Genomic DNA, 55,566 nt, shown 5'->3' on the forward strand with positions numbered 1-55,566 from the left:
GCATCGTCGCGCTCTCGGCCACGATGCCGAACGTCGACGACGTGGCGGCGTGGCTCGACGCGCCCGCTGAGACGACCTACGAGTTCGGCGATGAGTACCGCCCCGTCGACCTCGAAACCGGCGTGAAGACGTACTCGCACGGGTCGAACGCCTTTGCCGACAAGTACCGCCGACTCTACCGCGCGCTGGATCTCGCCGAGCCCCACGTCCGCGAGGACGGACAGGCGCTCGTGTTCGTCTCCTCGCGACAGGACACGGTGCAGGCGGCGAAGAAGGCGCGCGACGAGATCACCGAACGGGACATCCCGATCGACTCTCGCGGCGACTACGACTTCCACAACGAGGCGAAAGAGCTCACCAACGACACGCTCCGACAGTCAGTCACCGACGGCGTCGGCTTCCACCACGCGGGGCTCGGAAAAGACGACCGCGACCGCGTCGAGGAGTGGTTCAAACAGGGAAAGATCAAGCTGCTGTTTTCGACCTCGACGCTCGCGTGGGGCGTGAACCTCCCCGCGCGCTGCGTCGTCATCCGCGACACGAAGTACCACGACCCGCTGGAGGGCGAGACGGACATCTCGCCGCTCGACGTGCTCCAGATGCTCGGGCGAGCCGGGCGGCCCGGCTACGACGACGTGGGATACGGCTGGGTCGTCTGTGACCACGGCGACGCCGACCGGTACCGCGAGCTGTTGGCGGAGGGCAAGCCGATCGAGTCGCGGCTCGCCGGCGAGTTGGAGTCGCACCTCAACGCGGAGGTCGCGATGGGGACGATACAGGGAGTCGAAGACGTGATGGAGTGGCTAGAGACGACGTTCTACTACGTCCGCGCGCAGTCGGAACCGGAGTCGTACGAGTTCGCGACGCTTCGCGACCGCGTCCGCGACACCCTCGACTCGCTCGTCGACGAGGGGTTCCTCACGGCCGACGACCTCGCGATAGAGCCGACGGCGCTCGGACGCCTCGCCTCGAAGTACTACCTCCGACTCGACACGGCACGGCGGTTCCACCGGCTCGCGGAGCGGGAAACGCTGACCGTCGACTCGCTGTTGGAGACGGTCGCGGCCGCCGGCGAGTTCGACTCGGTCTCCGCTCGCGCGGCCGAGTCCGACGCGATAGACCGGATCCTCGACGACCGCGACACCGACTTAGAAGACGGCCACCGCAAGGTGTTCGCCATCCTGATCGCGGGAATGGAAGACTCGATCCCCTCCGACCTCCGCTCCGACGCGTGGGTGATCCGGCAGAACGCGCTCCGGTTGCTCGCCGCGCTCGCGGAGTTCCTCGACCGCTTCGCCGGTCCCCGGGCCGCCAACCTCGCCGCTCGCGTCGAGGCGCGCGTCGAACACGGCGTCTCCCGGGAAGCGGTCGCGCTCACGGCGATCGACGGCGTCGGCTCCGGCCGTGCCGAGCGGCTCGCGAACGCCGGGCTCACCTCGCCGGCGGCCGTCGTCGACGCCGGCGCGAGCGCGCTCGAGAACGCCGGCGTGAGCGGCTCCGTCGCGGAGCGGATCGTCGACGCCGCTCGGGAGTCTCCCCGGGTCGACGTCGACTGGGGCTCGTTCCCGGACACCGTCGCAGTCGGCGAAAACGAGCTGTGTGAGATCGCGGTCTCGACCGTCTCCGGCCGCGCCCGCACGGGAATTCGGGTAACCGTCAACGACGTGGAGATGACCGCGCAGACGACGTATCTCGACGGGGAGACGACGGTTCCGGTCGGCGTGTTCGGACCGCCGGAGACCGACGAACTGGAGTTCGTCGTCGAGGTCGTCTACCCCGACCTCCCGCTGATGCCGGTCAGGTCGACGCGGACGGTTCGAGTCGAGTAGCCTCCCGCCTCGGCGGCCGCCCCTCCGATCCCCGCCGACCCCTTAACACCGATACCGCGGCCAGCCGGGGTATGCCGGAACGACTCCGCGTGCTCGCAGGCGACTGTCAGGTGACCGAACACGGCGACCGCTCGCGCAGCTATCGCGGGCGCGTCGTCGTCCTGATCAAACCGGACGACACCACGCTCGTCCACGACGCCGACGGCTACCAGCCGGTCGCGTGGCTCACCCGTCCGGAGTCGGTCGTCGTGGAGGGCGACGGCGCGGGCTTTTCGGTCACCGCCCGCGACGGCGGCCGCCGGCTTCGGGTCGTCTCGACGGAGGCGACGGCGAGCCGCGCGCTCCCGGTCACGGTGGCCGGCGTGCCCGTCGGCACCTGCCCGGCGGACGGCGGGGCGCTCGTGCGCTCGCACGGCGACGTGGTCTGTCTCGACTGCGAGCGACGGTGGGGGCTCCCGGCGGGCGCGAGCGTCACGGACGCGACGTGTGACGACTGCGGGCTCCCGAAGATACGCGTCGAGCGCGGCGAGCCGTTTCACCTCTGTCTCGACCCGGCGTGCGACCCGATGGAAGCGGCCGTCAGCGAGCGGTTCGACCGCGTCTGGGACTGCCCCGACTGCGAGGGATCGCTGGCCGTCGAGTTCGCGCCGGGACGGGTGTACCTCGCCTGCGAGAACCCCGACTGCGAGACGACGCTCTCGATCCCGTCGGGCGTCGTCGTCGACGAGTGCGACTGCGGGCTCCCGATATTCGAGACGGCCGCCGGCCGGAGCTGTCTGGACGGGTCCTGTCAGATCGCCGGTCACACCGCGGCGAAAACGCGCGAGTGAGGTCGTCTACTCCGCCAGTTGCTCGCGCCCCGGAGCGATGAGCCGATCGAGGTACTCCGCGAGTGCGCCCTTCGCGTCCGCGGGATGGAGTTCGCCCGACTCCAGGTCCGCTTCGAGCGCGTCGTACGCGTCGTAGGTCAGGTCCCCGCCGTACTCCTCGGGCCGTTCGACGCGAACGGTGTCGAACCGCGGGAACACGTGGTACTCGAACACCTGCAGGACGGGATTCTCCCGTTCTTCGCCCTCGTCGGTCGGTTCGGGGTCCGCAGTCGGCGGGCAGTACGCGTCGTTCACCTTCGACTCGATGTCCGACCGGTCGTCCTCCATGGAGATGGTGACGCCCGTACTGGAAGACATCTTCCCGCGTCCGGTCGCGAGGTCGGCGATGAGCGGCGTGTGGAGGCTCGTCGGCGGCTCGCGGTCTATGCTCGGGAGCACGTCGCGCGCGAGCATGTGGACCTTGCGCTGCTCCATCCCGCCGATCGCGAGGTCGACGCCGAGGTACGGGATGTCGAGCGCCTGCATCAGCGGGTACACCGCCTGCGACACCTTCACCGAGTCGCCCGAGGTGATCTCTGCCATCGCGCGCTCGGCGCGGGCGAGGGTGGTTTCAAGCTCTAACGCGTGCAGATCGAGCGTGTAGTCGTCGTCGAGCTGGAAGTCGGAGCCGAGGACGAACTGGGTGTTCGACTCGTCGAGCCCGTAGGCGATGAACTGGTCGCGCATGCGCTCTGCGGTGTGGCGGATCTCCTCGAACGAGCCCTTGTCGTTGAGGTAGGCGTGCACGTCCGCGAGCAGGACCGTCACCTCGAACCCCGCCTCTTGGAGGTCGATGAGCTTGTTCGCGGTGAGCATGTGTCCGATGTGGAGGACGCCCGAGGGCTCGTAGCCGACGTACGCCCGCTTCCCGTCGGGGTCGTCGGCCAGCGCCTCGATCTCCTCCTCGGTGACCACCTCGGCCGCGTTCCGGGTGATCCGCTCGTGTGCGTCCATACCCTCGACTGTGCGGTTGTCGGTCATATGACTTCTGAAAACGCGGTGAACCTCGGCTCGACTCCCGAGTCGGCCGTCTCGTCACTCCTCGGTCTCGGGCAGCGTCCGCCCCGCGCGGTGCTCGGAGATGATCCGGTCGAGGTGCTCCTGTTTCTCCGCCGTCCGCCGGCGCTCCGCGCGCTTCTCCCAGTCGTCGAGGGCCGCGTCGAGCGCGCTCTCCTCCGCGACCGCCAGCTCGTCGACCTCGCGGACCGGGACCGCGTCGGCCGGGACGACCGGCACGTCGTGGTCGAACAGGACCTGGTCTGCGACCTCGGAGAGGTTCCCGTCGCGGATCACGGCTCGCGGCTCCGTCTCCGCCAGCCGCTCTGCGGTCCGCCGGCCCGCCCCGGAGGCGTCGCGGAGATACACGACGTCGCCGGAAACGAGCCCGTACGCCTCGTCGGCCGCCTCCAACGCGTCGAGGGTGAACTGCTCTACGACCTTCACGCTCGCGAGCCCGCGACCCTCGGCGACGTCGCCGAAGTTGGAGTGGTCGAGCCGCCACAGCTCTTTTAGCGTCTCCACCTTCCGCTCCAGCTCGTCGACGCGATCGCGGGCCTCGTCGCGCTCGCGCTCCAGTCGGTCGGTCTCGCGTTCGAGCCGGGAGACGGCTCGCCGGGTGCGCGCCTCGATCCGCTCCTCGCGTTTGGCCTCCTCCAGTTCTCCCTCCAGTTCCTCGACGCGCTCGTCCCGCTCGGCGAGGTCGTCTTCGAGCGACTCAGCGTGTGACTCCAGCCGGTCGACGCGCTCGCGCAGCCGCCGGATCGTCTCCTCCTCCTCGCTCCGTTCCGGCTCGGTGGGGTCCGACTCGCCCGCGCCGGCGTCGTCCTCTCCGCCGTCGCTCCCGTCGTCCTCGCTCAGGTCGGCGACGACGGCCTCGACGGACGAGCCGCCGGCCACCACGCCCGCGATCACCGCCTCGCGGTCGAGCCGCGGCGGCGTCTTCGCCGCGATCCGCTCGAACTGGTCTGCGTGGTCGTCGTACGCGTACAGCGCGGCCGCCAGCGCGTCGCGCTCGTGGTCGTTCGCGTAGCTCGCTTCCCGCGTCCGGTGGAGCTTCTCGTCGACCGGGAGGTCGGTGGTGGGCCGCCACCCCGCGGCGTCGAACGACCGGCGGAACTTCTCGACGGTCTCCGGCATCGGCTCCACGTCTGCGGCGACGATGATCGGCCGCCCCTGCTCGATTATCCACTCGGTCACGTCGGCGGTGTCGGCGGTCCGCGAGGAGTAGAGCGCGTGTACGGTGCCGTCGAGGCCGACCACGGCGGCCGCGGTGGTGGTTCCGGGATCGATCCCGACGATCACGCGGTCGCGACGCTGCACCAGCGGCTCGTACTCGATCCCGTCGCGGCGCTCCCGTTCGACCTCGACGCGCACGTCGCCCGCCCGCGAGTTCGACACGGGGATATCCTCCGGTCGAGCCTCGACCGTGAAGACGGCGTTCGCGTAGCCGCCGTACTTCTCCGTCACCTCGCGGTCGAACTCGAGGTTCGTCTCCTTCAGCTTCGACTGGACCTGCCGCGTCCGCTTCCGCACGTTGCCGTGGATCCGGCGGGTGTACCGGTCTTGGCTCCAGCCGCCCTTCCCGGTCGAGCGACCGCGAGACACCTTCACCCGCGTCTCGTCCGTGAACGCGGTCACCTCGTGGCCGACGTTGGCCGCGGCGAGCCGTGCTGCCGCCTCCGCCTCCTCCATCGGATCTTTCCCGTACGGGATCCCGTGTCTGGAGGCGACCCGAGAGAGCGGCTCCGGGCGCTCGGCGCCCGTCACCTGCACGAGTCGGGTCCCGTCCGGCAGCGACCGCAGGAACCCCACCAGCTCACCCTTGTCGGCCGCCAGCTCGTAGGCGTTGTCGGTGGCGACGTACAGCGGCTCGCGGTCGTCGATCAGCCGGCAGAGCTTCCGGAAGGAGACGACGTCGCGGGTCACCCGCGCCACCGGACCGTCGAAGTCGACGTCCGCCGCGTCCCGGTCTTCGGCGTCGACCGGGTCCAAGATAACGAGGGCGTATGAGGGGTCGTCGCCGCGAACGTCGCCGCTTTGCACGTCGACGCCGAACACCGGCCGGTCGCGGGCGCGGATGGTCCGGGTTGTCACGCGCGAGAGTAGGCCGCTGACGCGTATATACCCCACGCCGACCGGGGCACGCCGTCAGTACAGGTCGTCGAGATCGTCTTCGACATGTGAGTGTTCGTCGGCCGGGAACTCGCCCGTCCTCACGGCCTCTTCGTACGCCTCGACGGCATTGAGCATCTCTCCTCGCACGTCGCCGAACTGTCGGGAGAAGGGGGGTGCCCACTCGCCCAGTCCGACCGCGTCGTTGATCACGAGCACCTGTCCGTCGCAGTCGGGACCCGCGCCGATCCCGATCGTCGGAATCGCGAGCGCCTCGGTGACGGCCCCCGCGAGGTTCGCCGGGACGTGCTCCAACACCAGAGCGAACGCCCCCGCGTCGGCGTGTGCGCCGGCGAGGTCGATTATCTCCTCGGCGGCGTCCCTGTCGGTCCCCTGTCGGGTGTAGCCGCCGAGGCGGTTGACGTGCTGGGGCGTCAAGCCGAGATGCGCCATCACGGGGATCCCCACGTCTGTCATGCGTCGGGTCATCTCGACGGTGTGCGGGCCGCTCTCGATCTTCACCGCGTCCGCGTTCGCCTCCTTCAGCAGCCGGCCGGCGTTGCGCACCGACTCCGCCTCGTCGACCCCGAAGGAGAGAAACGGCATGTCGGCGACGACCAGAGCGTCCTCGGTCGCGCGGGCGACCGCGCCGGTGCGACTCGCGACCTCCGCGAACGTAACGGGGAGCGTCGAGTCGTAGCCTAAGGCGGCGTTGCCCATGCTGTCGCCCACGAGCACGGCGTCGACGCCGGCCTCGTCGACGATCGCCGCGGTCGGCGCGTCGTAGGCGGTCAACATCGTGATCGGCTCCTCGCGGTCCCGGAGTCCCCGCGTCGTGGTCATGTCTCGAAGACGCCGGTGCGACCGGTTAAAATCGCCGAATTCGGCGTACCCCCGGGCTCACACCACACGCGCTATCGCGTCGCGGCGGCCTCCGAGACTCGTCTCACCGCGGTGTCCGCGGCGTCCGCGGCGGGGACCGCCACCGATTTGTCCGTTCGGCTCGGAAACCGTGTCGTGCAACCCGTCGAGCGGGCCGACTACGAGGGCGTCGACTACGGCTGGGTGATGCAGACCACGTTCGTCGTCACCATCCTCGTCGGCGCGCCAGTCGTCGCCGCCCTCTCCGGATTCGTCACCCTCGAAACGTGGGGGGCTCGCGCCGCGTTCGCGGTCCGCGTCGGCGCGCCGATCTGGTTCCTTACCGCCGTCGTCGTCGCGCTCTACGCGAAACGGACCGAGGCCGGAGACGGCGGCGCGGACCGCGACGCGGCGACCGACCGCGACGGCGGGAACGAGGAGGGCCGCGACGACGCCGACGACTGATCCACCCGCGACGCGTCAGTCGAGCAGTTCAGAGACCCACGCGTAGCCGGTGCCCGCGCGCTCCGCGGTCACGGCGTCGCGCTCGGAGTCGCCGACGAAGAGCGCCCGGTCCGGCGTGGCCCCGAGCCGCTCGACGGCCGCGAGCAGCGACTCCGGCTCCGGCTTGTACGTCTCGGCCGTGTCGCGCCCGACGACCGCGTCCGATTCGAGCGCCCCGGCGAGCCCGTGCGTCTCGATCGCGACCCGGCAGGCCGCCTCGGAGTTGAGCGAGCAGACCCCGACGGCGGGACGGTCTTCGGCGCCGTCGCCCCGTCTCGCGCATTCTCCCGCCTCGGCGAGCCGACGCCCGAGCGGGAGCAGCGTCGAGTCGCGCGCGCCGGCCCGCTCGTACTCCGTGATCGTCGCCTCGACGGAGTCGCGGATCCCGTACTCGTCGGCCGCGCCGAGCAGTCCCCACAGCTCCCCGGTCGGCGGTTTGATCGCGCGTTCCGCGTACACGTCGAGCACCGCCTCGGCGACCGCCCCCCAGTCCACGGCGAGGTCGACCAGCGTGCCGTCGAGGTCGTAGACGACCGCGTCGTACGCCGGAATGGCGGGCACGACGGAGTCGGCTGCACTCGCCGAGTCGTTCGCGTCGATGTCGCCCGCGACGTCGTCCGTCATCGCTCGCCTAACAGGCCCCGAGCGATAATCGTCTTCTGGATCTCCGTCGTTCCCTCGTATATCTCCGTGATCTTCGCGTCGCGGTAGAAGCGCTCCACGTCGAACTCGGTCGTGTACCCGTCGCCGCCGTGGATCTGGACCGCCTCGTTCGTCACCGACATCGCGGCCTCGCTCGCGCGATACTTCGCCTTCGAGGCGGCGATGCGGGGGTCCTCGCCGGCCTCCGCCTGCCGGCACGCCTCGCGAACGAGCAGCCGCGCCGCCGACACGTCCGTCGCCATCTCCGCGAGTTTGTGGCGTATCGCTTGGACGTCGCCGATCGGACGACCGGACTGATCGCGTTCGCCCGCGTACGCCGTCGACTCGTCGAGCGCGGCCTGTGCCACGCCGACCGCCTGCGCCGCGATCCCGATCCGCCCGCTCGTGAGCGTCCGGAACGCCGCGGAGAGTCCGTCACCGACCTCCGTGAGGCGGTTCTCGGCTGGGATACGACATCCGTCGAAGCGGATACCCGTGGTGTCCGACGCGCGGAGCCCGAGTTTCTCCTCTTTCTTCCCGACCTCGAACCCCGGCGCGTCCGCGGGAACGAGGAACTGGGTGATCGTGTCGGGGCCGTCGGCACCGCCGTCCGGGTCGACCTCGCCGCCCGCGTCGCCGGAGTGCGAGCCGTCGCCCCCGTCCGGAACTTTCGCGAAGACGATCGCGACGCCGCCGCGTTCCCCGTTCGTGATCCACTGTTTCTCGCCGTTCAGCACGTACTCGTCCGCCGTCGGGTCGTAGCCCGCGGTCGTCGACATCTCCGCCGGGTTCGAGCCCGCGTGCGGCTCCGACAGACAGAACATGCCGACCGGCCGCCCCTCGGCCATCTCCGGCAGCCACGCCTCGCGCTGGTCGTCGCTCCCGAACTCGGCGAGACAGGCGGTCGCGAGACAGTGGACGGAGAGCGCGGTCGCGACCGCGAGGCTGCCGTGTGCGAGCTCCTCGTTGACGATCGCGTACGTCGTCGCGTCGGCGTCGCGCCCGCCGTACTCCTCGGGGACCGTCAGGCCGGTGAGGCCGAGTTCCGCGAGTCCGTCCCAGACGTCCTCCGGGAACGTCTCCGTCGCGTCCGCCTCGCCGGCTCCCGGTCGGACCTCCTCGGCCGCGAACTCCCGGACGAGATCGCGGACCGCCGCCTGTTCGTCCGTGAGCGACGAGCCGACGCGTGCGCCAGTCATATCGGCCGGTTCGCCCCCACCGTCAAAAAGCTGATCGGGGGAGCTGACCACGGCTCGGCCGTCACAGCACCTACTCCCACAGCGGGTACAGCTCGTCTCGCGGCGGCTCCGCGATCCGGTCGCCGTCGAGTCGGACGGTTCCGGCCGTGTCGTCGCGGCCGACCGCCGCCGCGTCGTCGCGGTCGGCCGACTCGTCCGCCCGCACCTCGCCTATCACCCCCGCGTCGATCCCGGCCGCCGACAGCGACTCCCGGGCTTCGTCGACGCGGTCCGGCGGGACCGCGGCGAGCAGCGCGCCGGAGCCGAACGTCGCCAGGGGGTCGACGCCGAGCGCGTCACAGCAGGCCCGCGTTTCGGGTCGAACCGGGACCCGGTCGCGCTCGACCGCGAGGGTCGTCTCGCTCGCACGAGCGACTTCGACGAGCGCGGTCAACAGGCCGCCCTCGGTCGGGTCGTGCATCGCGGTCGCCGCCTCCCGGACCGCGGCCGCGTCGGGGACGACGCTCACCTCCGTCAGAAACCCGGCGGCGGAATCGAGCGTCTCGGCCGAGACCCCCGCGTCACGACACGCCTCGCGGAAGTCGGTCGCGAGGATCGCCGTCGCCTCGATCCCCGCGCCCTTCGTGAGCAGGAGCCGGTCGCCGGGCTCTGTGCCCCCGCTGGCGACGAACCGGTCCGTGGTCCCGAGCGCGGTCATCGAACAGAGCGGGCGGTCGAGTGCCGGCAACACCTCGGTGTGGCCGCCGACGATCGCGACGCCCACCTCGCTCGCCGTCTCGTCGACCTGCTCGGTGACGGTCCGTCGCCGCTCGGAGTCGTCGTCGGGCAAGAAGAGCGTGTGCGTGAGCCACCGCGGGTCCGCGCCGCTCGCGGCGACGTCGTTGCAGGCGACGTGGACCGCGAGTTCTCCGACCGCGTCCGCCGCGAGCGACAGGGGGTCCGCGGCGACGACGAGCGTCTCCGCCGCGCCCGCGAGGTCGATCGCCGCCGCGTCCTCGCCGTAGGCCGGACCGGTCGAGACCGACGGGTCGTCCGCGCCGGTCGCCGCGAGCACCTCCGCCAGCGCCTCGGGGCCGAGCTTGCCGGTCATCGCTCCCGCAGCCACGCGACCACGCTGTCCGGGTCGGCGTCGAGCCCGCCGGCCTGCGCGAACGTCGGGCCGCCGCCGCCACCGCCGCCGAACGCGTCCGTGACCGCGTCGACGACCCCACCCGCGTCCGGACTCTCCGCCCCGTCGCCGCTCGCGTCGTCCGCGACCGCGACGACCACGAACGGCGCGTCGCCCCCGCCGACCGCGGCGAGCGCGTCCGGAGACGCGTCGGCCGGCCCGTCCGCGACGCCGCCCCCGACGATCGCGTCCGCGGGGCCGCGGAGGTCGTTCGGGTCCGCGCCGCCGACCGTCCCGATGGCCCACGTCGCGCCGTCGACCTCGGTCGTCTCGAACTCGCGCAGCTTGGCGGCGAGCAGGTCGCCGCGGGCGTCGCGGAGGTCGGCTTCGAGCCGGTCCGCCTCCGTGCGCAGCCGATCGATCTCGTCGGGGAGGTCCGCGATCCGCGCGTCGAGCCCGGCGGCCGCGTCGAGAGCCGCGCGGTGGACCGCCGCGTCGTGGTCGATCGCCGTCGGCCCGACCGCGAACTCGACGCGGGTCACGCCCTCTCCGGGGTTCGAGCGGTCGAGCACCGATATCGGCCCGATCTCGGCCGTGGTCCGGACGTGGGTGCCGCCGCAGGCGGCCACGTCCCACGGGGCGGCGTCGTCGCCGGCGTCGTCGCCCGGAGAACCGTCCGTGCCGGCTTCGCCGCCACCGTCGGTCTCAGCGCCGGCCGCCGCGCCGCCGTTCCCGCCGATCGTCACGACGCGGACGGCCTCGCTCCCCCCCATCGCGCCCTCCTCCGTCTTCGCGTTGAACGCGATCTCGTCGATGGCGCGGGCCTCGCTCTCGGGGTACTGCGCCCACGACACGGGTAGCGAGTCCCAGACGGCCCGGTTCGCGAGCCGCTCCAGCTCGACGAGGTCGGCGTCGTCGAGGGGCTCCGCGGTCGTCAGGTCGACGCGCACCTTCTCCGGCGCGATGTCGAAGCCGGCGTAGCCCAGATCCTGGCAGGTCCGCCGAGCCGCGCCGTAGAGGACGTGCGAGGCGGTGTGTGCCCGCGTGCAGTACGTGCGGAACGCGTCGTCGACGATCCCCGTGACGGTCTCTCCCGGCGCGGGGATCTCGCCTTCGGCGTCGAGTTCGTGGACGACCCGCCCGTCGCGCTCGCGTACGTCGGCGACGCGGACGCCGTCGACGGTGCCGCGGTCGGCCGGCTGGCCGCCGGACTCGGGGTAGAAGTACGTCTCGTCGAGGACGATTTCGCGTCCGTCAGCGGCCTCGACCGTCGCCTCGAACTCCCGTACCTCGGGGTCGGCCGGCGCGCGTGATGCGGTCATGCACGGCCCGTGGACGCGGTCGGATAAATAGGTGGCCGACGGGCGTGGCGACGGTCCGAGCGTCTCGTCTCGGTCGACCGAATTGAACCCCCGGTCGGCGTACGGCCGCTCGGCGATGAGTCGGTTACGGCCGCTCGGCGATGATCGTCTCGCCCGCGCGGACGGACTCGCCCTCGGCGACGCGGAGGTCCGATTCGCGCACGTCCGCCGGCAACACCACGTCGGCGCGCGAGCCGAACGAGACGTGTCCGACGCGCTCGCCCCGGTCGACGGCGTCGCCGGGCTCGACGGACGGGTGGATCCGCCGAGCGAACCAGCCGGCGATGACGAGCAGCTCGTACTCCTCGCAGTCGATGACGACCTGCTCGTTCCGGTCGGACTCCTTGTCGAAGGCCGGGCGGTTCGCCCCGGGACGGTGTCTGACCTCCCTGACCGTTCCGGGGAGCGGCGCGCGGTTCACGTGCACGTCGGTGACGTTCATGAACACCCCGACGCGGAGCCTGTCTCCCTCCTCGCGGATCACTGAGACGGTGCCGTCCGCTGGCGAGACCGCGACCCCCTCGGCGTCCGGGGGCGCGCGGTCCGGGTCGCGGTGGAACCAGAGCACGCCGAGCGCGAGCGCGGTCATGGCGATCCCGACGGGGGGAACGAGCGGTAGCGTCACGGCGGCCGCGAGCGCGGGGACGAGCGCCAGCCGCCACGCGGCGTCGACGACCGGGAACGGGAGCACCCGCGCGAGCGGTGGGTTCCGGCTCACGTCAGGCCTCCGCGGGCTCGCGAAGCGGCGGTTCGAGTTCGGTGCGGCCGGCCGCCCACGCCGCCAGCAGGTGGGTGAGGTGGAGCCGGTCGTCGAGCCCGTCCGTCAGGTCGAGGTCGGCCTCCCCGGCGAGCACGTGCAGTCGGGCGAGGTCAGCGCCGTCGTACGCCGACCCGGCGCGCGCGACGCGGAGGGTCTCCCGCAGCAGGTCTCCCCCGTCGTACCCCCCCTCCTCAAGCAGGTCGTCGAGCGCCGAGCGCGCGTCGCCGAAGTTCCCCTCTCGCGCGGCGGCGAGCGCCTCTCGGATCGCGTCGTCGTCGCCGACCTCGCCGAGCGTCTCGTAGGCGGTCGACATCGTGACTTCGCCGCCCTCGACCGCGGTCGCCTGCGCCGAGAGGATCGCCTCGCGGAGGTCGCCGCCGGCCGCGCTGGCGACGAACTCCAGCCCGTCGGCGTCGTAGTCGACGCCCTCCCGCTCGCAGACAGTTTCGAGTACGTCGATCGTCTCGTCGGTGGTCGGCGACCGGACTTGCACCGGGAAACACCGCGAGCGGATCGGCGCGATGAGCTTCGACGGCTGCCGGGTCGCGATCACGAACTGCGTGGTCCGGTGGTGCTTCTCCATCACCCGCCGGAGCGCCTGCTGGAAGTCCTCGCGGATCGCCTCGGCGTTGTCCAGCAGGATCGTCTTGTACTCGCCGGACATCGGCGCGTACGACGCCGACTCCTTCAGCACGCGGTTTATCATGTCGCGTTTCGCCATCCGGCTGCGCCCCTGCAGGAACCCCTCGAACCGGGGGTCGGTCCGGATCTCCTTTTTCGTGCGCCCGAAGAAGTCAGCGACGTTGATTTCGATCAGGTCGCTCTCCGGGTGGTCGTGTGCGGCCTGCGTCAGCGCCCGCGTCGCCGCCGTCTTCCCGACTCCCGGCGGCCCCTGCACCACGAGGTTCATCGGCTCGTCGACCGCGCGCTCCAGCCGCTCGCGCGCCTCGGTCTGTCGTATCTCGTCGAGCGCGGGAGCGTGCGCGTCGATCCACAGCGGTCCCTCCATGCGCGAGTGTCGGTGACGCGCGCTCAAGAATCGGTCGGTCGGCGGGGCGGCGTCGGCTCGCCCTCGGGACCGATGGCTCGCCGGACGCGGCGTCTGCTGACTCACCGCACGCGGCGTCTGCTGACTCACCGCACGCGGCGTCTGCTGACTCACTGCAAACGGTCCGGTAACGCGCCGGATTCGACGGTCGATCCCGATCTGTCTCTCGCTCGCTAAGGCGTCCTCTACCGCCGTGTCACGCCCCAACACGCTGGATGGGACTTTTATTAACCTTCGGAGTAAATGAACATCAATCGTTAAGTACGCGGGGTTTGAAACGGGCTCGTACATGACACGAGACAGCGCAACCGACGACGCCGACCGACTCACTCGCCGACACTACGTTGCCGGTGCTGGCACCCTCGCGACCGTGGGGATCGCCGGGTGCTCGGGCGGCGGAGACGGCGGCGACGGGTCCGACGGCGGCGACGGGTCGGACGGGTCCGACGGCAGTGACGGCGGCGACGGGTCCGACGGCGGATCCAGCGAACTCGAGATCATCCACTGGTGGACCGCCGGCGGCGAGCAGGACGCGTATCAGGCGCTCCTCGACGGCTTCCGAGAGGAGCATCCGGACGTCGAGATCGTCGACAACCCGGCACCCGGCGGTGCCGGCTCCGCGATCGATACCGTCGTCCAGAACCGCGTCATCGACGGGAACCCGCCGAGCACGTTCCAGATATGGCCCGGTCAGGCGCTCACGCCGTACACCGACGAGGACCTCCTCGAAGACATCGGCGACTCCGTGTGGGACGAGGAGATGCGGGACGCGTACCTCGGTGACGTCGTCGACCTCGCGCGGCCCGCGGGGAACCTCGTCGCGGTCCCGATCAACATCCACCGGCTGAACAACCTGTTTTACAACGTTAGCGTCCTCGACGACGCCGGCGTCGACCCGACCGATATCGACGGGCCGGAAGGCCTCCTCGGCGTCTTCGAGACGCTCGACGCCGAGACCGATGTCACGCCGATGGCACACCAGACCCAGAGCCCGTGGTCCTCGCTCCAGCTGTGGGAGAGCATCTTCATCGGCGAACAGGGCGTCGACGCCTTCCAGACCCTGATCGGCGGCGACGTCTCCGGACTCGAAGACGAGGTCCGCTCGGCGTTGCAGCTGCTCGCAGACTACCTCCAGTACATCCCCGAGGACGCCGGCTCGATCAGCTGGGACCAGGGGAACAACGACGTGATCTCCGGCGACGCCGCCTTCCTCCACCAGGGCGACTGGGCGGCCGGTCAGTACCGCTCCGCCGAGGACTTCGAGTTCGAGAGCGACTGGGACATGGTGCCGTTCCCCGGCACCTCCGGCGTCTACCAGTCCGTCATCGACTCGTTCGTCTTCCCGACGGGCAACCCCTCGCCGGAGGCGACGGAGCAGTTCCTCAACTACGCGGGCTCGGTCGACGCCCAAGAGCGGTTCAATCCGGTCAAGGGGTCGATCCCGCCGCGCACCGACGTCCCGATGGACGAGTTCGGCGACTTCCTCTCCCGGCAGTTCGAGGACTTCCAGAACTCGAACACGCAGCCGCCGGCGATCGCACACGGGACGGCGGTCGCCCCGGCGATCCAGTCCTCGCTGCAGGAGGTCTTCGCCAACTTCAACGGCAGTCAGGACGTTGACGCCGCCTACGACGGCATCGTCAACTCGTTCTGAGCCGATGGCTTCACGGATTTTTGCGGCGCTGACGCGCGACGAAGGGTCGTCCGACACCGACGAGTCACCACGCCGCGAGGAGCCGTCCGTCCGGACCGACGGCGGCACCGTCACCGACGGCGCGAGCGACGCGACGACCGCGGCCGTCGGAGACGACGCGTCCGCGCTCGGTCGACTCCGTCGCAGCCGGTTCCTCGAATCGCTCCCGTTCTGGGGGCCGCCGGCGCTCCTGGTGTTCTTCTTCGTGTACGGGGCCATCGCGTGGAACTTCGTCATCTCGCTGACCGGGTGGGAGGGGCTCGGCAGCCCCGACTACTCGTCGCTGTCGACGGAGATGTACGCGCGGCTGCTCTCGGACCCGTCGTTTACCGCGGCGTTCCGGAACACGCTCGTGTTGCTCCTCGCGTTCACGGTCCTCTCGCTTATCCTCGGGCTGCTCGTGGCGATCCTCGTCGACCAGAAGATCCGGATCGAGAACACGTTCCGGACGATCTACCTGCTGCCGATGAGCCTCTCGTTCGTCGTCACGGCGATCTTCTGGTCGTGGATGTACAACCCCACGAACGGGCTCATCAACGAGGCGCTGCGGGGGGTCGGCCTCGACGCGTTCACGCAGGCGTGGCTCGCCGACCCGCAGTTCAAGCTGGCGGCGATCATCTTCGCGCTGATGTGGCAGTTCTCGGGGTACTGCATGGTCGTGTACCTCGCGGGGCTCCGCGCGATACCGGAGTCGCAGTACGAGGCCGCCCGCATCGACGGCGCGTCGACGATCAAGCTCTACTGGCGCGTGATCATCCCGCAGCTGCGGGCCTCCACGATGTCCGCGGCGGTCGTGCTCGTCGTGTTCGCGCTCAAGGCGTTCGACTTCCTGTTCGTGCTGTTCGGCGTCAACCCCGGACAGTCGGCGGACATCCTCTCCGTGATGATGTACCGCGTCGCCTTCGACCGGATCCAGTGGGCGTACGGCTCCGCCGTCGCGATGGTGCTCTTCGCGATGACGCTCGGCGTGATCGGGCCGTACCTCTACGTGCAGTACCGGCGGGGTGAGCTATGAGCGCAGCCGACAGACTCCAGACGACGATCGCGGGCCTCGACCGCTCGCGCGTCGCGCTGTACGCGGTGCTGCTCGCGCTCGTGGCGTTCTACCTCGCGCCGCTCGAATCCGGGTTCATGACCGCGTTCAAGACGCCTGACGGGTTCCGGACGACGACGCCGTTCGCGCTCCCGCCGCTCGGCGAGTTCACCCTCTCCGCGTGGGGGACCGCGTTCGATCGGCTCTCGAACGGCCTGCTGAACAGCGCGCTGATGGCGGTGCCGGCGACGGTGCTCTCGGCGCTTTTCGGGTCGCTCGCGGCCTACGGCCTGACGAACCTCAGCTGGCGCGGACAGATCGGCGTGCTCGTGCTGTTCGTCGCCGGCGTGTTCATCCCGTATCAGGCGGTGTTAGTGCCGCTGACGCAGTTCTGGTCGTTCGTCGACCTCGGCGGCCGGATCCCGCTCGCGCTCGTCGCCGACAACGAGGGGCTGATAAACTTGAGCATCACCCACGTCGCCTACGGGATCCCGATCTGTACGGTGTTGTTCCGCTCGTACTACGCGACGATCGACGACGAGATGCTGGAGGCGGCGCGGCTCGACGGGGCGTCGGCGGCGACGATCTACCGGCGGATCATCCTGCCGCTCTCGGTCCCGATCTTCGCCGTGACGCTCATCTACCAGTTCACGCAGATATGGAACGATCTCCTGTTCGCCATCGTGCTGGTCAGCAACCCGTCCAACCAGGTGGTGACGGTCGCGTTGAACCAGCTGCAGGGGTCGTTCGTCCAGCAGTTCAACCTCCAGATGGCGGGGGCGTTCGTCGCGGCGCTACCGACGCTCGTCGTGTACGTCCTCTTCGGTGAACAGTTCGCGAAAGGCGTCGCAGGTGACTCATAATGGCACGACTCGAACTCGACTCGGTGACGAAGCGATTCGGCGAGGGGGACGGTTCCGTCCTCGCTGTAGACGACGTGGACGTCGACATCGCGGACGGGGAGTTCCTCGTCCTCGTCGGCCCGTCCGGCTGCGGGAAGTCCACGACGCTCCGGATGGTCGCCGGGCTCGAATCGATCACGGACGGCGAGATCCGTCTCGACGGCGATCGCATGAACGAGCAGGGGCCGGCGGAGCGGGACATCGCGATGGTGTTCCAGAGCTACGCGCTGTACCCGCACATGACCGTCCGCCAGAACATGCGGTTCGGATTAGAGGAGTCGACCGACCTCAGCGACGAGGAGATGGACGGTCGCGTCGACGAGACGGCCGAACTCCTCGATATCACGGAGCTCCTCGACCGGAAGCCGGGCGCGCTCTCCGGCGGGCAACGCCAGCGCGTCGCGCTCGGCCGCGCCATCGTTCGCGAGCCGAAGGCGTTCCTGATGGACGAGCCGCTCAGCAACCTCGACGCGAAGCTCCGCTCGCAGATGCGAACGGAGTTACAGCAGCTGCAGGCCGATCTGGACACCACAACCGTCTACGTCACGCACGACCAGACGGAGGCGATGACGATGGGCGACCGGATCGCCATCCTCGACGCCGGCGAACTCCAGCAGGTGGCGACGCCGCTCGAGGCGTACCACCGCCCCGCGAACCAGTTCGTCGCCGGGTTCATTGGCGAGCCGTCGATGAACTTCATCGACTGTGCGACCGAGGACGCGACGCTCGTCGACGGGGGGTTCCGCTACCCGCTCGGCGACGAGGTCGGTGAGGCGGTCGCCGACGCCGCCGACGTGACGCTCGGAATCAGGCCCGAGGACCTGTCCGTCGACGCGAGCGCGGACGCCAGCGGCGGCGACGCAGCCGGCGACCACGCGTTCGACGCGACCGTCACCGTGGTCGAACCGATGGGCGACGAGAACGTCGTTCACCTCTCGCTCGCCGACGGACCGGAACTGGTCGCGACCGTGAACGGACTCCGCCGGATCGAGAGCGGGACGGACGTGATCGTCTCGATCCCCGAGAACGCGATCCACGTGTTCGACGGCGACTCCGGCGACGCGCTCCACAACCGCTCGCTCGACGACGCCGAACTGGACGACGCGCGCGTCTAACCGCGGTCGTCGCCCGCTGTCGCTCCCCTCAACTCACGCCTAGCTGTCACTCTCTTCACACTCACGCTCGCCGAGCCCGTCGAGCGCGCTCCTCGCGAACCGCTCAGACGCCGCGGCGTCGCCACGCGCGACCGGTCGCTTTCCCCACCGCGGCGGCGGCGACGACCTCGACGTAGAACAGACAGAAGAAGCCGAGCGCGACCCTGTTCAGCGGTCCGTACGCCGCGGCGGTGAGGCCGAGCCCGCCGGCGGCGAGCAGGGTCGCGACGAGGTAGCCGGCGTCCTGTGCGGCCGCGCCGACGAGCGTCGTATTCACCGCCGCGCGCAGCTTCCCCTCGCGGGCGACCGCGGCGAGCGCCGCCGGGAGCGGATAGCAGATCGCGGCCGCGAGCAGCGTCGAGACCGTCGATCCCACCGTGAACAGAAGGCCGTCAGTCGTGCCTGTCGGGTCGAACCCTTCGAGCGGACCGCCGAGCGTCACGACGAGGAGGACGACCGGAACCGCGAGGTAGCCGACCGTCGTCACGGCGACGCGGAGCCCGTCGCGGAGCAGCGCGCCGACCGGCCGCCATCCCGGCCGCTCGGGATCGACGTGCGACTCTGTCTCCGCGGTCGCCGCGAGCACCCGAGAGAGGTACCCGGCGACGGCGACGAACGGAAGCAGGGGAACCCACACCGCGAGCAGGTGGAGCCCGCCGCCGACGAGCAGCGCGTCGACTCGGGGCGACCCGCGAACCGGGAACGTCAGGACGCTCGACATCACTCGCGGGCCCGCTCTATCTCGCGTCTAACGCCCTCGCGGACGCGGTCGGTAAGGCCGTCGCCGGTCTGTCGGACGCCGTCTGCGGTCTCTGCGTCCTCGGTTTCGAGGAGCCGATCCAGTCGCCGCTCGAACTCGTCGCCGTCTATCTCGCCGCGGGCGTAGCGCTCGCGGAGCGCGTCGAGCGCGGGGTCGAGGGAGTCGGCGTGTCCGCTCCGCGGATCGCCGCCCGCGTCGGGGAGGGGTTTCGTGAGCGTATGGAAGACGGGAAGCGCGACGAACAGGCCGAAGAACCAGACGAGCGGGAGGGTCCACCAGACGCCGGTGAGGAGGGGTGCCGCGACGCCGCCGCCGAGCACGAGCAGGGCGAACACCCGCCGCCAGCGGTGTCGCAGGTTCCACGCGATCCGCCGGAGGAGACCGGTCATGCTCGGGCGGACGCCTGCGAGGGGGAAATCGGTTTCGTCGCCGACCGAGGCGCTCTGGACGCGGCCATCAGCCGGACTACGCGGCCTCGAAGACGAGCCGATCGCCGGTCTCGACGCCGTGGCGATCGCTCCAGCCGCGCGGCACTTCGAGGACGTACTGCCCCGTGCCGCGGTACCGAGTGAACGGCCGAGCTTCCGGCTCCGCCTCGTGGATCACGGTTATCGTCCCGTCGGCGGCGACGAACAGGATATCGAGCCCGAACGCCATGTCGCGCATCACGTAGGCGCGTTCGGCCGTGTCGCCGTGGACGAACAGCATGCCGCGGTCGCCGGGGAGGTCGTCTGTCGCGGAGAGCCCGACGTACCGTTTCACGAACCCGTCGGCGACACGGGCCTCGACGGTCGCGAGCGAGGCGTTCGTCTCCCCGTCGACCGCCTCGACGGTCGTCGTCTCGTACCCCGCGATCAGGAGGGTCGGATCGACCGCGACCGCGAGGGCAACGATGAGGGTGAGGGCGGAGGCGGCCGCGGCGATCTTGAGGGCACGGCGGCGCACGGACGGGGTTCGCGGTGGAGAAAGAAACCGTTTTCCGCTCTCGACCGGTTCAAACGGTGGGGGCTCGTGGTCTAGCTGGTCATGACGCGGCCTTTACAAGGCTGAGGTCGGCGGTTCGAACCCGCCCGAGCCCACTTCCTGCGGCGAGCAATCCGCGAACCGTAGGTACGGACGGCGGGCTCTGTTGAAATCCTTAGTATCTGATAGGATCGGCGTGCGAGATACAGAGCATGAACCAATCAGCGAATCATTGAGACAGTACTAGTCAGCGGTTATCGGATAGTGGTTACTCCCGTCGTGTAGTGGAATTCGAGGTGTTTTCGGACCCTGAAACACTTTGCCCCACACCCGCAGATCCGCCGAAAGCGGATCTATTCGAGTTACCGTATAGCATCGTAACTCTCTCACCGTCGTGTTTGATAATTAGTTGCCACGGGTCTTCACCCGCGGGAATTCTCATGGTTCCATTATAGCGGGCGACACCTGAACACGTCCGCGGTGCTTTCTCCGTCTCCTCTATCGGCACGTTGAGGACGTAGGTGGACTCATTCATCCGTTCGAATGTTGGGCCTCCTATCGCGTACGAGGGACCCGGCAGGGAGACATTTTGAGAATAGGTGATTTTCGTGTTTGTATCCGCAACGACTGAGGTAGAACTGTTCGCCACAAAATCGTCAGTGCATTGAGCACCAGCTGATTCGAAGTGTAGTAACGCCGGCGGTTTTTCAGCGTCGGCGAGAGGATTATCAAACCCCCCCAGACCACTTCCGCCGAAAGCGAGACCGCTACCAACCCCAATCCCACCAACGACTACGACCACAGCGACGACCACCAGAATGTCCTGTCGATTCATCGTAGTCCGAACAATGTAGAGCGCCGTGAAAATCATCTCGTAGAGTCAAACGAGCGCTTTAGTCACAGTTCGTCCACAAGGAATGTACTAACCAACGAGAATTTACATTGATCTCATGCTGCATTCCCGCTCTGCATTCAGCACGGCTGTAAGAATATATCACCGATTGAGGATTTCAACAGAGCCGGACGGCGCGGTTCGAAGCCTACCAGTCGCGCGCAGCGAGCACGGGTTCGTCGCGGAGAGCGGACCGAATCGGCTCAGTTTTGCGACGAACGTGGAAGAAGTGAACGCCGATCAGGCGCGCAGCCACGCGAGCAGGCGCGCGGCCGGACTGGTCGCTGCGTCGAGGTCTTCGGGTCGGGGAGTGTCTTTCAGTCGCGCGGTGCTCGTTTCGAGAGTCGTTTTGGCTTCGGCCATTACAATAACAAATTGTGGCTATATACGGATAAACAGCTCGAAATCGTAACGCAATCCGGGAGAAAATCTGTTATAATTTAATTTAATTATCATCGACTTTCACGGGGTATCAGACACAGACACCGAGTGGGTCGTGAAACTCGTCTCGACGGCGCACGCGCTCCCCGCCGAGCGATCCGTGAGCCGTTGTACCGGAATCGGGTCGGAGATCGCCCCTCGCCGGGGAGTTTCGCGGCCTAATCAGTCTTAAGTCGCCGCCGCGTCGAGGGGAGTCATGAGCTACGAGGCGGTCTGTTTCGATCTCGACAACACGCTGTACCCGTACGCGCCGTGCAACGAGGCGGGCAAGCGGGCGGCGCTCGCGGCCTTCCGCGAGCGCGGGTACGAGATGGACCGGCAGGCGTTCGACGACCTGTACGCGGCGGGTCGCCGAGAGGCGAAGCGCGAAACCGGCGGCACGGCGGCCTCTCACTCCCGGCACATCTACTTCAAGCGAGCCCTCAGAGCGCACGCGGACGAACACGACTCCGAGACCGCGCTCGCGGTCGGCGACGCCTACTGGGACGGATACGCGGACGCGATGCGTCTCTGTGACGGCGTCGAGCGCACCCTCGACGCGCTCGCGGACGCCGGGGTAGCGGTGGCCGTCGTCACGAACCTCACGACCCGCGTCCAGTTACGGAAGCTCGCGCGGCTGGGGATCGACGACCGGATCGACCGGCTCGTCACCTCGGAGGAGGTCGGACGCGAGAAGCCGAGCGCGCTCCCGTTCACGACGGCGCTCGCGTCGCTCGACTGCCGACCGAGCGACGCCCTCGTGGTCGGCGACAACCTCGGAGCCGACATCGGCGGTGGGAACGCCCTCGGCATCGACACGGCGCTTTTCGTCGCCGACGGCGACGCACCGCCGGACGCCGAGATCGACGAGCCGCGGCGGCCGGACGTTCGACTGGACGCGTTCGACGAGCTTCACGAGGTGGCGCTTTGACCCGCGATCGCCCCGCGGCGGACCCCGACCGCCTGCGCGCCGCCCGCGAGGCGGTCGTCGAGTACGCGCCGGCGCTCGCCGACTTAACGCCCGGCCGGACCGGCAACCTGAGCGTCCGCGACGGCGACGCGCTCGCGGTCACGCCCACCGGCGTCCCGTACGACTCGTTCGACGCGACCGACGTGCCGGTCGTCTCGCTCTCCGGCGAGCGCCTCGCGGGGCGGATGGCCCCGTCGAGCGAGGTCCCGATGCACACGGGTATTTACAATCACGACCGACCGGGCGCGATCGTCCACACCCACTCGCCGTGGGCGACGACGATGGCGACGCTCCATCGAAAGCTGCCGCCGATCCACTACATGATCGTCGCCGTCGGCCGTGAAGTCCCGCTTGCCGACTACGCCCCGTTCGGCACGGAGGAACTGGCGGCGAACGTCGTGGGCGCGATGGCCGAGGCGAACTCCGACGCCGCGATCCTCGCCAACCACGGGCTCGTCGTCACCGGCCCCGACGTGGAGACCGCGGTCGAGAACACCCGTCACGTCGAGGACCTCTGCCGGCTCTACCTCCGCGCGTCGTCGGTCGGCGATCCGCACGTCCTCACCGACGAGCAGCTGGCGGCCGTCGAGGAGCGGTTCGAGGGGTACGGACAGCAGCCGGGCGGCGGCGAGTAGCTGCCCGCCGCTCGGGGTCGCGCTCGTCGCCCGATTTTATAAATACCGGGCGAGCTACCGGATCGGTATGACCGACACGGAACCGGCGGCCGCGGTGCGGGAGACCGCCGACTCGATCGCGACGATGGAGGTCCGCGGGGCGGCGACGATCGCCTCGGCGGCCGCGGAGGCGCTCGCCGAGCAGGCGCGCGAGGCGGCCTCGGCGCACGCGGACGACCCACCGGCCTTCCGCGCGTCGATGCGGGCGGCGTCGCGAACCCTCCGCGAGACCCGCCCGACCGCGGTGTCGCTGCCCAACGCCCTCCGGTACGTCCTCCAGCGGATGGAGGGCGACTCGGTCGAGGCGCTTCGCCGGAGCGTCGTCGACGCGAGCGAGGCGTTCGTCCGACAGCTCGACCGGGCACAGGAAGACCTCGGCCGCGTCGGCGCGAACCGCCTCGCCGACGGCGACACGGTGATGACGCACTGCCACTCGACGGACGCGTTGGCGTGTATCGAGGCGGCCGTCGAACAGGGGAAGTCGATATCGGCGGTCGTCAAGGAGACGCGTCCGCGCCAGCAGGGCCACCTCACCGCAGAGCAGTTGCGGGACGCCGGGGTCCCCGTCACCCTCATCGTCGACTCGGCGGCGCGCCGGTACCTCGACGAGGTCGATCACGTCCTCGTCGGAGCCGACTCGATCGCGGCCGACGGCGGCGTGATCAACAAGATCGGAACGTCCGGACTCGCCGTCAACGCCCGCGAGCGCGGCGTCCCGATCATGACCGCGGCCCAGACCATCAAGCTCCACCCGGAGACGCTGACGGGCCACACCGTCGAGATCGAGATGCGGTCTGAGAGCGAGGTGATAGACGCCGACGCCCGCGAGGCGATCGGCGAGGTCGCGGTCGAGAACCCGGCGTTCGACGTGACGCCGCCGCGGTACATGGACGCGATCGTCACCGAACAGGGACAGTTTCCCCCCGAGAGCATCGTGACGCTGATGCGAGAGCTGTTCGGCGAGGGAGCCGAAAAGCCGTGGGCAGAGCCATGAACGGCGAGGACGAACGCGGCAACGAGAGCGACGGTGGCGGAAACGACTGGGACGCAGAAGTGGCGGAGTGGGACGAGGAGGTCGCAGAGTGGGAAACCGACAGCGACGGCTCGGTCGGAGACGCCGGCTCCACTGACGGTGACGAGACGGTCGGAGACGCCGGCTCAACCGAGGGGTCCGACCAGCACCCCACCGGCGACCCCGACCACCGCGCCGCTGACGAACCCGAACCCGCCGCCGACCCGGACTTAGAGCCCGAATCGGCCGACCGCGTCCCGAAGGTGGTCTCGGCGGGCCACATCAACTGGGACGTGACGATCCACGTGGACCAGCTGCCGGAGCCCGACGGCGAGACCCGCATCGAGCGGCTCGAACAGTCGGGCGGGGGCAGCGCCGCGAACGTCGCGGTCGGCCTCGTCGGCCTCGGCGGACAGTCGGTCGTCTACGGGAGCGTCGGCGGCGACGAGTCGGGCGCGCTGGCGCTCCGGGAACTGGCGAGCGCCGGCGTCGACCCCGGGCAGGTGCTCGTCGCCGCCGACGAGCCGACCTCGGTGAAGTACGTCATCGTCGACGGCGAGGGCGAACTGCTGATGTTGGCGAACGACGGCGCGAACGAGTCGTTCTCCGCGGCCGAGTTCGACCCGGACACGCTCCGAGCGGCCGATCACCTCCACCTCACCGGCCAACAGCCGGGGACCGCCGCAGCGCTGGCGACGGCGGCAGGCGAGGCGGACGCGACGCGGAGCTTCGACCCCGGTCGACGCGCCGGCGACCGCGAGTTCGACGCCGCGCTCCACGCGACCGACGTGCTCTTCGTGAACGACCGCGAGGCGGACGCGCTCGCGGCGTCGACCGACATCGACCCGTGGGAACCGGACGACCGCGTCGTCGCGATCAAGCTCGGCAGCGACGGGGCGACGATCCGAACGCCCCACGGCGACGTCTCTCACCCCGGGTTCGACGTCGATCCGGTCGACACGGCGGGCGCGGGCGACGCGTTCGCCGCCGGCTTCCTCGGCGCGGCCCTCCGAGACCCCGAGGTGACCGACGGCGGGTTCTCCCACGACCCCCGCGACTATCAGGTGCCGCTCCTCGTCGGCAACGCCTGCGGCGCGATCGCGGCCGAGGCCGTGACCGCTCGCGTCGACCTCTCGTGGGACCGAGTCCGCGAGACCATGGGCGACTCGCCCGAGTCGGATCTGCTCATCGAGATCCGGGTGTGAGGCAGTGGCGGCGGCGAGTCGCCGCGTCCGGGTTCGCGCTCACGGCCGCGTCCGCGACCGAGGGTTCAAATCCGATCCCGCCGAACCCGGAGCCATGTACGCGGTCGTCGGCTGCAACGAGTGTGCGGCCATGTGGCTGCTCTCCGACCCCGAGACGAGCGACAGCGCGACCTGTCCGCGCTGTCAGAAGACCCATCGAACGGCGAAGCTCAAGCGCTTCTTCGAGTCGGAGGACCGCGAGGCCGCCCGCGAGGCCCGCGCCGCGCTGCTCGCGAAGAAGCGCGGCGAGAGCGCGGCGTTCGCCGACGTGGCGCACGTCTCCGAACTGGAACGCGCGGCCGCGGACGCCGGCGTCGACGACGAGGAGTACCTCGAAGCGTCGGGGGTCGACGCGGACGCGGTCGCCGAGGCCGGAGCCCGCGCTGAAGGCGGGAGTTCGGGCTCGCAGAGCCGTACCGACGTCGTCCGCACTGCCGTCGACGAGGCCGACGATCCCACCGAGGCGGTCGTCGTGGAGCGCGCGGCCGATCACGGAGTGCCCGCGGAGACCGCCCGGGAGATCCTCGACAAGCTGACGCGGCGTGGAGACCTCTCGGAGTCCGGCGGCCGGTATCGGGTCCTCTGAGGCGTCGGGTCCGGAACCGAGTTGTCGGGCGCTTCGCACGTCAGCGCGAGACACCTGACAAAGCATATATGCCGCCGTTTTGACGTGTCGAGTATGGACACTCGAACTGCCCTCCTGGCGGCCGCGGTCGCCCTGCTCTTCGTCACCGCGATCGGGGCCGTCGCCGCGCCGGACGCGCTCGCCGACCCGCGGTCGGACGACGAGCGCCCCGGCCACGTTCGCATCGTCGACACCGTCGTCTCTCCCGGCGAGGTCCGCGGCGAGACGGCGGAGCTTCGGCTCGGCGTCGACCTCCGACACCGGGGTCCGCCCGTCGAGAACGTCACCGTTCGGCACCGCGCGATCGGCGCGGAGTCCGGTCTCCTCGTCGACGAGACGACGGTCGACGTCGGCGAGGTCGACGGCGGCGGCGAACGGACGATAAACGGCTCCGTCGACGTCGAGCGCGCCGGCGGCTACCGGATCGAGACGGTGGTGTTCGCCGACGGCGAGCGCCGCACGAGCCAGACGACGCGGGTCAGCGGCCTGAGCGCGCTCACGCCCGAGTACGCCGACTCGCCGGTCGGATTCACGGACGGGCGGGTCTGGCCGACCGTCGCCGTCAGCGTCAGCGAGGCCGACTCCGAGACCGCAACGCTGTCCGTGTCGCTCTCCGTGACCAACCGCGGCGACGAGGCGTCCGACCCGCTCGAACTCCGCGTGCTGATGCGGCAGGCCGAGTCGAACGTGGTCGCCGCCGACGCCGCGGAGACGGTGGGGTCGGTGCGCCCCGGCCGAACCGACACCGTCACCGTCACCGCGACGGTGCCGGCGAACTACAACTACTACGTCGACGGCGCGCTGTGGAGCGACGACGTCCTCATCGACGAGACGCAGGGGGTCGCCAACCTGAACCCCCGAGAGACGATCAGCGCGGACGAGACCGTCGAGGAGGTCGAGTTCGCCGTCGAAGACTTCGAGCGCGACGCCGGCGAAGACGGCGTCGCCGAGAGGCCGGAGAGCGGAAACGACGGCGGGGGCACGGACGACTCGACGCCCGGATTCGGCCCCGTCGTCGCGCTTATCGCCCTCGCGAGCGCGGCGCTGGTCGCACGGAGGCGGCGATGACGGCCGACGACCGACCAGCCGGCGACGACCCGTCGACCGGGGCCGATGCGGGCGATTCCCCGAACCGCGAATCGAGCGACCGGACGGACCCTACGAGAACCATGACAGACACGACAGCCGACGACGCAGCCGACGACAGAACAGCCCGCGGCGACGCGAGCCGCAGATCGGGCCGGACCGACGCCGGCGGACCGGACTCGTCCGACGAATCGGGGCTCGACCGCCTCGGCACGGACCGTCTCCGCGCGATCCTCGATCGGGTCGGACTCGCCGCGCTCGTCCTGCTCGCGTTGGTCGCCGGATGGAGCTTCTACGGACAGGCCGGGACCGCGATCCGGACGTGGCTGGATCCGGCGTACCAGCCCATCGCGCTCGCGGCGTTCAACCTCGCTGTGCTTCTGGTCGCGGTCGCCGGCATCGTCCACCAGCTCGCGCGGATCCGCGCGAGCGAGTAGGTCGGCGAGCGGTCCGACCGCGGGGGCGCTCGGCTCCGCGAACTCACTCCTCCGGGAGTTCGTCCGCGCTCGCCGGGATCCGTTCGACCTGTCCCGCGAGCGTCGCGGCGTCGCCGGCGACCGTGGAGGGATCGACTCCCGCCTCGTTCGCGACGAGACGGACGTGTGCCGCGAGCAGCGCGAGCGCGCGGAGCCCCTCCTCGTTCGCGTCCTCGCCGTCGCGCTGCGCGAACGTCGTGTCGACCTCCCCGTCGCGGACGACCCCGACGTGGAGGGCGTCGACCCCTTCCGGGTCGAGGAGCTCGCGGGCGCGGTCGAGTTCGGCGGAGAACGGATCGTCGCTCTCGTCGGCGTCGTCTGTCTCGTCGGCGTCGTCGGACCGATCGGGAGGGTCGTCGCTCATGGCGTCTCGTACGGGGAGTCGGGGGAAAAGCGCGGCGGGCGGTCGAATCGGCCGTTACTCCGGCCGGGGCCGGGCGACGAACAGCGCCTCTTCGAGGGTGAACGGGTCGTACGTCGACTGGTGACAGACGCAGTACGTCCCGTCGGCCGCGCCGTAGCGGGCGGACTCTTCGAGCACCTTGTACCCGGGGATACAACAGAAGTGGGTACAGACGTTGAGGTACGCGAGGAATCCCTGATCCGTCGAGGCCTGCAGCCACTCGTCGTTCTGTGCGGCCTCCTCGATCTGCGGCGACCGCACCACGATGACGTTCAGGCTGGCGTCGGTGTCCTGTGACCGCCACGTGACGTTCGCCGGCTTGCCCACGCCGCTGCTGCCGATCCCGTTGCCCCACTCGTCGTAGTCGTCGAAGTCGTCGACGTGGATCCGGTCGCCCGCCGAGTACGTGTCGGACTGCCACGTGTACGGCGGCGAACTCGCCGAGCGGAACAGGTTGTCGGACTCGAACCCGGGCTGGATGTTCTCTTGGGACTCGACGCCGCAGTACTGGAACCACGCGCCGGAGTACGTCTTTCCACCCAGCTCTTCCTGTGCGACCTCGACCTCCTGACCCTCTTGGGTGATCGTCGTCGTCTCGGGCCAGATACCCTCGATGTACCCGTCGTCTGTCACCTGCAGCGGGATCTGCGGGAGCCCGCGCGGTGCCGGACCGCCGGTCTGACGGATCGTCATCGCGGTGGTCGATCCCCCGCCGACGCCGCCGGCCGTCGTCAGCGTGTTCACTGTCGCCGACCCCATCGCACCGACCCCCGCTAGGGCCGCGCCGCCGACGACGCCCTTGACGAAGCGCCGCCGTCCGGACTCGGCCGGATACTTGTCGGACTGGCTCATAGACGGTGTTCGGGCTGGCCCGGTAAAAAGGGTGACGAACCCTCCACCGGAGCGGGAATCGCGTCGAAGCACGCACCGGTGAGCCGCGGTCCCTTCGATACGCGTCCTCTCGGGATCGCACGATCGATGTGGATATTCACTCGATTCCGAGGCAAACATTTGTCAATACCGCGGGTTTTACCAGACTCGACCGGTAGTGACTGTGGTATGAAGTTGCACAACAGAGACGTTCGCACGGACGTCCGGGAGCTCGGTGCACTCGTGGGAGACGTGCTCGCCGCGCAGGCCTCGACGGAGGCGTACGAGACGGTGGAAGCGCTACGCAACGCCGCGATCGACTACCGCCGCGGCGACGCGCCGGACCGCGACCGTCTCCACGAGCGGGTGGACGACCTCTCCGAAGTCCGCGAGGGCATCGTCGCTCGGGCGTTCACGACCTACTTCGAACTGATCAACCTCGCCGAAGAGCGCGAGCGGGTGCGCGCCATCCGGAACGCCGACGACGAGGGGGCCCTGCACGACTCCTTCGAAGCCACGATCGCCGAGTTCGCGGCGCAAGACGTCGAGCCGGCAGAGCTCGAAGACCTCCTCGCCGACGTGCTCATCGAGCCGACGTTCACGGCGCATCCGACCGAGGCGCGCCGGTCCACGGTCAAATCGAAGCTTCGTTCGATCGCGAACCACCTCGGGGAGCTCGACGAGCGGAACCTCACCGAGCGCGAGCGGAACGCGATCTGGCGCGACGTCACCGCCGAGGTGACGAGCCTCTGGGGCACCCGGCAGGTGCGGCAACGGCCACCGGAGCCGGAAGACGAGGCCCGGAACGTCCAGTGGTATCTGGAAAACACGCTCTTCGACGTCGTGGGCGACGCATACGAGGAGTTCGAGGAAACGATATCACAGGAGTACGACGACGTGGACTGTCCCAAGCTCTTCGAGTTCCGCTCGTGGGCGGGCTCCGACCGGGACGGAAACCCCTTCGTCACGCCCGAGGTGACGGACGAGACGCTCGCACGCCAACGCGAGGTCGCCGTCGAGAAGTACCGCGACCAGTGTAAGCGGCTCTCGGCCGTGTTGAGTCAGGACGGCGAGCGATACGCGGTCGATGACGCGCTCACGCGGTCGCTCGCCGACGACGCCGAACGGTTCCCGACGGTCGTCGAGGAGGCGCGAGAGCGATACCCCGACGAGCCGTACCGACAGAAGCTCCGCCTGATGCGCGAGCGGCTCGACCGTATCGACGACGTGCGTCCGGGCGGATACCCCGACAGCGACGCCTTCCTCGCCGACCTCGACGTCATCGTCGAGTCGCTCGCTGCCGACGGACAGGACGCGGTCCGCGAGTCGTTCGTCGAGCCGCTACGTCGACAGGTCGACACCTTCGGCCTCACGCTCGCGTCGCTCGACCTCCGTGACCACCGCGAGAACCACACGGAGGCCGTCGCTGAGGCGGTCGCCGCGGAGGGCGTCGACTACCGCGAGATGGACGAAGCCGACCGTCAGGCGTTCCTCACCGAGGCCATCCTACAGGAGGACGGAGTCATCGACGCCGACGATCCCGGCGACGTCTCGGAGACGACGGAGCGGGTGATCCGACGGTTCGAAGCGCTCGCCGAGTGGCAAGACGAGTACGGCGCACAGGCGATAGACACCTACTGCATCTCGATGACCGAAGAGCCGAGTCACGTCCTCGAAGTGCTCTTCCTGGCCGATCAGGTCGGCGTCGTCTCGCTACCGGATCACTGCGGGCTCGACGTCGTTCCCCTCTTGGAGACCGAATCGGCGCTCAACGGCGCCGAGCGCATCCTCGGGAGCCTGTTCGACAACGACGCGTACGCGGCGGCGCTCGACGCCCGCGGAGACGTACAAGAGGTCATGCTCGGCTACTCCGATTCCAACAAGGAGAACGGCTTTCTCGCCGCGAACTGGGACCTCTACGAGAACCAGCGTCGGATCGCGCGGTTCTGCAGGGACGAAGACGTCACCCTTCGGCTGTTCCACGGCCGCGGCGGCTCCATCTCGCGCGGCGGCGGTCCGATGAACGAGGCGCTGCTCGCGCTCCCCAACGAGACGGTCACCGGACAGGTGAAGTTCACGGAGCAGGGCGAGGCGATAGCCGAGAAGTACGCCAATCCGCGGATCGCAGAGCGCGAACTCGAACAGATGCTCGACGCGCAGATCCGTGCGCGCCACGAAGCCACCGCCGAGCCCACGGAGGACGTACCCGAGCGGTGGGTCGACGCGATGGAGATCATGGCTCCCGCCGCCCGGAAGACGTACCGGGACCTCTTGAACAGCGACGGATTCGTCTCGTATTTCGGACAGGCGACGCCGATATCGGTCGTCGAGGACCTGAACCTCGGCTCGCGGCCCGCCTCCCGCTCCGGCGAGCGCACCGTCGAGGACCTGCGCGCGATCCCGTGGGTGTTCTCGTGGACGCAAACGCGGCTCATCCTGCCCGGCTGGTACTCGCTCGCCTCCGGCATCGACGCGTACCTCGATGCGGTCGGTGAGGAGAGCGGACTCGCCACGCTCCGCGAGATGTACGAAGAGTGGCCGTTCTTCCAGACGACTCTCGACAACGCCGGGCTCGCGCTCGCCCGTACGGAGCCCGAGATCGCCGCGGAGTACGCCGACCTCGCGGACGACGACCTCCGCGAGCGGTTCTTCCCGGAACTCGTCGGCGAGTACGAGCGCGGCCGCGAACTGGTCCTCGCCATCAGCGGGCGCGACCAGCTGCTCCGCCGCGAGTGGCTCGAAGAGAGCCTCGGCCGTCGAAACCCGTACGTCGATCCGTTGAACCTGCTGCAGGTGAGCCTCCTCGGCCGCAGCGACCGCACCGATGAGGAGGAACGGACCCTTCGGCTCACCGTCAACGGTATCGCTGCCGGCATGAAAAACACCGGATAGCGGGTCACCCGCACCGATCCGCTGCCCGCCGCTAGGCGATCGCCGCGCCCTAGACAGACGTTGAGACTGGCCGTCTCAATGCATACGGTCTTGAGATCATTTTCTCCCCAAATTCACCCAGACACATCCCGAACCGCCCGCACACTTTGAGGATTCGGGTCAACGACATATGTATCCGTTAGATATGTGAAATATCTCGTCCATGTTCTCGCGAGCCGATGTCCCGACTGGACATGGTGGAACTACTCATGAGCAACTCAGAACAGCGGATGTCGACCGAGACAGCACTAGAGCTGCTGACCAACCAGCAGCGACGACAGATCCTCCGCCGGGTGGCTGACACAACCGACGGGACGACTGTCGATCAACTCACACAGCACCTGCGAGGGGCGGATTCATTCCACCCGGACGGTACGGTTCTGTAGAACATCGACGTATCGAGCTCCACCACGTTCACCTGCCGAAGTTACAGGAAGCAAGCGTGATCGAGTACGACACCGGCCAGGGAACCGTTCGTCGAGCCCGAGAGTTCCAAGAGGTTCTCGATCTGCTCAAGCTATCGACGATCATCGGGAAGATATACCACCGTCTGTCTCCTAACCACCCTCGTTCGGCAGGTCGTAGAACTATTCGTTGTCCTCTCTTCCGGGGTCTCCATTGGTGTGGACTTCTATGCTTCCGTTCTCGCTCACCGAGACGGTGGTGTCGGCGTACCGGAAGGAGACCGTTACTGATGATGGCTGTCCGTTGAGAAGTGTGTTGAGTGCATCCACATCCAGAGTCTTCTGCAGCGGTGGAAGCTCCGTCGTGGGCCGGTTAGTGGCCGCAGCCACCGCTTCGACGATCATCATAGAGGGTTGGTCCCGATCCGTCCAGTTGTCACGAACCGCCGTGGATTTCGCACCTGTGCCCTCGGCCTGGTCGGAGGGCTCCGAGTCGTCAACGCTGTTCGTGTCGTCATCCATTAGCTATCACCGGTTGTTACGGAAGAAGCGACAGCGGGAGCAACTACCATGAGTTATGGTGACTCATATTGAACCCGGATATTTATAATCTTGTTGTGATTATCTGAGTTACTATTTATTTTAGGAGTCTCGATTGTTGTCGAGCTGCCAGGTGAACAGCGCTTTCAGCACTACGACAAGGCTATTCGTCTGACCCGCGCCCCAAATAGCGGTTTCATCGCGCGATTCGGGGGGATGTTCACCATTCCCGTCGACGAGCACACTCACGAGCGTCTTATCCCGATCGACCATGAGGAGGCGACCAGCAGGCGTATCCGACCAGTCCCACACCGATTCGAACAGTTGCGCGTCAGGAACGTTCTGTTCGAGCCGGGTTTCGACGGGTTGTTCCATCTCTGCGAGCCGAATCGAGGCCCCACGGTCGTTGGCGGTCGAGAGGCATTCAGCGACCTCGTCGGTCAGCAGTTCTCCGACAGTCATGTACACGACCTCCTCATTAGCGGACGAGATGAAATCCACTACGCGTTCGGTCACGGTGTCCCGGCCGGTTACCGTCCAGACACCCTGCTGTTCAGTGCTGCGATTCGCTGATGCAAGCTGGTCGAGCGCGTCTGTGAGGACCGTCACCCGGTGGTCGTACTCCTGTTCGAAGTGACGGCCGGCCGTCTCCGTCGAAATGGCCCAATACCGATTGGGACTCGATTGTTTTACGTCAACGAGACCGCGGTTCTGAAGCTCGTCAGCTGCGTCGTAGACGCGTGTTCGGGGGACATCGACAACTTCGCTCACGTCCTGAGCAGTCCCTTCGCCGAGACTGACCAGTGCGACGAATGTCCGGGCGGCGTAAGTACTGAGGCCAAGCGCTTTGAGCTGTTTGACGGCCGTGGGTCGTGCTTGGTCGGATTGGTCGCCGGACATTCACTCGTCACCAGTTTCGTGAAAACCACCACGTGTGGTGGTTTTTGACGCGTAGCGACAGAGAGGTTGGGACCAGTTCTGCGACTACGCGCCACTCTACCCTCCGTGCTACCCGCACAAAGAAGTATTGTGATTAAATGAGTGAATAGCTGAGTAGTCCCTATTTTAGGACGTTCAGAAGTCCCTGAATCAACGTAATTCTGTGATAAACTGGGTGACAACCGCGAATCTCGGTGCGACGTACTAAACACCCGGGACACGAACCAGAAGGTAGCAGTCGAGGTTGGGACCAATGGATGATGTTTCAAATCAAGACCAAGCGATAGAACTGCTCCAACAGCTCGGGCTCAAAGAGTACGAAGCCAAGTCGTTCGTGGCGCTCGCACGCCGCCAGCGCGGGACGGCCAAGGACATCAGCGAGACTTCCGAAGTGCCCCGCACGCGCGTCTACGACGCGATTCGCGTGCTAGAATCGAAAGGACTGGTAGAGACTCAGCATTCAAATCCGCAGGTGTTTCGAGCGGTCTCGATCGACGAGGCCGTCAACACCCTTCAGTCGGAGTACGTCGAGCGGGCCGAGTCACTACGGAACGCCCTGGGCGGGCTTGAGCCAACTGACGAGGGAGAATCGACAGAGACCACACACGAGGTCTGGTCTATCTCGGGCGATCAGGGCATTACGAGCCGGACACGGCAGTTGATTGAGGGTGCGACAGAGGAGTTGATCCTCGTGATCGGGCACGAAAGTATTTTCACCGAGCAACTGGCCGAACAGCTGCGGTCAGCCCAGGAACGAGATGTGAACGTCTTTATCGGGACGGTCGATGAAAAGCTCCGGACCACGATTCAGGATGCCCTTCCGGATACCGAGGTGTTTGTCTCGGGTTTAGACTGGTTGAGCCGGTCACCGCTTCCAGACGACGATACCGAAATCAGTCGGCTGTTACTGGCCGATCGTGAGGCAATCTTGATAAGTTCGTTCACCGAAACCAGGGCAGACGGCCGTGAGCACGAACAAGGTGTCTTCGGCCGCGGATTCGACAACGGGCTGGTCGCGATCACGCGACGGCTGATGGCAACGGGATTGCTGTCTATGAACGACCCCGAAACTGAGGAAACCTGAGTTCGTACGTCAGCGTCGGAGAGAACGTCATATCATCGGCCCGGAACGGCAGACGTGTCCCCGAGCACCGACTGCGGTCTCTCGGCGCGATGTCTTCCGTTCGACAGCGACAACACGGTATCTCGGCTTGGGTCACGAAACGGCACTCGCCGAGTTTCTCCGGCAGCACTCAGAAATCCGTCGCTCGCTCGGGTTCGATTCCGTTCCCGACCAGCCGACACTCTGGCGCAGTTGAACAGGGCGATCTAGCGCCGATATCCGTGAGACAGTCGAACGGCTCGGCCGCTCCTCAGTGTACAGAAGGCCGGTGTTGCGATTCCTCGCGACCCGGAACGGAAGCTCCAGTACCACGACGAGTCTGGGGCGACCGATCCGGACGACCAGACCGTTTCGGAAGAAGCAGCGAAGATCAGCGACGTCAACCTCGCCGTCTTCCGGCGTTTTCGCTGGACCGTGGCGAGGGCCGTGAGATTCACGAGAACGGGGGACAAACGTATCTCGGACTTCGCGAGAGGCTTGATGCGAACTACGGTCTTGATATTTGGTATAGCGAAATATTGTGTATTATCGGCATCGGCTCTGCAACTAAGAGGCACGAATATCGACAGCTCCGAGAGCCGCCGCTAGGCGGTCAACGCGGCAGAGAAACCGATCGGCGATCTACGCGTAGCGTTCGAGTTCCGGACGGTCGAGGTCCTCGAAGACCTCGGTCGCGACCTCGGTGAGGAACGCCTCACCGTCGTCGGAGAGGCGTCGCCCCTCGCCGGCGGCAGTCGTCACGAGACCCTCGTCTTCGAGCGCCTGCAGCGACGCGCGGATGAGCTTGCGCGAGCCGCCTTCGTGCTCGCCCGGGCGGACGATATAACGGTTCGAGCCGCGCTTTTTGCTCCCGTACTCGGTCGCGAGTCGCTCGATGCCGATCGGTTCGTTCTGGGCGACCTTACGGAGCAGGCTCGCGGAGCGAACGTACCAGAAGTCTTCCTGTTCCGGCGGCAGTTCCTTCCCTGCGCCGCTTTTCGCGAACTCGACCCACTCCGGCTCGTCGATCCGGTCTTCGAGCCGTGCGGCGACCGCCTCGATCAGGGCGTCGGCCGGCACGTCGTAGATGGTTACCATTGCAGTGAGATTCACCCTAACGTCGTTTAAACCCATCGTATTCGAGAAGCGTCGTGTGACCCGTTTTCACGGGGATACGGCTATTCGACGTACTCGTACTTCCGCTCGTTCATCCGCCCCCAGCCGGTGAACACGAACTCCGATTCCGGCTGTGTGAACTCCTCTATCTCGCGGCCGACGTCCATGTCGTACTCGTGAACGTCGTGAACGTCCTCGTATTCACTCCACGTGAGGTCGTACCGGGCGGCGAGCTGCTCGTCGATGTCGAGCCCCTCGATCTCCGCCCGCCACCCCTCGCGGATGGTCTCGGCGTGGATCTCGGCTTGCGCCCCGGATCCGTACGAGGCGACGAGAAGGGTGTCGTCGACGAACTCAGCGTCCCGGTCGAGCGCGTCACGCAGCGCGCTGACGCGAGCGAGGTGGACGGAACTCGTGTACCAGTTGCCGACCTCGCGTGAGAGACCGAGCGTCGGTTCGACGACGGTGTCGTACCACGACTGGTACTGCTCGGTGCGCTTCAGTTCGTCCATGTAGTCGCGTATCGCCTCCTCGTAGGACTCGCGGTCGGCGAAGTCGTCCTCACGCGGCTGTCGGCCGATCTCGTCCGCGAGCTCGTCTTCGTACTCGGAGTCGCGAATGACGTGGCGGTACGCCAAAAGCGCCGCCTTCCGGACCATCCCCGGGAACGGCGTGTGGAACGGAGCGTACACGAAATCGTCGAGTTCGATGTCGTCCGTGACCGATTCGTAGTCTTCGAGCGCCTCGCGCATCCGAGAGAGGTACACCTGCACAGAGCGCTTGCCGTCGACGCTCGGGAACTGCTGGTTCGGCTTCAGGAAGTCCGTCTCGTCTTTCGATCCGTACCCCTGATCCGTGGAGAGCGCGACGATCGAGGGGTCCTCGTCGATCAGCATCGCGACGGCACCGGCCCCCTGGGTCGCCTCGCCGGGATCACCGCGCTCGTACAGCGCCGTGTCCGTCGAGATGACGAGCGCCGCGCGCCCGCGGTTCCGACCCGCACGGATCCAGTTGTACGCGTCGTCTATCGCCTGCGTGCCGGCGAGACAGGCGAACTTCCGCTCGCCCTTGTTGGCGTGGGTGAAGTCGCCGTCGTACACCTGTTCGAGACACCCCGCGATGTACGTCGAGACGGGCTTAGAGTGGTCGAACGCCGACTCCGTGGCGACGTCGATCCGCCCGATGTCCGCGGGATCTAACCCCTTGCGGTCCATCAGATTCTTCGCGGCGTTCGCGCCCATCGTGACGATGTCCTCGTACACGTCCGGGAACGAGGAGTTGTTGAGGCCGAGCCCCTTCGTGTATTTTTCCGGGTCGTCGCCCTTCTCGGGCGCGAACGTGCCCGGAAGGTCGAGTTTGAGGTTTCCGCTCCAGATTCCGACACCGTCGATGCCGACTGCGGTCATACACGGTCGTTCATGCGGCCGGCATATGGGTGTGTCGATGGGGATTACGTCGATTGTGGAAATTCTATTTTATACAACGCAGCAGAAACTAGCACGGATTCCAATCTCCGGGATATATCGCAGTCGAATCAGTCTCTTCGAGTGTAGCAGTCTGGCAACCACCACCATTGATATTTGCAGTTACTGTAACCGGTCTGTTATTACCAGAGGATTTGTCGATACTGACTTCTTGAGTCTGTTCTCCGGTATTACCGCTTCCCGTCTCGGTGTTTGTTACTCCACGAGCGTCGGTTACTGTAAAGCTAACACCGGATGTGGCCTCTGAAAGCTGGTAATCAAAGGTAACTTCGCCGATGCCAGAACTACTGCTCTGTGTCACTTCTGCAGACAAAGACTCAAATGAGGCCCCGTCTGAACCATCGCTGCCATCTCCGGTTCCACCCCCTCCGCTGCCACCGTCTCCGCCACCACCAACACCGTCACCTTCCTGCGTCGCCTCCTCGGGTGCTTCCTGCACCCCGACCGTGTCCACGGTCAGGTCGTTAGCGGTCGTCTCAAGCGTCAGGTTGTACACGTCGTCGTCGTTTGCGTCGCTCGTGACGCCACCGTAGATGTCGCTCGGGATCGCTGCGTCGTCCCAGTACGCACTCCCGCTCAACCGCGTCGGAACGGTCACGGTGAGATTGCCGTCGGGAATGGTCTCTGTGACGTTCTCAGCGGGGTAGAGTTCGAGCGTCACCTGTCCGGTGCCGCTTCGCCGGAACTCGTTTTGCACGGCGACGATCTGCACCTTACCGTCGCTGACGAGATTCTGGTCTTCGAGCACCGCGACCTCGCCTCCCTCGCCGCGAGCGTCGAGATACAACACGGAGGCGTCGTACCACGTCGAAGAGTCCTCGATCTCGTGGTAGCCCGGCCGGTACTGGATGAATCGCGTCGGAACTGTTTCCGTTGTGGTTCCGTTCGAGATCGTGATCGGATAGGGGTCGCTCGTCCGTATCGTCCCGCTCGGCGCTGGAGGATTGATCGCGAACAGCCGCGGCGGATACGTCGTGCCGAGCTGTACCGTCTGGTACTGTCGCCGGTCGGTGCTTCCGGCCTGCAGGATTCCCGCCCGCAGATCGACCATGTCGTTGCGGACCTCTTGGAAGTGCTCGAACTCGACCTGCGCGTTCTCCTGTGGAACGATCTGGACCTGATACAGCGAGATCGCCAGGATCAAGAATCCGAACAGGATCACGGTTCCGACCACGACCGACTGGCCCCGACGGTCGCGATTGAAGCGCATTATGAGAGGTCGACGGCGAGCGGGTATAAAATCCTCCGTCGACCTCTCAGTCGCGATAACTGCTCTCGGTTGGCGAATCACCCGAGGATTCGAGTCACGTATGGCGGAGACATCGACCGATATGTATTTTATGCCGCTATACGAAACTCGTCTCAGTCGGGGCTGCCGGTGAGGTCGACCGTCGGACCGTCGCCCGACCGGTCCCCTTTTGCGCGGAGCGGGCGTCTCCGCGCGTATGGCGAAACAACCGCACCTGCTGGTCGAGGAGGACGACGTACACGAGATCGCGATCATCCCGGGCGACCCCGGCCGCGTCGACCGGATCGCCGACCTGTGTGACGACAGCGAACTCGTCGCCGAAAACCGCGAGTACCGGGTCGTCAACGCGAGCTACGAGGGCGTCGACCTCACGATCTGCTCGACGGGGATCGGCTGTCCGTCGGCCGCGATCGCCGTCGAGGAACTCTCCCGAGTCGGCGTCGAGACGTTCCTCCGGTGTGGCACCTGCGGCGCGCTACAGCCGGACATGGAGGTCGGCGACATGGTCGTCGCGACCGGTGCGGCCAAAGAAGAGGGAACGAGCAAGCGGTACGAAGATGAAGTGTACCCGGCCGTACCGGACTACGACGTGCTCACCGGTCTGGTCGAGGCGGCCGAGAACAACGACGAGGAGATTCACGTCGGTCCGATCGTCTCCGACGACGCCTTTTACAACGAGGACGAGGAGTTCGTCGACGACTGGAACGACGCGAACCTGCTCGCGATCGAGATGGAGGCCGCGACCGTCTTCGCGCTCGCGCGGCGCAAGGGGCTGCGCGCGGGAGCCATCTGCACCGTCGACGGCAACCTCGTCGCGGGCACGCAGAAGGGCGCGGACTCCGACGACGAACTACCGGAAAAAGCGAAGGACAACGTCGAACGCGCGATCCGGATCACGCTGAACGCGGTCACGGCGCTGTAGTCGGTCGAACCCCGGGTCGGTTCACCTGCTCACTCTTCGGCGCGGAACTCCACCAGCGTCAGGTCGCGGTCGAGCGCGCACTCGTCGTGGGGGGGCTCGCCGAGCACCTGGTCGATCACGCGCTCCTCGTCGAAGTCGACCCCGTCGGGAACGCAGTACCCGTGGCTCGGACACTCGGTGTGCGGGCACGGGCCCGCGAGGGAGGCCTTGCTCCCGGCGTACGCTCGCTTCGACGGGACGGTGGCGGGGACGGGCGCGGGCTCGACCTCGACGGCGCGGACCCCCGCGTCGTGGACGGCGCAGTCGAGCGTCTGCGCGTTCTCGCGGATCCCCGTCACGCGGTACCGGGTCCCCTCGGTGAGATTGAGACACTGTCCCCGGTAGGGACACCCCTCGCAGTCGGGCGATTCGCCCTCGTAGACGAACTCGCGGCCGACGTCCGCGAGCCGCGTACCGACGAGCGTGACCGTGGTCATATCCGAACTGACGCTCCGCGCCGCCGTAAGCCTCCCGCCTCGGCCGGACCGAGCCTTCCCTTTCGCCGCGCGCTGCGGTCCGCCTCGACGGACCACCTCGACCGCGGCCGCCGCGGAGGACAAGACACATCCGCAGTCCCGGACAACGAGTGCCAACAGACGGATGATCGCGACGCTGGCGCGACGGGCGAAACGGGCGGCCGAGGCGGCGAACGAGCGACGCGTCCTCGTGCTCGCCGGCGACCGCGACCGCGGCGTCGACGCGGCCTACACGGCGGTCGAGGCGGCCCTCGGAGCGACCGCGGACGACGTCTCGATCGTCTCGACGCGCGAGGGGTTCCGGTTCGAGGAACACCGGCCGCGGCGCGCGGACGGGCTTCTCGGCCGCACCCGCGAGGCCGTGGTGCTCGACTGCCACGAGCAGTTCGTGCCGAACGCGCTCGGCCGGTGCGTCGGGGCCGTCGACGGCGGCGGGCTCTTGGTCCTCCTCACCCCGGCGCTCGACGCGTGGCCCGAGACGCGCGACCGCTTCGACGAGTCGCTCGCGGTTCCGCCGTACGCCCTCGACGACGTGACTGGGCGCTTCCGCGAGCGGCTGGTCGACACGCTCCGAACCCACTCGGGGATCGCGATCGTCTCGCTCGACGGCGGCTCGGACGGGAGCGACGCGCTCGATCGCGACGCGCTCTCCGCGGAGTCCGTGGACGGTGACAGGTCGACCTCGGCGACGCGGCCGCCGACTGCACCGCCGGACGCGACGTTCCCGACGGCGGCGTACGAGGCCTGTCTCACGGCCGATCAGGCGCGCGCCGTGCGAGCGTTCGAGGCGCTCTCGACCCCCGGGAACGCGGTCGTCGTCGAGGCGGACCGCGGTCGCGGCAAGTCGAGCGCGGCGGGGCTCGCGGCCGGCGCGCTGGCGCTTTCGGGCGCGGACGTGCTCGTCACCGCGCCGGCGGCTCGAAACGCCGCGGAGGCGTTCGCGCGCGCCCGAGAGCTGGCCGGACGCGACAGCGCCGCCGACCATACAGAGCGGTCCGCGACCGCGGGGACGGAGGCGACGCGCCGCCTCGACGTTGCGGGCGGCGGACGCGTCCGCTACCTGTCTCCGGCGGAGGCGGCGGAGCTGCCCGGGAGCCCGGACGCCGTGATAGTCGACGAGGCGGCCGCGCTGCCGGTGCGACTGCTCGAACGTCTCCTCGACGCGCCGTCGATCGCGTTCTGTACGACGGTCCACGGCTACGAGGGGTCCGGGCGCGGGTTCGCGGTCCGGTTCCGCGAGCGTCTGCTCGCGAGCCGGCTCGCGGTGCGAGACGTGCGGCTCGACGAGCCGATCCGGTACGCGCGCGGCGACCCGGTCGAGGCGTGGGCGTCGCACGCGCTCTTACTCGACGCGCGGCCGGCGGTCGAGGAGGCGGTCGCGGGAGCGACGGCCGCAGACGCGACGTATCGACCCCTCGATCCGGCCGACCTGACCGCGGACGAGGCGCTTCTCGGCGAGGCGTTCGGCCTGCTCGTGGCCGCGCACTACCGCACGGAGCCGAACGACCTCGCGCGGCTGCTCGACGCGCCGAACCTCCTCTCGCGCGCGCTCGTCGCCGACGGCCGGATCGTCGCGGTCGCCCTGCTCGCGCGCGAAGGCGGACTGGACGCGGCGACCCGCGGAGAGATGTACGAGGGCGAGCGCGTCCGCGGGAACATGGTTCCGGACCTGCTCACGAGCCAGCTCCGCGACGAGGCGGCCGCCGAACCGCGGGGCCTCCGGACGGTCCGGATCGCGACTCACCCCGCGCTCCGCGGCGAGGGGTTCGGCTCGCGGCTGCTCTCCGAGATCCACGCCGAGTTTGGGAGCGGGGACGACGCCGGCAGCGGGGTCGACTACTTCTCCGTCGGGTACGGCGCGACGCCTCGGCTGCTCCGGTTCTGGCGGCGCGCGGGCTACCGGACGGTCCACCTCTCGACCTCACGAAACGACGCCTCCGGCGAGCACTCGGCGGTCATGTTACGCCCGGCCGGCGAGACGGGGGAGGCTCTCCTCGACCGCCACGCCGCCGCGTTCCGAGACCGGGAGCGAGACGGCCTCTCGGACGCTCACCGCGAGGTCGACGCCGACGTGGTCCGCGGCGCGCTCCGCGCCTGCTCCGCTCCGGCTTCGGTCGACCTGACGGAAACGGAGTGGCGCTCCGTGGTGGGCGCGTCGTTCGGACCGGGAACCTACGACACCGCGCCGGGGGCGTTCCGCGACCTCGCGCTCGCGGCGCTGATCGAGGGTGACGGCGCGGACGACGCCGCACTCGACGACCGCGAGGAGCGCCTGCTGGTCCAGAAGGTGTTACAGGGCCGGAAAGCGGCGCCGGTGGCAGACGACCTCGGGTTCGTCTCGACGGCCGCCTGCATGCGCGCGCTCGGCGACGCGTACGCTCCGCTCGTCGAACGCTACGGCACGGAGCTCGCGCTCGCGGAACGGGAGCGGTTCACGACCGAGTGAGTCGGAACGAACGGGACAAAAACGACGTTAGCAACTCGCGGCGGCCGCGACGTCGGCGGTCACTGCAGGTGCCCTTCCTCGCGGAGCTGTTCGGCCTCGCTCTTCTCGTAGCGCCACGAGATGTCGGCCTTCTCGTCCTGCCAGTCCCACGGCTCGACGAGCACGATGTCGTCCTCGCGGATCCAGACGCGCTTTTGCATTCTCCCCGGAATGCGCGCGGTCCGTTCCGTGCCGTCCGCACAGCGGACCTTGACGCGGTTCGCGCCGAGCATCTCGACGACCTCCGCGAACACCTCGTCGTCGTCCGGCATCCGGAGGTCGTTCCGACCGTCGCCGTCTCCGTTGCTCATGCGTACGCGGTGATACGCGCTCACGAAAATAAAAGGGCCGCTCTCCGTCGCCGATACCGGGGCGTTCCCCTCCCAGCGGCGGCGGTCGCGTCTCACCAACCATCCCGTCGGTCCAAAAGAGTCATATCGCGCCGCGGTCGTCGGTCGGGTATGGTCGAAGTACCCGCTGTCGCGGTCGAGATCGCTGAACTCGTCGCCGTCACCCTCGGTGCCGGGGCGGCGGCCGCGGGCGGCGTCGTCCTCGAACAGTTCGGACTGTCGGCGGTCACCGGCGGCGACCTCGTGCTCGGCGCGTGGGGGATCGCGATGGGGCTTCTCGCGCTGTATGTCGGCGTCGTCGGTCTCGGCTACGAGCAGGCGCTCCCCCGGCTGCGTCGGCTCGCGGCCGGCGAGTGAGCCGGCCGCCGACTGCCGCCCCGGAACCAATAAGAGAGACACCCGCGCCATCATCTGGTATGGAACGCTTTCGGAACACCGGACAGCCGGACTGGGACTGGTGGGCCCGCCTCTGGCCGACGCCGGCGGACACGCTCCGTCGGCTCGGGCTCGAACGGGGCGACCGCACGGTCGAGATCGGCTGCGGTAACGGCTACTTCGCGCTGCCGGCCGCGCGGCTCGTCGACCCCGCGCCGGTGTACGCCGTCGACCTCGACGAGACACTCCTCGACGAACTCGCGGCGCTCGCGGCCGAACAGGAGATAGACGCCGTCGTCCCGATCCGGGGTGACGCCCGCGAACTCGGAGCGCATCTCCCGGAGCCGGTCGACGTCGCGCTGCTCGCTAACGCGTTCCACGGGATCGACGACCGAGACGCCTTCCTCGCCGCCGTGGCCGACGCGCTCGCGCCCGACGGTCGGTTCGTGGTGGTCAACTGGCGGACGCTCCCCCGAGCGGAGACGACGGTCGGCGGAGAGCCGCGCGGTCCGCCGACGGACCTCCGGATCGGTCCCGCGGAGACGCGACGCGCCGTCGAGTCGGCGACCGACCTCCGGCTCGCCCGGGAGGTCGACCTCCCGCCGTACCACTACGGGCTCGTCTTCGAGCGGTAGACGAACGCGACTGACCTGCTATGACGACACGCGAACCGACTGCGAGACGACGCGCGGTCTCGACGCGCGAATGCACCCTCCCGGACGAGCGAACGCTCGCGTACGCGGTCGCCGGTGACCCGAACGGAGACCCGCTCGTCGTCCATCACGGGACTCCCGGATCGCGGCTGTTCGCGGCCGTGTGTGGTCCGATCGCGACCGAGGCCGGCGTGCGGCTCGTGGTGCCGGACCGGCCCGGATACGGGAAGTCGTCGCCGCCGCCCCGCGGCTGGTCGCTCGGCGACTGGCAAACCGACGTCCGGGAACTCCTCGCGACCGAGGGGACCACGACCGAGCCTACGGGCGGAGACGCCGCCGACGAGAACGGAGACGCGCGGTCCGCGGGCGTGCCCCACGTCGGGTTCTCCGGCGGGGGGCCGTTCGCGCTCGCGGCCGCGGGACCGGACGACCGCGTCGGACTGGTGTCCACCGTCGTCCCGCCGGCGGAGACCGGTCTCGCCCGGCTCGCCGCGGTCCCGTTCGCGGTGCGGCTTCTGTTCCGGCTCTCGAAGCCGCTGGCGCGCGTTCGCGGCTCCGAGGCGGTGATCGCCCAGTACACGGACCGGGAGGTGCCCGCGGCCGTCGCCGACGCGGTCGCCGCCGACTTCCACGAGGCGCTCCGGCAGGGCGCGACGGCCGTCGCCCGCGAGGCCCGGTGGTTCGGCGAGGTGTCGATCGGCCGGCCGCCCCGCCGGGCGACCGTGCGGGCGTGGCACGGAACCGACGACGACAACGCCCCGATCGAACCGGTCAGAGAGCATCTCGACGGGGGTGACGGTCGCCTGACCTCGGTCGAGAGCGACCATCTCGGGACCCTCCTCGACCGTCAGCGGGAGGTGTTCGAGTGGGCGATCGGCTGATCGGAACTCGGCTGACATCGGGGCGACCGATCGGCTGGCCGGAGTGGCTGACTGGCGGTCCGGCGCGATCGGCCGGCTGGCCGGAGTGGCCGATCGGCGGGCGCGTCCGGCGACGACCGCCCCCGTACCCATGCGGTCGCTTTTTGCCCGCCGGGGACCGAGACGGACCATGACCATCGATCCGGCAGCGGTCGAAGACCTCATCGAGTCGAACGTCGCGGACGCCGTCGCTCGCGTGACGAACCCGCGGATTCACGACGACGAGGACGAAGACGCGCACTTCGCTGCCCTCGTCGTCTCGCCCGCCTTCGAGGGCGAGTCGCTCGTCGACCAGCACCAGCGCGTGTACGACGCCGTCGGCGACCACATGACGCGCTCGGTCCACGCCTTAGAGATCAAGACGTACACCCCCGACGCCTACGCCGAGCACGGCGACGGGAGCCTCGACGCCGACCTCCGCGACGCGGGGCTGCTCCCGGTCGACGAGGCCTGAATCGGTCCGTGGTGGCTGCTCTCCCGTGCCGTGAGAACGGTGACCGGTTTCAGTAGCTTTTACCCGGTCTCGCGGGAAGCCGCAGGCATGGGCGAAGACTACCGCACGGAGGAGGACAGCCTCGGCGAGATGCAGGTCCCGGCCGACGCCTACTGGGGCGCACAGACCCAGCGGGCCGTCGAGAACTTCCCGATCTCCGGGATTCCGATGAGCCGACGGTTCATCCGCGGGCTCGGCGTCGTCAAGAAGGCGGCCGCGCAGGCGAACCGCGACCTCGGCCTGCTGGACGAGGACACCGCGGAGGCGATCGTCGCCGCCGCCGACGAGGTGATCGCGGGCGAGCACGACGACCAGTTCCCCGTCGACGTGTTCCAGACCGGCTCCGGCACCTCCTCGAACATGAACGCCAACGAGGTCATCGCCAACCGCGCGGCCGAGATCGCGGGCGCGGAGATCGGCGACCGGGTGGTCCACCCGAACGACCACGTCAACTACGGCCAGTCGTCGAACGACGTGATCCCGACGGCGATGCACGTCGCCTCGCTCGAAGCCGTCGAGAAGGACCTGGTGCCCGCCCTCGAAACGCTCCACGCCGAGCTCGAGGCCAAGGAAGCCGCGTTCGACGGCGTGGTCAAGACCGGCCGCACGCACCTCCAGGACGCCACGCCGATCCGGCTCGGCCAGGAGTTCGGCGGCTACCGCACGCAGGTCGCGAAGGGGATAGAGCGCGCCGAAGCCGTGCAGTCGAACCTGCGAGAGCTCGCGCTGGGCGGCACCGCCGTCGGCACCGGGCTCAACACCCACCCCGAGTTCCCCGGGCTCGCCGCGGAGTACATCTCCGAGGAGACGGGGACGACGTTCCGCGAGGCCGAGAACCACTTCGAGGCGCAGGCGGCCCACGACGCGATGGCGGAGGCACACGGCGCGCTCCGCACGATCGCCGGGAGCATGAACAAGATGGCGAACGACCTCCGGCTGCTCGCGTCCGGCCCGCGAAACGGCCTCGGCGAGGTCGAACAGCCGGAGAACCAGCCCGGCTCGTCGATCATGCCCGGCAAGATCAATCCGGTCGTCGCCGAGTCGGTCAACCAGGTCCACAAGCAGGTGGTCGGTAACGACGCCGCGATCTCGGCCGGCGCGGCCCGCGGCGAGATCGATCTCAACCTCTACAAGCCGGTGATCGCACACAACTTCCTCGAATCCGCCCAGCTGCTCTCGAACGCCGCGGCGACGTTCGGCGAGCGGTTCGTCGCGAAGCTGGAGGCGAACGAGGAGCACTGCGAGACCCGCGTCGAGCAGTCGATGGCGCTCGCGACCGCGCTCAACCCCGCCATCGGCTACGACAAGGCCTCGAAGGTGGCGAAGACCGCGCTGAAAGAGGGAAAGAGCGTCCGCGAGGCCGCCGTCGACGCCGGCTACCTCACCGAGGAGGAGGCGGACGACGTGCTCGACCCCGAGGCGATGACCCACCGCGTCATCCTCGGCGACGACGACTGAACTGAGCGAACGGACGAGACGGCCCTCCGCGAGCCCCACCGATTCGGGCGTGGATCAGAGGCGGGAGGGCGACGCTCGCTACCGCCGGCCGACTCGCAGTTTCACCGGCCCGTCCGGACGAAGCGTGATCGACGGCGACAGCGACAGTTCGTCCGTCACGGCCTCGAACTCCCAGTCCCGCGCGATCGTGGCGAGCGCCAGTCGCATCTCCTGTTTAGCGAAGTTCTCGCCGATGCAGCGCCGAGGCCCGCCGCCGAAGGGGAAGTACGCGAACCGCGGGAGCGACTCGCGGAACGCCTCATCCCACCGCTCCGGACGGAACGCCTCGGGCTCCTCGTAGAACCGGGGATCGCGGTGGAGCACCCACTGCGGCGCCGTCACGACGGCCCCCTCGTCGAGTTCGTAGCCGCCGATCTCGACCGGCTCGGTGGCCTCTCGTATCACGCTCTGCACCGGCGGATACACGCGCATCCCCTCCCTGAGCGTCCGCTTCGTGTACGACAGCTCCTCTGTGACGTCCGTCGACAGCCGACCGCGACCCGCCTCCTCGTCGAGTTCGGCACCGAGTCGGTCCGCCCGCTCCGGGTTCGTGGCCAGCAGGTGGAGAGTGTACGTCAGCGCGAGCGCGGTGGTCTCGTGGCCCGCTAAAAGCAGCGTCACGACCTCGTCTCGTATCTGCTCGTCGTCGAGGTCCTCCGCGTGTTCTTTCGCCCGCAGGAGCCGCGAGACCACGTCGTCTCCGCTCCCGTCGTGCGACTCGACGATCTCCGTCGCGATCTCGTACAGCGTCGCGAGCGCGCGCTTGTACCGTCGGTTGCCGGGCGTCGGGACGCTATCGGGTATCTCGATCGGTCGTTCGAGCCGCTTTTCCGACCGGTCCATCACCGCTTCGAGGGCGTCGGAGATGTTGGCCTCGTACTGTCGAATGTCGGCGTCGAAAAGCGTCTTCGCCGCGATCTCGACGGTGAGTTGCATCATGTCCGCGTGGACGTCTCGGACGGTGTCGTCGCGCCAGCCGTCCAGCAGCCGTTCCGTGTGTTCGACGATCACCGGTGCGTACTCCGCGAGCGCCTCTGGGTGGAAGGCCGGCTCCATCCGGTGACGCTGCTTCCGCCAGAACTCGCCTTCGCTTATCAACAGGCCGTTGCCGATGACGGGGTCCAGAATCCGCCGGTACTCCTCGCCCTTGTCGAACCTGTCGTTTTCGTGGACGAGCACCCGCTCGACGAGTTCGGGGTCGCTCAACTGGTAGAACTCCCTGCCGCCGAGCGCGTAGCGTGCGATCGGTCCGTACTCGCGCGCGACCTCCTCGTAGAACGACAGTGGATCCGATGCGAACTGGTAGGCGTTTCCCACCACCGGTAGGCCCGACGGTCCCGGCGGCTCTCCACTTCGTCCCGTTCCCATACGTTCGTGCACGGGGCGTACAGTATACGTCTTTCCCCGTCCGAGGGGTCTCCGTTCGGGGGTGGATTCGTCCCGAGTTGGTCGCCGAGCCCCGCCGGTCGACCGACGCCCCCACCGTCAACCGACTGTCGAGCCCCGACGTCAGCCGACTCCAAACCCCGACGTCAGCCGGCCGTTCGAGTCGGATCGGAACCATTTAAGCCGCCGTCGGTACCGATCCCAAACGGATGAAACTTCACGAACATCAAGCGAAGACTATCTTCGCGGACGCCGGGATCCCGGTGCCGGACTCCCGGCTCGCGACGACCGTCGAGGAGGCGCTCGACGCCGTCGACGAGATCGGCTATCCGGCCGCGATCAAGGCGCAGGTCCACGTCGGCGGCCGCGGGAAGGCCGGCGGGATCAAGATCGCGACCGATCGAGACGAGGCCGAGCAGTACGCCGACGAGATCCTCGGCATGGACCTGAAGGGATACACCGTCGACTCGGTCCTCGTCGAGGCCGGCGTCGACTTCGTCGACGAACTCTACGTCGGCGTCACCATGGACCGCGGCGAGGGCGAGCCCGTCCTGATGGTCTCGACCGAGGGCGGCGTGGACATCGAGGAAGTCGCGGCGGAGAACCCCGACGCGATCGCCCGCGAGCACGTCGATCCCGCGTTCGGGCTCCACCCGTACCAGGCCCGAAAGGTCGTCTACGAGGCGGGCGTCGACGGCGACGTGGCGCTCGACGTGGCGTCTATCCTCTCGACGCTGTACGACCTCTACGAGGAGAACGACGCCTCGGAGATCGAGGTCAACCCCGTCATGATCACGGGCGACCGCGACGTGGTCGCCGCCGACGCGGTCATGAACATCGACGAGGACGCGCTGTTCCGCCAGCCCGATCTGGCCGAACTCGCCGAGGAGTCTTACGAGGACGACTTAGAGCGCAAGGCCGGCGAGTACGGCTTCGACTACGTCCGCCTGTCGGGCAACGTCGGTATCATCGGCAACGGGGCCGGCCTCGTGATGACGACGCTCGATCTGGTCGACTACTACGGCGGCTCGCCCGCGAACTTCCTCGACATCGGCGGCGGCGCGAAGGCAGAGCGCGTCACGCAGGCGCTCGACATGGTCTTCTCCGACGACAACGTCGACGCCGTCGTGTTCAACATCTTCGGCGGGATCACCCGCGGCGACGAGGTCGCCAAAGGGATCAACGAGGCCTTAGAGCAGTTCGACGAGATCCCGAAGAAGGTGGTCGTCCGGCTCGCCGGCACGAACGCCGCGGAGGGGATGGAGATCCTGAACACGGACCTCGTCGAGGTCGAGGAGACGCTGGAGGACGCCGTCCAGCGTGCGGTGCAGAACGCGGAGGAGGTGACCCAATGAGCATTTTCGTCGACGACGACACCAGAGTGGTCGTGCAGGGAATCACCGGTGGGGAAGGGAAGTTCCACGCCGGCCAGATGATCGAGTACGGCACCAACGTCGTCGCAGGCGCGGTGCCCGGCAAGGGCGGCCAAGAGGTCGACGGCGTCCCCGTCTACGACACGGTCGACGAGGCCGTCGAGGCCGAAGACGCGGACGCGTCCGTCATCTTCGTGCCGCCGGCGTTCGCGGGCGACGCCATCTTCGAGTCACTCGACACGGACCTCGATCTCGCGGTCGCGATCACCGAGGGGATCCCGACGCAGGACATGGCGAAGGTGAACAAGCGCCTGAGCGAGGTCGACACCCGCCTCATCGGACCGAACTGTCCCGGCATCATCACGCCGGGCGAGGCGAAGCTCGGCATCCTCCCCGGCAATATCTTCAGCGAGGGGCGCGTCGGGCTCGTCTCCCGGTCCGGCACGCTGACCTATCAGGTAGTCGATAACCTCACCGAGCGCGGGCTCGGCCAGTCGACCGCGATCGGCATCGGCGGCGACCCGATCATCGGTACCTCCTTCATCGACGCGCTCGACGCGTTCGAGGCCGATCCGGAGACCGACGCGGTCGTGATGTGCGGCGAGATCGGCGGCGAGGACGAAGAGCAGGCCGCGAAGTTCATCGGCGAGCACATGGACACGCCGGTCGCCGGCTTCATCGCCGGCCGCACCGCGCCGCCGGGCAAGCGGATGGGCCACGCGGGCGCTATCGTCTCCGGCTCCGGGACGGGCACGGCCCAGTCGAAGATCGACGCGCTCAACGACGCGGGCGTCCCCGTCGGCGACACCCCGGAGGAAGTCGCGGACCACGTCGAGGACTTCCTGTAGCGCGCGCCGTCGGCCGGTCGACACGTCCGCTTTCCGACCGATTCTCAATACTGGTCTTCGGGGCGAAAAATAAAACAGCACGTGGCGTCTGCAGATCCCATGGACCCCGGATCCGGCGACACTCCTGACGGACCGAGCGGTGGTTCCGGGACCGTCCCGAACCGGGACGACGCGGACCGAGGCCGCGACACGCAGACGCGGGAGGGCCCCCGGATGCGGATCCTCATCGTCGACGACGAGCCCGGTGCCGCCGACCTCGCCGCCGTCCACGTTGACCGGCTCGTCGACGGCGCGGAGACCGTCACTCGCACGGACCCGGAAGCGGCGCTGGCCGTCGTGCGTGACGAGTGCGTCGACTGCGTCGTCAGCGACTACAACATGCCGGGACTGGACGGACTCGAACTGCTGGAGGCCGTCCGGTCGATCGATTCCGACCTCCCGTTCGTGCTCTTCACCGGCAGGGGATCAGAGGAGATCGCGAGCGAGGCGATCTCCGCCGGCGTCACGGATTACCTCCAGAAGGGAATCGGACGCGACCGGTACGAGGTGCTCGCGAACAGCGTCGAGAACGCGCTCGACCGCCGCCGCGCCGAACGAGACCTCCGAGAGGTGAACGCGAAGGTCACGGCGATACACGGGTTCGCGAGCGACCTCGCGTCGGCCCGCGACACGGACGAGGTGTTCGAGCGGGTCGTCGACGCGGTCGAGGAGATCCTCAACTTCGACCGCTGCGTCACGGCTCGTCTGGAGGGGGATCGGCTCTGCCACGTCGCGCGCTCAGAACGCGCCGATCCGGCGTCGGCCGCGGCGTTCGACCCCGCAGCGGGCGTTCCGCCGGGGGTCACAGACGGGAGCGTGGAGACACCGGGGGACGTCGACGGCGTCGAGACGTGGACCGACGCCGAGGGGCGATCGGTGATTCGGGTTCCGATCGGGTCAGACGGCGTGTTTTACGCGGTCGCGGCGGACGGCGAGGCCTTCGACGCTCGCGACGTCGAGTTCGCCGAACTGGTGGCTGCACACGCGGCCGACGCCATCGAGCAGATCGAGACGGAAGACGCGCTCCGAGGCGAACGCGACAGGCTGAGCGCGCTCTTCGACGACCTCCCGCTGCCGGCCGCGCGGACGGCGAGCCGAGACGGTGACGGTCGGCGGCTGGAGGCCACGAACGACGCGTTCGAGGCGACGTTCGGTTACGCCGCGAGCGACCGCGGCTATCGGGAGATCCGCGATGCGATCGTCACGGACGACGCAGACGGGGTCGATCTGGCCGGCGTCGCGGACGGCGGGACCGACTCGCGAGTCGAGGTCCGCCGCCGCACGAGCGAGGGGGTTCGGGACTTCATCTTGCACGCAATCCCCGTCGAGTGTCCGGAGGAGACCGTCGTCTACACCGTCTACGCGGACATCGGCGAGCAAAAGCGGGTCGAACGGATCCTCCGGAAGCTCCACGAGACGACCCGAACGATGCTCCGCGGTGACGACTGCGAGGCGATAGCGGAGATCGCCACGCGCGCGGCGATCGACATCCTCGAGTTTCCGAGCAGCGGTGTCCGGCTGTACGACGCCGACCGAGACGCCCTGTTGCCGACGGCGCTCAGCGAGGAGGCGCGGGCGGCGCTCGGAGACCGCCCCGCGTTCGGACCGGGCGACGGGATCGTCTGGGAGGCGTTCGAGCGGGGCGAACCGATCGCCGTCGACGACCTCGACGCGACGGAGACCGTCATCGAGTACGGCGACCTCCGAAGCACTCTCGTCGTCCCCCTCGGCGACCACGGCGTGATGCCGCTCGGCTCCGACGAGCCGGGGTTTTTCGACGACACGGCGGTCCAGTTGGCGCGCGTCTTGGGAGCGAACGTCACGGTCGCGCTGGATCGAGCCGAGCGGACGAGACAGCTCAGAGAGCGCGACGACGACCTGAAACGGGAGGTCGAACGCCTCGAGAAGTTCGCCGGCCTCGTCTCCCACGACCTCCGGAACCCCCTCAACGTCGCTACCGGGCGAGTCGAGCTCGCTCGGGATCACGCCGCCGACGCCGACGCGCTCGCGAACCTCGATAAGGCCGCGGACGCGCACGACCGAATAGAGGAGCTCATCGACGACCTCCTGGCGCTGGCGCGACAGGGACGGACCGTCGACGACCCCGAGCCGGTCTCGTTGGCCGCGGCCGCCGAGCGCGCGTGGCGCACCGTCGACACCGAGCGGGCGACGCTCGACGTGCGCGACGACGGCGCCGCGGTCGAGGCCGACCCGGAGCGCCTGCGGACGCTGTTCGAGAACCTGTTTACGAACAGCGTCGAACACGGACTCGGACGCGGCGACGACGCCTCGGACGCGGCGGGACGGAACGGCTCGGGCGGAATCGACCGCCTCTCCGTCGCCGTGGGATCGCTCCCGGACGGGTTCTACGTCGCGGACGACGGTGCCGGCTTCGACATCGACCCGGAGGCGGCGGTCGAGTACGGCACGTCCGACGACCCGGAGGGGACTGGCTTCGGGCTCGCGATCGTCCGCGAGATAGCGGCGGCTCACGGATGGGAGTTCGCGATCGCCGAGGCCGGCTCCGGCGCGCGCTTCGAGTTTCTGACCGGCGGATAGCCGTTCGGCGTCGGGCCGGCGGACGGCCGTTCGCCGTTCAGACCGGCAGACGACCGTTCGCCGTCCGGATCGGTGCGGCCGTTCCCGCCGCTCGCGGGCCGCGAACGCGTATAAACGGTTCGTGGACGTGTGGAAGCCGCGCACACCCGGACCACGATTATGCCTGACTCTCCCGTGTGCGTGTACATGGACGAAGGTACCCGCGAACTGCTCTCGCCGCTCCCGCCGAGCGCCAAGCTCGTCTACTACGTCCTCGAAGCAGAGGGCCGCTTCGACCAGACGGGGCTCGCGGAGGAGACTCGTCTCTCGACGCGCACGGTCCGGTTCGCGGTCGAGAAGCTGATCGACGTCGGCCTCGTCGAGGAGGGGTTCTGTCCCACGGACGCCCGCCGGTCGGTGTACGAGGCGGTCGACGCGACCGAGGCGAGCGACCCGGGATCCGCGGGCGACCCCGACGTGGAGGCCCCGACGCCGACCGCGGTCGCCGAGGACTGACGGCCGCCAATCCGTCGCGTTTTTGCCTTCGGGGCGGGTAGCGTGCGTACTCGATGGCGACGTATCACATCGAAACCTACGGCTGTAGCTCGAACCGAGGCGAGAGCCGAGAGATCGAGCGGGCGCTCCGCGACGGCGGCCACCGCCCGGCCGAGAGTCCGAAAGACGCCGACGTCGCCATCCTCAACACCTGTACGGTCGTCGAGAAGACGGAGCGGAACATGCTGGCACGCGCCGAGGAGCTGGCCGAGGAGACCGCGGACCTCGTCGTCACCGGCTGTATGGCGCTCGCGCAGGGCGACCTGTTCGAGGCGGCCGGTATCGACGCGGAGATCCTCCACTGGGACGAGGTCCCGTCGTACGCGCTCAACGGCGAGTGCCCGACGACCACGCCCGACGCAGATCCCGTCTTAGACGGCGTCGTCGGCATCCTCCCCATCGCGCGCGGCTGCATGAGCAACTGCTCGTACTGCATCACGAAGTTCGCGACCGGCCGCGTCGACTCGCCGCCTATCGAGGAAAACGTCGAGAAGGCCCGGGCGCTGGTCCACGCCGGCGCGCGCGAGATCCGCGTCACGGGACAGGACACGGGCGTCTACGGCTGGGACACGGGCGACCGGAAGCTCCCCGAGCTGCTCGACCGGATCTGCGACATCGACGGCGAGTTCCGGGTGCGGCTCGGGATGGCCAACCCCGGCGGGATACACGGGATCCACGAGGAGCTCGCGGACGTGTTCGCTGACAACCCGAAGCTGTACGACTTCATCCACGCGCCCGTCCAGTCCGGCTCCGACGACGTGCTCGAAGACATGCGCCGGCAACACCGCGTCGACAAGTTCCGCGAGGTCGTCGCGGCGTTCGACGACCGGCTCGACCACTGGACGCTCTCGACCGACTTCATCGTCGGCTTCCCGACGGAGAGCGAGGCCGACCACGAGCGCTCGATGGACCTGCTCGCGGAGGTCCGCCCCGAGAAAATCAACGTCACCCGCTTCTCGAAGCGCCCCGGCACCGACGCCGCGGAGATGAAGGGGCTCGGCGGCACGGTGAAAAAGGAGCGCTCGAAGGCGATGTCGGAGCTGAAGATGACGGTCGTCGGCGAGGCGTACGAGTCGATGGTCGGCGACGAGTTCGAGGTGCTCGTCGTCGAGGAGGGGACCGGCGACTCGGTGAAATGCCGCGACGGCGCCTACCGGCAGATAATCGTCCAGAACGCGACGGAGCGCGGCGTCGCGGTCGGCGACGTCCTCGACGTGACCGTGACCGGGCACAACACGGTGTACGCGTTCGGTGAGCCCGTCGACGACGGCCGCCCCGCGGACGACGCGACGGAGTCGACCCGGACGACGGCGTAGCTCGCTTCCGTTCCCGTCGATCAGAACTTCTCTAAGAGGTCGTCGTAGAACTCCCCACCGCGGTCGCCGGCGAGCTTCTCGACGATGAGCTCCGGCGTCGAGCGCGCGAGGTGCCCCTTCTTCGGCGAGCGATTCACCCGGAGTTCGCCGTCGACGAGCCCGGCCGCCTCGATCCCGTCGACGGCGACTGCGAAGTCGGCGGCGTCGCGGATCTCGCGGGCCAAGTGCGAGACGAACACCGCGGTCGCGTTTTGGTCGTCGAGCGCCTCCAGAATGCCGGCGATGATCTTCGCGGACGCCCCCGGCTCCGTGATCGACTCCAGCTCGTCGACTAGGACGAGCCGTCCGTCCGCGCCCTCGACGAGGTCGCCGAAGTCCCGGAGCGTGGCCTCGAACGCGCCGGCGTCGAGGGTGCCCTGCGATTTGGCGTAGTAGTGGACCTCTTCGAACCGCTCGACGGTCGCGGACTCGGCGGGGACGGGCAGCCCCATCTGCGCGAGCACGACGACGAGCGCGACCAGATCGAGGGTGGAGGTCTTCCCGCCGGAGTTGACCCCGGACAGGAGCGTCGCGCCCGAGACCCCGTAGTCGATCGGCTCGACGTCGTCGAACGCGACGTCGAGAAGCGGTGAGCGCCCGCCCTCGATCCGGAAGCCGCCGTCCACCGGTCCGTCCGAACCGCCTTCCGCGCTCGGGTCGACGACCTCGGGCATCACGCAGTCGAAGTCGCGGGCGAACCGCGAGATCGCGAGTTCCACGTCCAGTTCGAGGGCGTCGCGCACCAGCGCCTCGACCGGCTCGCGGAGGTCGCCGAGGTCGTCCGCGAGGTCGGCTTTCAGACGAGCGGCCCGCCGGTCGCGAGCGGCTGCGAGTTCGGTTCGGAGCCGCGAGACCGCTTCCTCGTCGTGTTCGACCGGGAACGACGGGTCGCCGTCGAAGATCGGATCGGCGAGCTCCGCCTCCTCGGGCGCTAACCGGAGGGTGTCCGCGAGGTGCTCGCGGGCGGCGGCTATCGCCTCGTCGTACTCGTCGGCCAGCTCGCGGTCCAGAAGGGAATCGACGCGCGC

Annotated in this window: 54 protein-coding genes and 1 tRNA gene (2 of these 55 running past the window's edge); 30 read left to right on the plus strand and 25 right to left on the minus strand. The window is 68.5% G+C overall.

The window, feature by feature from the left end; genetic code table 11:
• Both NO930_RS01420 and NO930_RS01425 read left to right on the plus strand, forming a co-directional pair.
• On the plus strand, positions 1-1,829 hold the 3' portion of the coding sequence (locus NO930_RS01420; protein WP_137783517.1) for a DEAD/DEAH box helicase. It extends 511 nt beyond the left edge of the window; 1,829 of the gene's 2,340 nt are visible here — the last part of the coding sequence; its start codon lies beyond the left edge, outside the window; its stop codon occupies positions 1,827-1,829.
• A 71-nt stretch (positions 1,830-1,900) separates the two neighbouring features.
• Complete coding sequence (locus NO930_RS01425) at positions 1,901-2,659, plus strand: PDDEXK family nuclease (RefSeq protein ID WP_256402246.1); 759 nt, start codon at positions 1,901-1,903, stop codon at positions 2,657-2,659.
• Positions 2,660-2,665: 6 nt separating this feature from the next.
• Here NO930_RS01425 and NO930_RS01430 read toward each other — a convergent pair whose 3' ends face one another.
• The 3 genes from NO930_RS01430 to panB form a co-directional block, all read right to left on the minus strand.
• The gene (locus tag NO930_RS01430) at positions 2,666-3,652 is read right to left on the minus strand and encodes a tyrosine--tRNA ligase (protein ID WP_137783196.1); all 987 of its coding nucleotides are present in this window, start codon (positions 3,650-3,652) and stop codon (positions 2,666-2,668) included.
• An 81-nt stretch (positions 3,653-3,733) separates the two neighbouring features.
• Complete coding sequence (locus NO930_RS01435) at positions 3,734-5,791, minus strand: DUF460 domain-containing protein (protein ID WP_137783197.1); 2,058 nt, start codon at positions 5,789-5,791, stop codon at positions 3,734-3,736.
• 54 nt (positions 5,792-5,845) lie between these two features.
• A complete protein-coding gene (gene panB, locus NO930_RS01440; protein ID WP_137783198.1) occupies positions 5,846-6,652 on the minus strand; it encodes a 3-methyl-2-oxobutanoate hydroxymethyltransferase in 807 nt (268 codons plus the stop codon).
• Between the two features lie 174 nt (positions 6,653-6,826).
• Between panB and NO930_RS01445 the strand changes: the two genes are divergently transcribed.
• Positions 6,827-7,135, plus strand: a complete 309-nt coding sequence (locus tag NO930_RS01445) for a DUF5822 domain-containing protein (RefSeq protein WP_137783199.1) — start codon at positions 6,827-6,829, stop codon at positions 7,133-7,135.
• Between the two features lie 15 nt (positions 7,136-7,150).
• Here NO930_RS01445 and NO930_RS01450 read toward each other — a convergent pair whose 3' ends face one another.
• The 6 genes from NO930_RS01450 to NO930_RS01475 all read right to left on the minus strand — a co-directional run bounded on the left by NO930_RS01450 (position 7,151) and on the right by NO930_RS01475 (position 13,253).
• The gene (locus NO930_RS01450; RefSeq protein ID WP_256402247.1) at positions 7,151-7,798 is read right to left on the minus strand and encodes an HAD family hydrolase; all 648 of its coding nucleotides are present in this window, start codon (positions 7,796-7,798) and stop codon (positions 7,151-7,153) included.
• Positions 7,795-9,015 (minus strand): acyl-CoA dehydrogenase family protein, encoded by a 1,221-nt coding sequence (locus NO930_RS01455; RefSeq protein WP_256402248.1) that lies wholly within the window; start codon positions 9,013-9,015, stop codon positions 7,795-7,797. The genes NO930_RS01450 and NO930_RS01455 overlap by 4 nt, the downstream gene beginning before the upstream one ends.
• Before the next feature lie 70 nt (positions 9,016-9,085).
• Positions 9,086-10,105: an AIR synthase family protein gene (locus tag NO930_RS01460; protein WP_256402802.1), complete on the minus strand. Its 1,020-nt coding sequence runs from the start codon at positions 10,103-10,105 to the stop codon at positions 9,086-9,088.
• Entirely contained in the window at positions 10,102-11,445 is a 1,344-nt protein-coding gene (locus NO930_RS01465; protein WP_256402249.1) for an alanyl-tRNA editing protein, read from the minus strand. Before NO930_RS01465 ends, NO930_RS01460 begins: the two co-directional genes overlap by 4 nt.
• Before the next feature lie 124 nt (positions 11,446-11,569).
• The gene (locus tag NO930_RS01470) at positions 11,570-12,202 is read right to left on the minus strand and encodes a protein sorting system archaetidylserine decarboxylase (protein ID WP_256402250.1); all 633 of its coding nucleotides are present in this window, start codon (positions 12,200-12,202) and stop codon (positions 11,570-11,572) included.
• 1 nt (position 12,203) lies between these two features.
• Positions 12,204-13,253 carry an AAA family ATPase gene (locus NO930_RS01475; protein WP_256402251.1) on the minus strand — a complete coding sequence of 350 codons (1,050 nt, stop codon included), beginning with the start codon at positions 13,251-13,253 and terminating at the stop codon, positions 12,204-12,206.
• Between the two features lie 328 nt (positions 13,254-13,581).
• Here NO930_RS01475 and NO930_RS01480 point away from each other — a divergent pair, with 328 nt between their 5' ends.
• Genes NO930_RS01480 through NO930_RS01495 form a run of 4 tightly spaced genes read left to right on the plus strand, consistent with a single transcriptional unit; the run spans position 13,582 to position 18,035 of the window.
• Positions 13,582-14,946 carry an ABC transporter substrate-binding protein gene (locus NO930_RS01480; protein WP_256402252.1) on the plus strand — a complete coding sequence of 455 codons (1,365 nt, stop codon included), beginning with the start codon at positions 13,582-13,584 and terminating at the stop codon, positions 14,944-14,946.
• Positions 14,947-14,950: 4 nt separating this feature from the next.
• Positions 14,951-16,000 (plus strand): carbohydrate ABC transporter permease, encoded by a 1,050-nt coding sequence (locus tag NO930_RS01485; protein WP_137784006.1) that lies wholly within the window; start codon positions 14,951-14,953, stop codon positions 15,998-16,000.
• On the plus strand, positions 15,997-16,881 hold the full coding sequence (locus NO930_RS01490; protein ID WP_137784007.1) for a carbohydrate ABC transporter permease: 885 nt from the start codon (positions 15,997-15,999) through the stop codon (positions 16,879-16,881). Before NO930_RS01485 ends, NO930_RS01490 begins: the two co-directional genes overlap by 4 nt.
• Positions 16,881-18,035 carry an ABC transporter ATP-binding protein gene (locus NO930_RS01495; protein ID WP_256402253.1) on the plus strand — a complete coding sequence of 385 codons (1,155 nt, stop codon included), beginning with the start codon at positions 16,881-16,883 and terminating at the stop codon, positions 18,033-18,035. The genes NO930_RS01490 and NO930_RS01495 overlap by 1 nt, the downstream gene beginning before the upstream one ends.
• 103 nt (positions 18,036-18,138) lie before the next feature.
• Here the strand turns inward: NO930_RS01495 and NO930_RS01500 are convergent, their stop codons facing one another.
• The 3 genes from NO930_RS01500 to NO930_RS01510 form a co-directional block, all read right to left on the minus strand.
• Entirely contained in the window at positions 18,139-18,795 is a 657-nt protein-coding gene (locus NO930_RS01500; RefSeq protein WP_256402254.1) for a DUF4013 domain-containing protein, read from the minus strand.
• Complete coding sequence (locus tag NO930_RS01505; protein WP_256402255.1) at positions 18,795-19,223, minus strand: SHOCT domain-containing protein; 429 nt, start codon at positions 19,221-19,223, stop codon at positions 18,795-18,797. The genes NO930_RS01500 and NO930_RS01505 overlap by 1 nt, the downstream gene beginning before the upstream one ends.
• A gap of 76 nt (positions 19,224-19,299) precedes the next feature.
• Positions 19,300-19,779 carry a DUF192 domain-containing protein gene (locus tag NO930_RS01510; protein ID WP_137783839.1) on the minus strand — a complete coding sequence of 160 codons (480 nt, stop codon included), beginning with the start codon at positions 19,777-19,779 and terminating at the stop codon, positions 19,300-19,302.
• Positions 19,780-19,839: 60 nt separating this feature from the next.
• Between NO930_RS01510 and NO930_RS01515 the strand changes: the two genes are divergently transcribed.
• A tRNA-Val gene (locus NO930_RS01515) sits at positions 19,840-19,913 on the plus strand.
• A 152-nt stretch (positions 19,914-20,065) separates the two neighbouring features.
• Here NO930_RS01515 and NO930_RS01520 read toward each other — a convergent pair.
• Complete coding sequence (locus NO930_RS01520) at positions 20,066-20,632, minus strand: hypothetical protein (protein ID WP_137783838.1); 567 nt, start codon at positions 20,630-20,632, stop codon at positions 20,066-20,068.
• Positions 20,633-20,929: 297 nt separating this feature from the next.
• Entirely contained in the window at positions 20,930-21,052 is a 123-nt protein-coding gene (locus NO930_RS01525; protein ID WP_256402256.1) for a hypothetical protein, read from the minus strand.
• 274 nt (positions 21,053-21,326) lie between these two features.
• Between NO930_RS01525 and NO930_RS01530 the strand changes: the two genes are divergently transcribed.
• The 7 genes from NO930_RS01530 (at position 21,327) to NO930_RS01560 (ending at position 27,157) form a co-directional block, all read left to right on the plus strand.
• The gene (locus NO930_RS01530; RefSeq protein ID WP_256402257.1) at positions 21,327-22,040 is read left to right on the plus strand and encodes a ribulose-1,5-bisphosphate 5-phosphatase; all 714 of its coding nucleotides are present in this window, start codon (positions 21,327-21,329) and stop codon (positions 22,038-22,040) included.
• Entirely contained in the window at positions 22,037-22,714 is a 678-nt protein-coding gene (locus NO930_RS01535; protein WP_137784267.1) for a ribulose-1-phosphate aldolase, read from the plus strand. The genes NO930_RS01530 and NO930_RS01535 overlap by 4 nt, the downstream gene beginning before the upstream one ends.
• A 67-nt stretch (positions 22,715-22,781) precedes the next feature.
• Positions 22,782-23,747, plus strand: coding sequence for a ribose 1,5-bisphosphate isomerase (locus NO930_RS01540; RefSeq protein ID WP_256402258.1), 966 nt, complete (start codon positions 22,782-22,784; stop codon positions 23,745-23,747).
• Positions 23,744-24,970 (plus strand): ATP-dependent ribose-1-phosphate kinase, encoded by a 1,227-nt coding sequence (locus NO930_RS01545; protein ID WP_256402259.1) that lies wholly within the window; start codon positions 23,744-23,746, stop codon positions 24,968-24,970. The genes NO930_RS01540 and NO930_RS01545 overlap by 4 nt, the downstream gene beginning before the upstream one ends.
• Positions 24,971-25,064: 94 nt before the next feature.
• Entirely contained in the window at positions 25,065-25,595 is a 531-nt protein-coding gene (locus tag NO930_RS01550) for a DUF5817 domain-containing protein (RefSeq protein ID WP_256402260.1), read from the plus strand.
• 93 nt (positions 25,596-25,688) lie between these two features.
• Positions 25,689-26,702: a DUF7490 domain-containing protein gene (locus NO930_RS01555; RefSeq protein ID WP_256402261.1), complete on the plus strand. Its 1,014-nt coding sequence runs from the start codon at positions 25,689-25,691 to the stop codon at positions 26,700-26,702.
• Positions 26,699-27,157 carry a DUF8060 family membrane protein gene (locus NO930_RS01560; RefSeq protein WP_137783671.1) on the plus strand — a complete coding sequence of 153 codons (459 nt, stop codon included), beginning with the start codon at positions 26,699-26,701 and terminating at the stop codon, positions 27,155-27,157. The genes NO930_RS01555 and NO930_RS01560 overlap by 4 nt, the downstream gene beginning before the upstream one ends.
• A gap of 43 nt (positions 27,158-27,200) precedes the next feature.
• Here NO930_RS01560 and NO930_RS01565 read toward each other — a convergent pair whose 3' ends face one another.
• Complete coding sequence (locus NO930_RS01565; protein ID WP_256402262.1) at positions 27,201-27,560, minus strand: DUF8113 family protein; 360 nt, start codon at positions 27,558-27,560, stop codon at positions 27,201-27,203.
• Positions 27,561-27,614: 54 nt separating this feature from the next.
• Positions 27,615-28,451 (minus strand): Rieske (2Fe-2S) protein, encoded by an 837-nt coding sequence (locus tag NO930_RS01570; RefSeq protein ID WP_256402263.1) that lies wholly within the window; start codon positions 28,449-28,451, stop codon positions 27,615-27,617.
• 207 nt (positions 28,452-28,658) lie between these two features.
• Here NO930_RS01570 and ppc point away from each other — a divergent pair, with 207 nt between their 5' ends.
• Entirely contained in the window at positions 28,659-31,361 is a 2,703-nt protein-coding gene (gene ppc / locus NO930_RS01575) for a phosphoenolpyruvate carboxylase (RefSeq protein WP_256402264.1), read from the plus strand.
• Between the two features lie 248 nt (positions 31,362-31,609).
• Positions 31,610-31,786, plus strand: coding sequence for a hypothetical protein (locus tag NO930_RS01580; protein ID WP_256402265.1), 177 nt, complete (start codon positions 31,610-31,612; stop codon positions 31,784-31,786).
• Between the two features lie 201 nt (positions 31,787-31,987).
• Here NO930_RS01580 and ddfA read toward each other — a convergent pair whose 3' ends face one another.
• Both ddfA and NO930_RS01590 read right to left on the minus strand, forming a co-directional pair.
• Positions 31,988-32,326: a DdfA family disk-determining factor gene (gene ddfA / locus NO930_RS01585; RefSeq protein WP_256402266.1), complete on the minus strand. Its 339-nt coding sequence runs from the start codon at positions 32,324-32,326 to the stop codon at positions 31,988-31,990.
• Positions 32,327-32,446: 120 nt separating this feature from the next.
• On the minus strand, positions 32,447-33,244 hold the full coding sequence (locus NO930_RS01590) for a TrmB family transcriptional regulator (RefSeq protein ID WP_137783085.1): 798 nt from the start codon (positions 33,242-33,244) through the stop codon (positions 32,447-32,449).
• Between the two features lie 292 nt (positions 33,245-33,536).
• Between NO930_RS01590 and NO930_RS01595 the strand changes: the two genes are divergently transcribed.
• On the plus strand, positions 33,537-34,367 hold the full coding sequence (locus NO930_RS01595) for a TrmB family transcriptional regulator (RefSeq protein ID WP_199242181.1): 831 nt from the start codon (positions 33,537-33,539) through the stop codon (positions 34,365-34,367).
• 660 nt (positions 34,368-35,027) lie between these two features.
• Here NO930_RS01595 and NO930_RS01600 read toward each other — a convergent pair.
• From NO930_RS01600 to NO930_RS01610, 3 genes are all read right to left on the minus strand, one after another.
• Positions 35,028-35,483 carry a 30S ribosomal protein S19e gene (locus tag NO930_RS01600; protein ID WP_049983536.1) on the minus strand — a complete coding sequence of 152 codons (456 nt, stop codon included), beginning with the start codon at positions 35,481-35,483 and terminating at the stop codon, positions 35,028-35,030.
• An 80-nt stretch (positions 35,484-35,563) separates the two neighbouring features.
• Positions 35,564-36,907, minus strand: coding sequence for a hydroxymethylglutaryl-CoA synthase (gene hmgB / locus NO930_RS01605; RefSeq protein ID WP_256402267.1), 1,344 nt, complete (start codon positions 36,905-36,907; stop codon positions 35,564-35,566).
• An 88-nt stretch (positions 36,908-36,995) separates the two neighbouring features.
• Positions 36,996-38,195: a hypothetical protein gene (locus NO930_RS01610; RefSeq protein WP_256402268.1), complete on the minus strand. Its 1,200-nt coding sequence runs from the start codon at positions 38,193-38,195 to the stop codon at positions 36,996-36,998.
• Between the two features lie 235 nt (positions 38,196-38,430).
• Here NO930_RS01610 and NO930_RS01615 point away from each other — a divergent pair, with 235 nt between their 5' ends.
• Positions 38,431-39,156, plus strand: a complete 726-nt coding sequence (locus NO930_RS01615) for a guanosine phosphorylase (protein WP_256402269.1) — start codon at positions 38,431-38,433, stop codon at positions 39,154-39,156.
• 29 nt (positions 39,157-39,185) lie between these two features.
• On the opposite strand, the gene NO930_RS01620 is transcribed toward NO930_RS01615, so the two are convergent.
• On the minus strand, positions 39,186-39,632 hold the full coding sequence (locus NO930_RS01620) for a UPF0179 family protein (RefSeq protein WP_256402270.1): 447 nt from the start codon (positions 39,630-39,632) through the stop codon (positions 39,186-39,188).
• 163 nt (positions 39,633-39,795) lie between these two features.
• Between NO930_RS01620 and tmcA the strand changes: the two genes are divergently transcribed.
• Entirely contained in the window at positions 39,796-42,117 is a 2,322-nt protein-coding gene (tmcA, locus tag NO930_RS01625; RefSeq protein ID WP_256402271.1) for a tRNA(Met) cytidine acetyltransferase TmcA, read from the plus strand.
• A gap of 59 nt (positions 42,118-42,176) precedes the next feature.
• Here tmcA and eif1A read toward each other — a convergent pair whose 3' ends face one another.
• Positions 42,177-42,467 (minus strand): translation initiation factor eIF-1A, encoded by a 291-nt coding sequence (gene eif1A, locus NO930_RS01630; RefSeq protein WP_256402272.1) that lies wholly within the window; start codon positions 42,465-42,467, stop codon positions 42,177-42,179.
• Between the two features lie 150 nt (positions 42,468-42,617).
• Here eif1A and NO930_RS01635 point away from each other — a divergent pair, with 150 nt between their 5' ends.
• The 5 genes from NO930_RS01635 (at position 42,618) to NO930_RS01655 (ending at position 46,405) form a co-directional block, all read left to right on the plus strand.
• On the plus strand, positions 42,618-42,863 hold the full coding sequence (locus tag NO930_RS01635) for a DUF8151 family protein (RefSeq protein WP_137784663.1): 246 nt from the start codon (positions 42,618-42,620) through the stop codon (positions 42,861-42,863).
• A gap of 59 nt (positions 42,864-42,922) precedes the next feature.
• A complete protein-coding gene (locus NO930_RS01640) occupies positions 42,923-43,516 on the plus strand; it encodes a class I SAM-dependent methyltransferase (protein WP_137784664.1) in 594 nt (197 codons plus the stop codon).
• Positions 43,517-43,536: 20 nt separating this feature from the next.
• Entirely contained in the window at positions 43,537-44,415 is an 879-nt protein-coding gene (locus tag NO930_RS01645) for an alpha/beta fold hydrolase (protein WP_256402273.1), read from the plus strand.
• 169 nt (positions 44,416-44,584) lie between these two features.
• Complete coding sequence (locus tag NO930_RS01650; RefSeq protein WP_137783803.1) at positions 44,585-44,908, plus strand: BolA family protein; 324 nt, start codon at positions 44,585-44,587, stop codon at positions 44,906-44,908.
• A gap of 87 nt (positions 44,909-44,995) precedes the next feature.
• Positions 44,996-46,405, plus strand: a complete 1,410-nt coding sequence (locus tag NO930_RS01655; protein WP_137783802.1) for a class II fumarate hydratase — start codon at positions 44,996-44,998, stop codon at positions 46,403-46,405.
• A 78-nt stretch (positions 46,406-46,483) separates the two neighbouring features.
• On the opposite strand, the gene NO930_RS01660 is transcribed toward NO930_RS01655, so the two are convergent.
• Positions 46,484-47,812, minus strand: coding sequence for a cytochrome P450 (locus NO930_RS01660; RefSeq protein WP_137783801.1), 1,329 nt, complete (start codon positions 47,810-47,812; stop codon positions 46,484-46,486).
• A gap of 227 nt (positions 47,813-48,039) precedes the next feature.
• Here NO930_RS01660 and sucC point away from each other — a divergent pair, with 227 nt between their 5' ends.
• The 5 genes from sucC (at position 48,040) to NO930_RS01685 (ending at position 54,499) form a co-directional block, all read left to right on the plus strand.
• Positions 48,040-49,185, plus strand: coding sequence for an ADP-forming succinate--CoA ligase subunit beta (sucC, locus tag NO930_RS01665; RefSeq protein ID WP_256402274.1), 1,146 nt, complete (start codon positions 48,040-48,042; stop codon positions 49,183-49,185).
• A complete protein-coding gene (gene sucD / locus NO930_RS01670; RefSeq protein ID WP_137783688.1) occupies positions 49,182-50,051 on the plus strand; it encodes a succinate--CoA ligase subunit alpha in 870 nt (289 codons plus the stop codon). The genes sucC and sucD overlap by 4 nt, the downstream gene beginning before the upstream one ends.
• A 99-nt stretch (positions 50,052-50,150) precedes the next feature.
• Positions 50,151-52,649: a GAF domain-containing sensor histidine kinase gene (locus NO930_RS01675; RefSeq protein WP_425601436.1), complete on the plus strand. Its 2,499-nt coding sequence runs from the start codon at positions 50,151-50,153 to the stop codon at positions 52,647-52,649.
• Between the two features lie 186 nt (positions 52,650-52,835).
• Positions 52,836-53,144, plus strand: a complete 309-nt coding sequence (locus NO930_RS01680) for a helix-turn-helix domain-containing protein (RefSeq protein ID WP_137784094.1) — start codon at positions 52,836-52,838, stop codon at positions 53,142-53,144.
• Between the two features lie 53 nt (positions 53,145-53,197).
• Positions 53,198-54,499, plus strand: coding sequence for a tRNA (N(6)-L-threonylcarbamoyladenosine(37)-C(2))-methylthiotransferase (locus tag NO930_RS01685; protein ID WP_256402275.1), 1,302 nt, complete (start codon positions 53,198-53,200; stop codon positions 54,497-54,499).
• 20 nt (positions 54,500-54,519) lie between these two features.
• On the opposite strand, the gene NO930_RS01690 is transcribed toward NO930_RS01685, so the two are convergent.
• Positions 54,520-55,566, minus strand: partial view of a MutS-related protein gene (locus NO930_RS01690; RefSeq protein WP_256402276.1) — the 3' portion only. It continues 984 nt past the right edge of the window; 1,047 of the gene's 2,031 nt are visible here — the last part of the coding sequence; its start codon lies off the right edge, out of view; the stop codon is at positions 54,520-54,522.

This window comes from Halorubrum salinum, assembly GCF_024494575.1.
In the GTDB taxonomy this organism is placed as follows: domain Archaea; phylum Halobacteriota; class Halobacteria; order Halobacteriales; family Haloferacaceae; genus Halorubrum; species Halorubrum salinum.

What these genes read in the sequence shown, in the direction of transcription:
- NO930_RS01425 (WP_256402246.1), top strand. Translation starts at nt 1,901, where the DNA reads ATGCCGGAACGACTCCGCGTGCTCGCAGGCGACTGTCAGGTGACCGAA.
- NO930_RS01430 (WP_137783196.1), bottom strand. Translation starts at nt 3,652, where the DNA reads ATGGACGCACACGAGCGGATCACCCGGAACGCGGCCGAGGTGGTCACC.
- panB (WP_137783198.1), bottom strand. Translation starts at nt 6,652, where the DNA reads ATGACCACGACGCGGGGACTCCGGGACCGCGAGGAGCCGATCACGATG.
- NO930_RS01450 (WP_256402247.1), bottom strand. Translation starts at nt 7,798, where the DNA reads ATGACGGACGACGTCGCGGGCGACATCGACGCGAACGACTCGGCGAGT.
- NO930_RS01455 (WP_256402248.1), bottom strand. Translation starts at nt 9,015, where the DNA reads ATGACTGGCGCACGCGTCGGCTCGTCGCTCACGGACGAACAGGCGGCG.
- NO930_RS01460 (WP_256402802.1), bottom strand. Translation starts at nt 10,105, where the DNA reads ATGACCGGCAAGCTCGGCCCCGAGGCGCTGGCGGAGGTGCTCGCGGCG.
- NO930_RS01465 (WP_256402249.1), bottom strand. Translation starts at nt 11,445, where the DNA reads ATGACCGCATCACGCGCGCCGGCCGACCCCGAGGTACGGGAGTTCGAG.
- NO930_RS01475 (WP_256402251.1), bottom strand. Translation starts at nt 13,253, where the DNA reads ATGGAGGGACCGCTGTGGATCGACGCGCACGCTCCCGCGCTCGACGAG.
- NO930_RS01480 (WP_256402252.1), top strand. Translation starts at nt 13,582, where the DNA reads ATGACACGAGACAGCGCAACCGACGACGCCGACCGACTCACTCGCCGA.
- NO930_RS01485 (WP_137784006.1), top strand. Translation starts at nt 14,951, where the DNA reads ATGGCTTCACGGATTTTTGCGGCGCTGACGCGCGACGAAGGGTCGTCC.
- NO930_RS01490 (WP_137784007.1), top strand. Translation starts at nt 15,997, where the DNA reads ATGAGCGCAGCCGACAGACTCCAGACGACGATCGCGGGCCTCGACCGC.
- NO930_RS01495 (WP_256402253.1), top strand. Translation starts at nt 16,881, where the DNA reads ATGGCACGACTCGAACTCGACTCGGTGACGAAGCGATTCGGCGAGGGG.
- NO930_RS01500 (WP_256402254.1), bottom strand. Translation starts at nt 18,795, where the DNA reads ATGTCGAGCGTCCTGACGTTCCCGGTTCGCGGGTCGCCCCGAGTCGAC.
- NO930_RS01505 (WP_256402255.1), bottom strand. Translation starts at nt 19,223, where the DNA reads ATGACCGGTCTCCTCCGGCGGATCGCGTGGAACCTGCGACACCGCTGG.
- NO930_RS01520 (WP_137783838.1), bottom strand. Translation starts at nt 20,632, where the DNA reads ATGAATCGACAGGACATTCTGGTGGTCGTCGCTGTGGTCGTAGTCGTT.
- NO930_RS01525 (WP_256402256.1), bottom strand. Translation starts at nt 21,052, where the DNA reads ATGGCCGAAGCCAAAACGACTCTCGAAACGAGCACCGCGCGACTGAAA.
- NO930_RS01530 (WP_256402257.1), top strand. Translation starts at nt 21,327, where the DNA reads ATGAGCTACGAGGCGGTCTGTTTCGATCTCGACAACACGCTGTACCCG.
- NO930_RS01540 (WP_256402258.1), top strand. Translation starts at nt 22,782, where the DNA reads ATGACCGACACGGAACCGGCGGCCGCGGTGCGGGAGACCGCCGACTCG.
- NO930_RS01545 (WP_256402259.1), top strand. Translation starts at nt 23,744, where the DNA reads ATGAACGGCGAGGACGAACGCGGCAACGAGAGCGACGGTGGCGGAAAC.
- NO930_RS01550 (WP_256402260.1), top strand. Translation starts at nt 25,065, where the DNA reads ATGTACGCGGTCGTCGGCTGCAACGAGTGTGCGGCCATGTGGCTGCTC.
- NO930_RS01555 (WP_256402261.1), top strand. Translation starts at nt 25,689, where the DNA reads ATGGACACTCGAACTGCCCTCCTGGCGGCCGCGGTCGCCCTGCTCTTC.
- NO930_RS01560 (WP_137783671.1), top strand. Translation starts at nt 26,699, where the DNA reads ATGACGGCCGACGACCGACCAGCCGGCGACGACCCGTCGACCGGGGCC.
- NO930_RS01565 (WP_256402262.1), bottom strand. Translation starts at nt 27,560, where the DNA reads ATGAGCGACGACCCTCCCGATCGGTCCGACGACGCCGACGAGACAGAC.
- NO930_RS01570 (WP_256402263.1), bottom strand. Translation starts at nt 28,451, where the DNA reads ATGAGCCAGTCCGACAAGTATCCGGCCGAGTCCGGACGGCGGCGCTTC.
- ppc (WP_256402264.1), top strand. Translation starts at nt 28,659, where the DNA reads ATGAAGTTGCACAACAGAGACGTTCGCACGGACGTCCGGGAGCTCGGT.
- NO930_RS01580 (WP_256402265.1), top strand. Translation starts at nt 31,610, where the DNA reads ATGAGCAACTCAGAACAGCGGATGTCGACCGAGACAGCACTAGAGCTG.
- ddfA (WP_256402266.1), bottom strand. Translation starts at nt 32,326, where the DNA reads ATGGATGACGACACGAACAGCGTTGACGACTCGGAGCCCTCCGACCAG.
- NO930_RS01590 (WP_137783085.1), bottom strand. Translation starts at nt 33,244, where the DNA reads ATGTCCGGCGACCAATCCGACCAAGCACGACCCACGGCCGTCAAACAG.
- NO930_RS01595 (WP_199242181.1), top strand. Translation starts at nt 33,537, where the DNA reads ATGGATGATGTTTCAAATCAAGACCAAGCGATAGAACTGCTCCAACAG.
- NO930_RS01600 (WP_049983536.1), bottom strand. Translation starts at nt 35,483, where the DNA reads ATGGTAACCATCTACGACGTGCCGGCCGACGCCCTGATCGAGGCGGTC.
- hmgB (WP_256402267.1), bottom strand. Translation starts at nt 36,907, where the DNA reads ATGACCGCAGTCGGCATCGACGGTGTCGGAATCTGGAGCGGAAACCTC.
- NO930_RS01610 (WP_256402268.1), bottom strand. Translation starts at nt 38,195, where the DNA reads ATGCGCTTCAATCGCGACCGTCGGGGCCAGTCGGTCGTGGTCGGAACC.
- NO930_RS01615 (WP_256402269.1), top strand. Translation starts at nt 38,431, where the DNA reads ATGGCGAAACAACCGCACCTGCTGGTCGAGGAGGACGACGTACACGAG.
- NO930_RS01620 (WP_256402270.1), bottom strand. Translation starts at nt 39,632, where the DNA reads ATGACCACGGTCACGCTCGTCGGTACGCGGCTCGCGGACGTCGGCCGC.
- tmcA (WP_256402271.1), top strand. Translation starts at nt 39,796, where the DNA reads ATGATCGCGACGCTGGCGCGACGGGCGAAACGGGCGGCCGAGGCGGCG.
- eif1A (WP_256402272.1), bottom strand. Translation starts at nt 42,467, where the DNA reads ATGAGCAACGGAGACGGCGACGGTCGGAACGACCTCCGGATGCCGGAC.
- NO930_RS01635 (WP_137784663.1), top strand. Translation starts at nt 42,618, where the DNA reads ATGGTCGAAGTACCCGCTGTCGCGGTCGAGATCGCTGAACTCGTCGCC.
- NO930_RS01640 (WP_137784664.1), top strand. Translation starts at nt 42,923, where the DNA reads ATGGAACGCTTTCGGAACACCGGACAGCCGGACTGGGACTGGTGGGCC.
- NO930_RS01645 (WP_256402273.1), top strand. Translation starts at nt 43,537, where the DNA reads ATGACGACACGCGAACCGACTGCGAGACGACGCGCGGTCTCGACGCGC.
- NO930_RS01650 (WP_137783803.1), top strand. Translation starts at nt 44,585, where the DNA reads ATGACCATCGATCCGGCAGCGGTCGAAGACCTCATCGAGTCGAACGTC.
- NO930_RS01655 (WP_137783802.1), top strand. Translation starts at nt 44,996, where the DNA reads ATGGGCGAAGACTACCGCACGGAGGAGGACAGCCTCGGCGAGATGCAG.
- NO930_RS01660 (WP_137783801.1), bottom strand. Translation starts at nt 47,812, where the DNA reads ATGGGAACGGGACGAAGTGGAGAGCCGCCGGGACCGTCGGGCCTACCG.
- sucC (WP_256402274.1), top strand. Translation starts at nt 48,040, where the DNA reads ATGAAACTTCACGAACATCAAGCGAAGACTATCTTCGCGGACGCCGGG.
- sucD (WP_137783688.1), top strand. Translation starts at nt 49,182, where the DNA reads ATGAGCATTTTCGTCGACGACGACACCAGAGTGGTCGTGCAGGGAATC.
- NO930_RS01675 (WP_425601436.1), top strand. Translation starts at nt 50,151, where the DNA reads ATGGACCCCGGATCCGGCGACACTCCTGACGGACCGAGCGGTGGTTCC.
- NO930_RS01680 (WP_137784094.1), top strand. Translation starts at nt 52,836, where the DNA reads ATGGACGAAGGTACCCGCGAACTGCTCTCGCCGCTCCCGCCGAGCGCC.
- NO930_RS01685 (WP_256402275.1), top strand. Translation starts at nt 53,198, where the DNA reads ATGGCGACGTATCACATCGAAACCTACGGCTGTAGCTCGAACCGAGGC.